This window comes from Acidovorax sp. IB03 (assembly GCF_016406015.1).
Lineage (GTDB): Bacteria > Pseudomonadota > Gammaproteobacteria > Burkholderiales > Burkholderiaceae_C > Acidovorax > Acidovorax temperans.
In genome coordinates, this window is the sequence record NZ_JAEFCH010000012.1 from 1 (window position 1) to 57671 (window position 57671).

Genomic DNA, 57671 nt, shown 5'->3' on the forward strand with positions numbered 1-57671 from the left:
CAAACTTCTACTGCCTCCCCGGCAGAGCCGGGGGGCCTCCTTTTGGTAGCTAGCATTCGCTAGAAGAGCCTGAAATAGGCCTCTAGCGCTTGATGGATCAGCGCAAGCAGCTATCAAATCAGGAGTTACCGATTGCCTGCAAAGCCTGCATCGATGCACGCCTGGTAGGCCTGCACCGTGGCGGCATAGCCCAGTTCCAGCGCGTCGGCAATCAGCGCGTGGCCGATGGAGACTTCGAGCACACCGGGCACCTCGCGCACAAAGGCGGCGAGGTTGTCGCGGTTGAGGTCGTGCCCGGCATTCACGCCCAGGCCGGCATCCAGCGCAGCCTGGGCTGCTTCGGCATAGCGGGCCAGTTGCTCGGCCTGCTGCGCGGTGCCCCAGGCGGCTGCGTAGGGTTCGGTGTACAGCTCCACGCGGTCTGCGCCCACAGCCTTGGCGGCGGCCATTTGCTCGGGCACCGGGTCCATGAACAGGCTCACGCGCACACCCAGGGCCTTGCACTCTGCAATCAGCGGGGCCAGGCGCTCCGCGTCTTGCGGAAAGCTCCAGCCGTGGTCGCTGGTGAACTGGTCTTCGCTGTCGGGCACAAAGGTGGCCTGGTGAGGGCGCATGCCCTGGCCCGCAAGCTCGCGAATGAACTCCATCAGGTTCTGCGAGGGGTTGCCCTCGATGTTGAATTCGCGGTCAGGCCAAGCCTTCATCAGTTCTGCCAACTCGTACACATCGTGCGCGCGGATGTGGCGCTCATCAGGCCGGGGGTGCACCGTAATGCCTTGCGCACCAGCCTGCAGGCACAGGGTGGCGGCACGGGTCACGCTGGGGATGCCCAGGTGGCGCGTGTTGCGCACCAGGGCCACTTTGTTGACGTTGACGGACAGGGCGGTACGGTGACGTGGGTGTTGAAGGGGTCGGGTGTTCATAAGCTTTGCAAGTCCATCATGAGCTGGCGAGTGCGCAGCACCGGGCTGCCGCAATGGTATTGCAGCACCGCCCGCAGCTGGGGTTTGAGTTCGGCCGCCACAGGGGCGCAGGCACGCAGCGTGGCGGTGTAGCTGGCGGCTTCGTCCAGCGCCTCTTGCAGCGCACGCCACTGGCTGCCCGCTAGGCTGGCACGATCGGCCTGCGAGGCGGTGCGCAAGCCGCCTTCGGCCACCAGCGTGTAGCGGCCCTCGGGGCGCAGATTGGCCAGCGTGGCGGTTTCGGCATCCAGCGTGGGCAGCAGGCCCAGGTCGCGCAGCAACAGCAGTTCAAAGCTGCGCAAAACCGGCTCCAGGGCATCGCCATGCTCGCTGGCCAGCACACGCACCACACCGGCGTACACGTCAAACAGCCCCGCATGGGCATCGGCCCGCGCCAGCAGGCGCAGCAGCAGTTCGTTGAGGTACAGGCCCGACAGCAGCGCATCGCCCGTGGGCATCACATGCCCGCCCACCCACTCGGCGCCTTTGAGGGTGTGGATATCGCCCGCCCCATCGCCCGCCAGGGTGTAGGTGAGTAGCAGCGGCTGCAGGGGCAGCAGCACGGGCCTGAAGTTGGAACTGGGCTTTTTGGCCCCCTTGGCCACCAGCGCCACGCGGCCCTGGCGGCGGCAGAACACCTCCAGGATCAGACTGGACTCGCTCCAGTCGTAGCTGTGCAGCACATAGGCGGGTTCGTCGGAGATGCGACGTACGGGCATGGAAGCGCGCTAGACCCGCCCGTCAGAAGGCCGCGGAGCAGGCCATGCCAGCGGACGCCGTGGAGCGGGCTGAGCCCGGCCACAGGCGTCGTCCCCCTTCCCGCAGCGCGCAGCGTTGCGAGAGAAGGGGGAAGCGGCACAGCCGCTCAGGGGGTTGGGCCTTATTCATAGCCGAAAGAGCGCACGCGGGCTTCGTCGTCGGCCCAGCCAGAACGCACCTTCACCCACACTTCGAGAAACACCTTGGCATCGAGCAGCTTTTCCAGCTCTTGCCGCGCATCGGTGCTGATGCGCTTGAGGCGCTCGCCCTTCTCGCCAATCACCATGGCCTTGTGCCCGTCGCGCTCCACCACGATGGTGGCAGCCACGCGCACAAAGCGCTTGTGGGTCTTGCTGGGCTCTTCGTCGAACTTGTCGATGACGACGGTGGAGGTGTAGGGCAGCTCGTCACCGGTGAAGCGAAAGAGCTTTTCACGCACGGTTTCACCGGCCAGGAATTTCTCGCTGCGGTCGGTCAACTCGTCCTCGGCATACCACCAGGGCTGCTCGGGCAGGTATTTTTCGCAGATGCCGAACAGGCGCTCGATGTCGCCCTTGTTCTTGGCCGACATGGGTACGAATTCGGCAAACGGGTGGCGCTCCTGCATGCTCTTGAGCCAGGGGGCCAGCTCAGCGCGGCGGTTGACCATGTCCAGCTTGTTGGCCACCAGCAGCGTGGGAATGCCGGATTTGAACAGCGACAGCACCTTGGCATCGGCCAGGGTGAAGCTGCCTGCTTCCACCACAAACAGGATCAGGTCCACATCGCCAATCGCACCCATCACGGTCTTGTTGAGCGACTTGTTCAATGCCGTGCTGTGCTTGGTCTGAAAACCAGGCGTATCCACGAACACAAACTGCGTAGCCCCCAGCGTGCGGATGCCGGTGATGCGGTGGCGCGTGGTCTGCGCCTTGCGCGAGGTGATGCTGATCTTCTGGCCCACCAGCGCATTCATCAGCGTGGACTTGCCCACATTGGGCTTGCCCACGATGGCAATCACGCCGCAGCGCTGGCCTTCTACCGGCACAGAAGGGTTAGCCCCCGCCGCCTTGACAGCGCCTGCCGTGCGCGCTGCCGCAAGCATCGCATCCAGATCATTTTGGCCTTGAGCGCTTGCTGAATCAGCGCTACCAGCTACATTTTTGGTAGCATCATTCATAGTTTTTTCGCTTTCAGTGTGGCCAGCATGGCAGCAGCAGCGGCCTGTTCACCCGCCCTGCGGGAGCCACCGATGCCACGCTCGGTCAGCCCCAACTCTGCAATATCGCATTCCACGTCAAAGGTCTGGCGGTGGGCTTCGCCCACGGTGCCCACCACGCGGTACTGCGGCAGCTTCATTTTGCGGCCCTGCAACCATTCCTGCAAAGCCGTCTTGGGATCCTTGGCCACAGCCTGCATGTGGGGGTTGATCTCCACTTCCTGGAACAGCCGGTGCACCAGCGCCTCAGCCTGTTCGTAACCGGCATCAAGGTACACAGCGCCGATCAAGGCTTCCAGGGCATCGGCCAGGATGGACGGACGCTGCTGCCCCCCGGACTTGGACTCACCCTCGCCCAAGCGCAAAACTTCCGACACCTTCAAACGCAGCGCCAGCTGGTGCAAGGTGTCTTGCTTGACCAGATTGGCCCGCACGCGTGACAAATCACCCTCTGGCAACTGCGCCAGCCGCTCGTACAGCAGACTGGCCACCGCCAGGTTCAACACAGAATCCCCCAGGAATTCCAGCCGCTCGTTGTGGTCGGCTGAAAAACTGCGGTGGGTCACAGCCCGCTGCAAGAGAGCGGGATTCGAAAAGACATGCTGCAGACGGGTTTGCAGCGAAGAGAGACTGGGATGCACTAATTAATTGGTCTGGTATTGGAAACGGTAAACAAGGAAGGCGGGCCCTGCCAATTCAATCTCGCGAGAGTACTTCAGACTCACGATGGTTTTGTCTCCGCGTTTGGTGATCTCCAGGTCCTTGCCAGAAATGGAACTGATGTTGTCGATAGCACCTGCGCGATCAAAAGCCGCTTGAATTTCACCCACGGTAGAGCCCTCTTTGGAAGCCTTCAGCGCTGCCTTGCGAATGGCCTGGTATTCCAGAAAGATCGGAATCGATTGCCCGCCAATGGCAAAGGTAGCCACCGCCAGAAAACCAACAAAAATCAAGCTGATAAACGACAGGCCACGCTGCCGCGAGCGAAATGTTGTGCGTTGCAACTTCATGGTTCGCACCCTCCTGTTTTATAGATTGCTACTGGCCATTCAGTTGAATGGCCCAATGCGTTTGAAATCGCCAAAGTTCATCCAGACAAAGAAAGCCTTGCCCACGATATTCCCTTCGGGCACAAAGCCCCAGTAACGAGAATCGAGGGAATTGTCCCGGTTGTCGCCCATCATGAAATAGTGGCCTTCGGGCACTTTGCAAACGACCCCTTCGACACTGTAGCGACAGTTTTCCCGGTAGGGAAAATTGGTCACGCCCTGGACAAATGCGGGGGCGTCAGCGTTGTTCAGCAGCCGGTGGGAATGCTCACCCAGGGTTTCTTCAAATTGCTTGAAGTACCGCATACTTTCTTGTTCCAGAAAGTCGGGCTGCGCAGAGATTGGCACCGGCTTGCCATTGATGATGAGGCGCTTGTTCAGGTACGCCACTTCATCCCCCGGCACACCCACCACCCGCTTGATGTAGTCCAGGCTCGGCTGTGGTGGGTAGCGAAACACCAACACATCCCCGCGCGCAGGCTTGTTGCCTTCGATGATTTTGGTGTGGATGACGGGCAGGCGCACCCCGTAGGTGAACTTGTTCACCAGGATCAAGTCACCGACCCGCAGCGTCGGGACCATCGAGCCCGAAGGAATCTTGAAGGGTTCAAAGAGGAATGAGCGCAGCACGAACACGGCCGCAATCACGGGAAAGAGGCCCGCCGTCCAATCCAGCCACCAAGGCTGCATGAGGATGCGGCTTTTGGCTTCCTGGGCATCCACATCCACTTTTTGGATGCCCATGCGGTCCAGTTCGGCACGTCGCTGGACAGCGGCGTCTTCCAGTGCCTGGGCAGCTTTGCGCCGCTGCGGCAGGAAGTAAAAACGCTCACCCAGCCAATAAACCCCAGTCACCACGGTGGCAAGGAACAGCAGGAGTGCGAAATTGCCCTCCAGAGCACCAAAGTACCAGGCACCGATGTACCCGGCAAACGCCGCCAGCAGCAACGACGTGATCACTTGCATGAACTGCATCAATCTTCCACCTGCAAAATCGCAAGAAACGCTTCTTGCGGCACTTCCACCGAGCCAATCTGCTTCATCCGCTTCTTGCCGGCCTTCTGCTTTTCGAGCAGCTTGCGTTTGCGGGTGATGTCACCGCCGTAGCACTTGGCGAGCACGTTTTTGCGCAGCGCCTTGATGGTCTCACGCGCAATGATGTTGGCACCAATCGCAGCCTGAATCGCCACGTCGAACATCTGGCGAGAGATGATCTCGCGCATCTTCGCCGCCACGGCACGCCCGCGGTAGGCAGCCTGGGTGCGGTGAACGATGATGGAAAGCGCGTCCACCTTTTCGCCGTTGAGCAGGATGTCCACCTTCACCACGTCCGAGGCTCGGTATTCCTTGAACTCATAGTCCATGGAGGCATAGCCACGCGATACAGATTTGAGCTTGTCAAAGAAGTCGAGAACGATTTCGCCCAGGGGCAACTCGTAAGTGAGCATCACCTGGCGACCGTGGTAGGCCATATTGATCTGCACGCCCCGCTTCTGGTTGGCCAGGGTCATCACCGGGCCCACATAGTCCTGGGGCATGTACAGGTGCACGGTGACGATGGGCTCGCGAATCTCCTGCATCTTGCCCTGATCGGGCATCTTGGAGGGGTTCTCCACCATGATGACTTCGCCATCGCCCTTGACCACTTCGTACACCACACTCGGCGCGGTGGTGATCAGGTCCTGGTCAAACTCGCGCTCCAGACGCTCCTGCACGATCTCCATGTGCAGCAGACCCAGGAAGCCGCAGCGGAAGCCAAAGCCCAGCGCTTGAGACACCTCCGGCTCGTAATGCAGCGCTGCATCGTTGAGCTTGAGTTTTTCCAGGGCATCACGGAGTGAGTCGTATTGATTGGCCTCTGTGGGGTACAGGCCTGCAAACACCTGGGGTTGTATTTCCTTGAAACCAGGCAACGGCTCGCTGGCAGGGCCGAGATTGTTGGGCAGCTTCTTTTCCAGGGTGATGGTGTCGCCCACCTTGGCAGCCTGCAACTCCTTGATGCCTGCAATGATGTAACCCACCTCGCCCGCTTCCAACGATTCGCGCGGCAGGTTGGCCGGTGTGAAGACTCCCAGGTTATCGGCGTTGTAAGTGGCATTGGTCGCCATCATCTTGAAACGCTCGCCCTTGGCCAGGCGCCCATCCACGACACGCACCAGCATCACCACACCCACGTAGGTGTCGAACCAGCTGTCAATAATCATCGCTCGCAGCGGCGCATCGGGATTGCCCTTGGGCGCCGGCACCTTGGCCACGATCAGTTCAAGGATGTCATCAATGCCCATGCCGGTTTTGGCTGAGCAAGGAATCGCATCAGCAGCATCAATGCCGATCACATCCTCGATCTCTGCCTTTGCGTTATCAGGATCAGCATTGGGCAGATCCATCTTGTTGAGCACGGGCAAAACCTCGACGCCCAAGTCCAGCGCGGTGTAGCAGTTGGCCACCGTCTGGGCTTCCACACCCTGGGATGCATCCACCACCAGCAATGCACCTTCGCAAGCAGACAACGAGCGACTCACTTCATATGAGAAGTCCACATGCCCGGGCGTGTCGATGAGGTTCAGGTTGTAGACCTGACCATCCTTGGCCTTGTATTGCAGCGCCGCTGTTTGTGCCTTGATGGTGATGCCCCGCTCTTTCTCGATGTCCATCGAGTCAAGCACTTGGGCTTCCATATCGCGGTCAGCAAGGCCACCACAACGCTGGATGAGTCGGTCTGCCAGTGTCGACTTACCGTGGTCGATGTGCGCAATGATGGAGAAATTTCTGATGTGATTCATCAACGAAAAGCGTCAATTAATTGAAGGAGAACGGCCCGCACAAGAAAAAAGGGCGCGTCGAATGGCGACGCGCCCTGAACCAACAATCATTGGCAACTGCGATGGCTGGACCTGCATTGTAGGCAAAAAGCCTTCGCTACAGACTCCGCACCAATGCACTCTGGGGTCGTTGCCGCAGTGCAACAGATCGCTTATGCACAACTTATTCACAGAGCAAGACTGCCTGAGTGGACAAGATGTGGTGGAACTTGGAGCTGCTGCGCACAAAACCGGCTACCCAACTCGATGATTGCAGTAGCCGGTGGTCGGTCTGTATTCTATCGAAATCGGCCGATGCATAAATTACAGGTGTGCACACACTAACTTTCAAGTCACCACAAGGCTCCGCGACCCTGCAGTGACTTGGATATCCCAGCTTCAGCGAGCAGGACGGATCAAGGCGTACTGCGCCCATTCCCCCCGGCGGAACAGCACGCTCAGGGTTTTGCTTTTATCCACCTTGCCCAACACCGCTTCAAAGTCTTTGACGCTCAGCACTTCAGAGTTCGCCAAAGCCAGAATGATGTCCCCCTCGCGCAAACCCGCGCGCGCAGCACCTTCCGACGCAGCCGTGACCACCACGCCCCCCTTGAGCTTGAGCTCACGCTTTTGCGCATCGGTCAGATCCCTCACCGCCAAGCCCACATGTTGCCCCGCATTTGATGACTTGGCGCGCTCTTCTTTGTCAGCCGTTTTCGTCGCGACCTTGTCAGGCTCAATCTCGGCGATGGTGACAGCCAGATCCTTACTTTGACCACGACGGAACACCGTCAAGCTGCTCTTGCTGCCAGGCTTGGCATTCCCTACCAACCGAGGCAGATCAGCCACCTTTTCGATGGGCTTGCCTTCAAACTTGGTGATGATGTCACCGGCCTCCACCCCTGCCTTTTCAGCGGGCGAGCCAGACTCCACCCCAGTCACAAGCGCCCCCTGGGCTTTGCCCAACCCCAGAGACTCCGCCACATCCTTGGTCACCGGGCCGATCTGCACACCGATCCGACCACGTGTCACGCGCCCGGCAGTCCTCAGCTGATCGCTCACGCGCATGGCTTCGTCTATCGGAATGGCGAATGAAATTCCCATGAACCCGCCCGAGCGGGAATAGATCTGGCTATTGATCCCGACCACCTCGCCACGCATGTTGATCAGTGGCCCCCCTGAGTTTCCAGGGTTGATGGCAACATCTGTCTGGATAAATGGCAGATAGTCCCCCGTATCACGCTGCTTGGCACTGACGATCCCTGCCGTGACCGTGTTCTCCAAGCCGAAGGGCGAACCAATGGCCATGACCCACTCGCCCGCCTTGAGGCGACTAACGTCGCCCACTTTGACCGCTGGCAGTCCGGTGGCGTCAATTTTCACCAGTGCTACATCGGTGCGTTTGTCAGAGCCAACAATCTTGGCCTTGAACTCACGCTTGTCGGTCAGGGTGACGATCACCTCATCAGCGCCTTCCACCACGTGCGCATTGGTCATCACCAAACCATCGGGCGTGAGGATGAACCCGGATCCCACCCCTCGGGGCTGATCTTCTGGCTGTTGCTGAGGCCGCTGCTGACGAGGCATGTTCGGGATGGGAACACCAAAGCGACGAAAGAAGTCAGCCATCTCTTCGTCCATGGCTGCGCCACCTGCGCGGCCCAGTGACTTCTCAGTGGTACGAATATTGACCACCGAAGGGCCGACCTGCTCCACCAAATCGGTGAAGTCGGGCAGATTTCGAACCACCGCAGTTTGCGCCAGGGCCACCGAGGGAGAGACAGCGGTCCATCCCGCAATGCTGGTGAACACTCCCGCCAGAGCGACAGAACGGAGCAATTTCCAATTCAAAACGGACATCATTGGCCTTTCAAAAAAAGGTGACAGGGCGTTATACGAATGATGCTGTGAAAGGCGTGGGCAGCGTTTGGTTCCCTTGATGTACGCAAGTTTTCGCGTTAACCCAGCTGGCGGCGACGTTTGACTCACCACCATCTCGCTCAAAAAAGTGAGCACCTGTATGGAACAGCCGCCGCCCGCTCGTCAGCGCAACCTTACCCAAGCGTGAGAGAACCTGTACAGCGTTTTACGGGGCACTTCGCCGACCACGGTGAGCCAGGCATCTTCACCCACTTTGCGGCCAAGCAACTGGGTCGCCCCCAAGCTCACTTCCTGCGATTGCAGGTCGGCATGCCGAACCGCATCGAGTGGCTCCAGAAACAGCGAAACGGAAGCCAGCCCATCAGAGTACGAGCACTGCAAAACACTTCGCGTATCGGCCTGAGTCGCCAAAGTGCGGCGATAACATTGCACAGGCACAAATCCTTCGACCGGCTGGCGCAGCCCCCATCCCTCAGACTGTGCAGAGGTTTTTCGCACATTGACGGTAACTACTTGGAAGCCGGCGATCGCATCCATGGAGCGAGAAAGATCCTCAGCCCGCACTGGTGCATTCCAGTCGATCTCAGAAAATGCCGCCTGCTCCACCACTCGGCCATCAACCGCCAGAGTTTGCAGCTTCATCACCAAGCCCGTGGCTTGATCAGACCAGATGCGATAGCCCAGGCGCAAATCATCCTGCGGTTTGAACCAGAGTACATCAGCCATCCGGCCCGCCACCCGCTCTGAGCCGAGCCGCTTGGCAGAGTAATACTGCGATAGCTGAGCCCCAGGCACTACGGAAGGCTGTGGAAAGACCGCCAGGTTATCTGCACGGTCGGTACGCACAGTGCGGGTGGAGCCGAAAAAGGTTCTCATCTCGCCGTTGCGCCGGTACACCGTTCGCGGGGCGCCCGTCAGACTCTCTACCTTCTCAATTTGCACACCGCCATCGCACGCCTGGGTGATGCGCGAACTCGACATGGCCCCTGAGGCAGACATCACCACGAACGTCCCGGAGTAAGGGCTTTGACACACCGCCCCTCGCATGTGCTCGACCCATTGAGACACATCTCGGTTTGGCTGCACAGGGGCAGATGCTCCCTCACTGGGGGCGTGGGCGTGGGCATGCGCTCCGATGACCACACCCGCTACCAGCACCAAGCCTCGCATGCGAGAGGCTAAGGTGAGTAAAAAACTGGCCGATGGGCGGTCTGCGACCAAACGTTTTTGCTGGCCGAATACCATGAGCAACTTATCGGGAAGGCTCTTCAAAGGTGGCATTGCGCAGGAAGCCAGCAGGCATCTGCAAAGCGGAGGTGCTGCCGAACTGCTTATGAGCCTGCAGCAACTCATCCAGACGGGGATCACGCAACATCACAGGCTGACCTGCGCCCTCGGACACAGCCAACACCTCCGTCGGTTGCGGTACCGGGGCCGCTGCAAGCTGCTTGCCCTGCCCTTGCAGAGCGCTGAGAGAATTCCAGCCAATGGCTGCCACGGCAGCCAATGACGCGAAACCGGCGACCATCTTCCAACGAAATACGGAGGAGTTGGCAGCAGGACGCTCCGTGTTGACAGCAGCGCTGTGCATTACAACCACTGCTTCTTCAGGTTTTTGCACAGAGAACCCGGGTTCTTGCGCTATTTGCTCACGCAGACGCCCGAGCAACGGGCTGGTGGCGTGGGCAGCCAGTTCAGGCGAGCGCAAGACATCACCAACCAAATGGTAAAGCTCCCAAGTAGCTTGCCCTTTGTCTGTGGCGAAAGACAGCGCCTCCGCCAACGAAGCATCGTCAAGCTCTCCATCCATCAGCGCCGACAACTGTTCATCCTGCGTCAAATCTCTGTCCATGATTTCACCTGTCAAACAACCAGCAACCACACAAAATACGTTCTACGGCCGGCTCACTCACGAGCACTACCACCGCTTGCCAGATTGATTCTCCAGCAAGGGGCGCACCTTCGCCGAGATTGCCTCGCGCGCCCGAAAGATGCGGGATCGTACGGTTCCGATAGGGCAATTCATGGCACTGGCGATTTCTTCGTAACTGAGACCTTCGATTTCACGAAGGGTGACCGCCTGTCGCAAATCCTCAGGCAAAGCTTCCATGGCGGCGTTCACCACATGGGCAATCTCCTGGGCCGCCAAAACGGTTTCCGGGGTCTCTTGTGTGGTTAGTTCATGATCCACACGGGAAGTTTCATCTTCTTCGTCACCGCCGCGCAGAGCGTTCTCAGAAACGACCGGATTGCGCTTCATGTCCATCAACGCCTTTTTGGCAGTGTTGACAGCGATCCGATAAAGCCAGGTGTAGAACTGGGCATCACCCCGAAACTGGTGAAGGGCGCGATAGGCGCGAATGAAGGTTTCCTGGGCAATGTCCTGCACCAGGTCCACATCACGCACCATCCGTCCGATCAGGCGCTCAATGCGCCGTTGGTACTTGATGACCAACAGTTCATATGCTCGCTGATCGCCTGCAACTGTGCGCTCCACCAGTTGGAGATCGCTGTCAGTAGGGGAAGAAGGCGGGGTTGCAGTCATGGACACTCAGGAATCACGCCTCAGGGCTCCCGACATGGGGCCGGATGGAATAGGGAAGCCGGGGCGGCTGCCTGCATGGCGGGCGAATATACCGCACGCCGTAAATCACCCCAGCGCTCGGTTTGACGAGAACGCTCAAGCCAGATCCAAGAGCGGCGCAAGTCGCCATGCAGCACCATGACCCAGAGCCAAGCTTGCATATCCACCAAGACCTGAGGCGGGCCCCTCAAAGCGAGAGGTTCTTCGTCGGCGACAAAATGAATTGCCCAAACCTGACCATCCCACACCAGCTCACCCGAAGGGGCACGCCACCAGTACCACAGCGCACAGAGCGAAGCGATCACCCAAGCAGCCAGTGCAAGCACGCCAGTCCATTGGAGCCCTAAGCCAGTCCTACCCTGCGCTACCGCAAAGGCAAACACACCAGCACCAGAAGCAGCCGATACCACCAACACCAAGATGGCAAGTACCACGCTGCGCGCGAATGGATAGCGCACCGCAGGAGCGGTATATCTGACGAAGCCTGTCATCGACAGAAAGGACAGAGCTGCCGGATTTGCGAAGCCAAAGCTAACCTGGACCGACCAAATTCAGCTATCAAGGCTGCTATCGGGAGCACTGTGTGACTTGGAACTTGCTGGGGAGCACCGGGAATGCCGACCACTTTGTCATCAAGCATTACCCTGCGCACACCGAATTCCGTAAAGACTAGAAATCTAACAAAGACAGCACACCAATATCATCGGCGCGCTAGCTCGTTCAGATCCGCTTGAATACCAAAGAGCCATTGGTGCCACCAAAACCAAAATTGTTTTTGAGGGCCACATCAATCTTCATATCACGCGCCGTGTTGGCGCAGTAGTCCAGATCGCACTCTGGATCCTGGTTGAAGAGGTTGATCGTTGGGGGTGCCTTCTGGTGATGCAAAGCCAGCACCGTGAAGACGCTTTCGATGCCGCCGGCCCCGCCGAGCAAGTGACCGGTCATCGACTTGGTCGAACTCACCACCGTACGTTTGGCGTGATCGCCCAATGCAGCCTTGATGGCGTTGGTTTCGTTCAAATCACCCAGGGGCGTTGAAGTGCCGTGGGCATTGAGGTAATCGATCTGATCAGCGTTGACACCCGCATTGCGCATCGCACTGATCATGGCTCTGCGAGGACCGTCCATATTAGGAGCGGTCATGTGGCCTGCATCAGCACTCATGCCAAAGCCGCCGAGTTCAGCGTAAATCTTGGCACCGCGCGCCTTGGCGTGTTCGTACTCTTCCAGCACCATGACACCAGCGCCTTCGCCGAGCACAAAACCGTCACGGTCTTTGTCCCAGGGGCGAGAGGCCGTCTGCGGATCCTCATTGCGCGTTGAAAGCGCACGCATGGCCGCAAAGCCGCCAATGCCCAACGGAGAGACGGTGGATTCAGTACCGCCAGCAACGACGATATCGGCATCGCCGTACTCGATCATGCGGCCGCCCTCGCCAATGCAGTGCAAACCGGTGGTGCACGCAGTCACGACGGACAGGTTCGGCCCCTTGAAGCCGAACCGCATGGAAACATGACCAGCCACCATGTTGATGATGGAGGCTGGCACAAAAAATGGGGTGATGCGCCGGGGGCCCCGGGCGGCGTACTCAATATGGGTGTTCTCGATCAGCGGAAGCCCGCCGATTCCAGAACCGATAACGCAGGCGATGCGGGTGGCCAACTCATCGTCGAGCGCCTCGCCTGTGGGCAAGCCCGCATCCTGCACAGCCTGCGCTGCCGCAGCGATCCCAAAATGAATGAAGGAGTCCATCGCACGCGCATCTTTTGCGCTGATGTACGACTCCAGGTCAAATCCCTTGACCTCACCCGCAATCCTGCAGGCGAAGTTCGACGCGTCGAACTTGGTGATGAGGTCAATGCCGGATTTTCCGGCGAGGATGTTGGCCCAGGCATCGGCCACCGTGTTACCCACGGGGCTGACGCAACCCAGGCCGGTCACGACAACGCGACGACGGCTCATGCGTGAAAACCTTCTACTGATCGCTCGAGTCAGGCGCAGGGCGCCGCTCAGGCCTTCTGGTGATTGTTGGCGTAGTCGATGGCGTTTTGCACAGTGGTGATCTTTTCCGCGTCTTCGTCGGGGATCTCGATGCCAAACTCGTCCTCCAGTGCCATCACCAGTTCCACGGTGTCGAGGGAGTCAGCACCGAGGTCAGCCACGAAGGACTTCTCGTTGGTAACTTGGGACTCTTCCACACCGAGTTGTTCGGCAATGATTTTTTTGACGCGTGCTTCGATATCGCTCATGGTTTCCCTCTGGGGGTTGTGAATGAATCCGCGATTCTAGCCGCTAAGGAGATTCCCCCTTAGCAGCCCGCCGTCCGGATGAACCGGCGTTAACTTGTCTCAATTACATGTACATGCCGCCATTGACGTGCAATTCCTGCCCCGTCACATAGCCAGCCTCATTGGAAGCCAGGTAGGCCACTGCATGCGCGATGTCCTGCGGCTTGCCCATATGGCCCAACGGGATCTGCGCATTGAGGGCTTTTTGCTGGTCTTCGGGCAGCACAGAGGTCATATCGGTCTCAATAAAACCGGGCGCCACGCAGTTGACGGTGATGTTGCGACTCCCCAGTTCGCGAGCCAGCGCACGGGTCATGCCCGCCACACCTGCCTTGGCGGCCGCATAGTTGGCTTGCCCTGGGTTGCCCGAGGCGCCCACCACGCTGGTGATGCTGATGATGCGACCAAAGCGCTGTTTCATCATGGGGCGAATGGCAGCACGGCTTACTCGGAATACGGCCTTGAGATTGGTATCCAGCACCGCATCCCAGTCCTCATCCTTCATGCGCATGGCCAGCGTGTCACGGGTGATACCCGCGTTGTTCACGAGCACATGCAGGCCGCCTTGCTGCTTGACGATGCCGTCGATCAGGGCTTCCACCGCGGCGGCATCGTTCACATTGAGATTGGCACCCCGGCAACCGGGGTAAGCGGCCAGTGCCTGACCAATGCGCGCAGCGCCTTCGTCAGTGGTGGCGGTGCCTACCACCTGGTAGCCGCGCACGGCCAATTCCAGGGCGATGGCGGCACCGATACCGCGCGAGGCACCGGTTACCAGAGCCACCTGGGATGTCTTTGTCGAATCCGTCATTTCAATGCCTCCATCACTTCAGCCAACGTGGCAGGGTCAAACAAAGGCAGGCCTGTGAGCTCAGCGTCAATCCGCTTCGTCAACCCGGCCAATACCTTGCCCGGCCCCGCTTCCACCACATGGGTGATGCCACGCGCCTTCAAGGCCTGCACACACTCGACCCAGCGCACAGGCCCAAACGCCTGGCGATAGAGAGCGTCGCGAATCTGTGCCGCCTCTGTGCGAACCGCCACGTCGATGTTGTTGACAACAGGAATTTGCGGCTCAGCCAGCACAACAGATTCCAGACCCACGCGCAGCTTTTCAGCGGCCGGCTTCATCAGGCTGGAGTGGAATGGCGCAGATACCGGCAGTGGCAACGCACGCTTGGCACCGGCGGCCTTGAGCACCTCACAAGCCTTCTCAACCCCGGCCTTGGTACCTGCAATCACCGTCTGGGCAGGGTCGTTGAAATTGACCGCCTCGACCACTTCGGCGCCGCCCAGAGAGGCCACAGCCTCCGCACAGCCAGAAATCACCTTCGAAGCCTCGAGCCCCAAGATGGCAGCCATGGCGCCAGCACCGACCGGCACAGCCTCCTGCATGGCAGCCGCGCGCAGGCGCACCAAAGGCGCAGCCTGCGCCAAGGTCAACACACCCGCTGCCACCAGTGCCGAATACTCACCCAATGAATGACCCGCCAGAGCTGCAGGCTTGGCACCGCCAGCCGCACACCACACGCGCCAGGCTGCCACACCAGCCACCAGCATCACCGGCTGGGTATTGGTCGTCAGGGCCAGCACTTCCTTGGGGCCTTCGTGGATCAAACGGGCCACATCCTCGCCCAAGGCCTCAGAGGCCTCTTGCAACGTCTGCTGCACAGCAGGATGGTCGCCCCAGGCGTCGAGCATGCCCACAGCCTGCGAGCCCTGCCCCGGAAAAACAAATGCGAATGACTTCATAATTTTCTAATCAAAACAGGCTCTTCTAGCGAATGCTAGTGATGCACTCGATAAATGTCGCACGACGAAATCACCGTCTACAGACGTACGGCGATTGCCATCACTACTATTCGCTAGAAGAGCCTCAAAACATGCTCTAGCGCTTATACAGCAAGCGCTAGCAGCTACATTTTCAATAGCACAGCACCCCAGGTGAAGCCCCCACCCACGCCCTCCAGCAGCACCGTCTGACCGGGCTTGACCTGACCATTGCGCACTGCATGGTCCAGCGCCAGAGGGATCGATGCCGCAGAGGTGTTGCCATGCTGGTCCACCGTGACCACGACCTTGTCCATGGAGAGCTTCAGCTTGCGGGCCGTGCCCTGCATGATGCGGATGTTCGCCTGGTGCGGAATCAACCAATCGATGTCCGACTCCGTCAAACCAGCCTTGGCAAGCGCTGCATGGGCCGCCTTTTCCAGCACCCCCACCGCCAGCTTGAACACTGCCTGGCCGTCCATCTTCAGCAGAGGATCACCCAAGACTTGCCCACCCGACACATTGCCGGGAACGCACAGAATGCCCACGTGCTTGCCATCGGCGTGCAGGTCACTGGACAAAATACCGGGCGTGTCAGACGCCTCCAGCACCACAGCGCCTGCACCATCGCCAAACAGCACGCAGGTCGTGCGGTCGTTGAAGTCGAGAATGCGACTGAATACTTCAGCGCCCACCACCAGGGCCCGGCTGGCAGCGCCAGACTGGATCATGGCGTCGGCCACCGACAGCGCGTAGACAAAGCCGCTGCACACCGCCTGCACATCGAAAGCCGGGCATCCGTTGGCCCCCAGCTTGTTTTGCAAGATGCAGGCCGTGGAAGGAAACACCATGTCTGGTGTGGACGTCGCAACAATGATCAGGTCAATGTCTTGGGGCTGAACACCAGCAGCTTCCAGGGCGTTGCGGGCGGCTTCCAGACCCAGGTCGCTGCTACCCACCGCGGGGTCGGCAAAGTGCCGGGCACGAATGCCGGTGCGTTCCACAATCCATTCGTCAGAAGTTTCGATGCCGCGCTGCGCGAGCTCGGCCACCAGATCGGCATTGGTCAGGCGGCGAGGGGGCAAACTGCTGCCGGTGCCGGTAATGCGGGAATAACGTCTCATCAATGTGTCGTCGCCGAAACACCGGTCTTGGCTTGCGCATCTGCAGGCGCCAGAAGGGGCGCTGCATGCGCAATCCGCGTCCGGACACGGTCGAGCAGGTTGTTGCGGGCTGCATCATACGCCCGGTTCAAAGCCTGCTCGAACGCGAGAACATCCGCCGATCCGTGGCTCTTGAAGACCAGACCCCGCAGGCCTAACAGCGCTGCGCCGTTGTAACGGCGGTAGTCCATGCGCTTCATCAACGCTTTTAGGACCGGATAAGCAATGATCGCAGCAGCTTTGGTCAAGATATTGCGAGAAAACTCGTTTTTCAAGCCGCCAATGACCATGGAGGCAACACCTTCGCTGGCCTTGAGTGCCACATTGCCCACAAAACCGTCACACACCACGATGTCCACGGTGCCCTTGAAGATGTCATTGCCTTCCACATTGCCGTAGAAGTTCAAATCACCGGAACTTGCTGCTGTTCGCAGCAATTCGCCCGCTTTTTTGATGACTTCGCTACCTTTGATGATTTCTTCGCCGATGTTGAGCAACCCCACAGTGGGCTCGCCTCCCTCTTGCAAAGCAGAAACCAGGGCAGAGCCCATCACGGCAAACTGGAGCAAGTGTTCTGCGGAGCAGTCCACATTCGCACCCAAATCCAGCACCGTGGTGGCGCCTCCCTGGGCGTTGGGCAACTGCGTGGCGATGGCTGGGCGATCAATGCCATCCAGCGTCTTCAACAGATAACGGGCAATCGCCATCAAAGCGCCCGTGTTGCCTGCCGATACCGCGGCGGCGGCAGCGCCATCCTTGACCTGCTGGATGGCTACGCGCATGGAAGAATCTTTCTTCTTGCGCAAGGCCACTTCCACCGGGTCATCCATGGCGACGACCTCAGAGGCAGCCACAATGGTGGCGCGGTCGTGGGCGAACGATTGAAGGCTTTGAGGCAAGCCCACCAACAACAAACGCGCCTGGGAATGGGTTTCTAGGAACTGGCGGCACGCCGCGAGCGTGACGCGGGGGCCGTGATCGCCCCCCATGCAGTCAACAGCCAGTGTGATCATGGGCGACTTGTCCAGCCAACGGCCTTGGCCGGAAGATAAATACGACGGTCAAAACAAAGGCCCGCACTACAAGATGTAGTTGCGGGCCTTGAATGCAGCTGAAATCAGGCTTCAGACTTGTTCTTCAGCACTTGGCGACCACGGTAGAAACCGTTGGGGCTGATGTGGTGACGCAGGTGTGTTTCACCGGTGGTGGGTTCCACAGCGGTGCCTGGCACATTCAGTGCATTGTGCGAACGGTGCATGCCGCGCTTGGAGGGAGACTTTTTGTTTTGCTGAACTGCCATGATGGCTCCTGGTCTTGAATAGGGTTGGTAAAAACGCGATCAGCCCAATAAGACACGAGGGGGATTCGCGAGAAGCCCTCGATTATAGCCCAAACAAAAATTTATGTCCCTTTTCCGTCCTTGCGCAGAGCAGCCAGCGCAGCGAACGGGTTGGGTTTTTCTAAATTGGCCACCTCAAAGTCGTCGTTGGAGGAGGCCAGGGGAACAGACGTAGGGCACTCCTCGTGGCGTGGCACCACGGGCAACGCCATCAGCAGTTCGTCCTCGATCAGCTCGCGCAAGTCGAACTCTCGGCTCAAAGCCAACAGATCCTCATCGCACTCTTCATCCAGAGCTTCGGCCGTGGCTTCGTCTGCCACAAACCGGAAGGAACGCTCCACGTCCAGCGGGACATCGACCGGGGTAAGGCAACGCTGGCATTCCATGGGAAAGCTGGCGTGCACAGACAGGTGAAGCCAGATTTGCCCTGGACCTCCTGCTTCGGGTCGGATTTCGGAAACCGCTTTCCAGTCCACGAGCAGATCTGGGTGCAAGCCTTTGGCCTCTTGCGCCAAGCGCTCATATTTCAGGAGCGAATCATGACCCGACAGATGGCCTCCCGCTTGGGCGAAAGCCTTGATGTCAAGCCGGTCAGGGGAGTATTCCTTGGTCATGGCGGCAGTGTAAGAGAATTGGCGCATGCATGAATCCCCCACCCTGCCACGCCCTCTGGTATTGGGCTCCACCTCCCGCTATCGGCGCGAACTGCTGTCGCGCCTGAACCTGCCTTTCGATGTGGCCGCCCCCGAAGTCGATGAAACCCCTCACGACCGAGAGCCCCCCAAAGAGCTTGCCCTTCGGCTTGCACTGGCCAAAGCGCGGGCGGTCGCAGCACTCCACCCCACCGCCGTAGTCATTGGATCCGACCAAGTAGCCGATTTGGCGGGGCACCCCTTGGGCAAGCCGGGCAACCATGAAAAAGCCACGCAGCAACTCCAGGCCATGAGCGGTCAAACTGTCATCTTTCAAACGGCTGTTGCTGTCGTTTGCGCGGAAACGGGTTTTGAACAGGTGGATCTGGCGCCGGTGGAGGTGAAATTTCGCCACCTCAGCTCCGCAGAAATTGAAAGGTATCTGCGCACAGAAGAGCCCTACGACTGCGCGGGCAGCGCCAAAAGCGAAGGGTTGGGCATCAGCCTGCTGGATGCTATCCTGAGTGACGACCCCACCGCCTTGATCGGCCTGCCCCTGATTCGCACTTGCCGCATGCTGCGCGCCGCCGGGCTGGTGCTGCCATGAGCGAAGCCACCACCCCCTCGCCGGTCGCTGCGGCCACAGCCTCTTCCGACCCAAAACGGGGCCGACTGCTCCTGGTGCCCGCACCGCTCGACTTTGGCTGCGAACAGCAAGCACCACTGGAAGATGCCCTGCCACGCGCCACGATTGGGCAAGCGGCCCAGCTCAGCCACTGGATCTGCGAAAACGCCAAAAGCACCCGCGCGTACCTCAAACGCGTGGACGCCATCCAGGCGCTAGCCACCCCCATTCAAGCCCAGCAGATCACCGAGCTCCCCCGCGAAGTCCACAAAAAGGGAGACCATGGCGACAAAGGCGCCCCGGTGTTTGACGCTCGCCCGTTGCTGGCAGCAGCCCTGCAAGGGCACGATATGGGCCTGGTCAGCGAAGCCGGCATGCCCGCAGTGGCCGACCCCGGCTCCTCTATCGTGCGGGCAGCCCACGACCTGGAAATCCCGGTAGTTCCGCTGGTCGGCCCGGTTTCGCTGCTACTGGCCCTGGCTGCCAGCGGCATGAACGGACAAAACTTCGCCTTTGTGGGCTACCTGCCCCAAAGTGGACAGGAACGCACCCAACGCATCCGCGAGCTGGAGTCATTTGCCCTCAAAACCGGGCAGACACAGGTGTTCATCGAGACTCCTTATCGCAATGCAGCACTGTGGCAGGCGCTAACCCAAACACTGCAAACCAACACCCGGCTGGCCATGGCCGCAGGGCTCACGCTGGAATCCGCCAAGCTGTGTAGCTTGCCCGTGAAGCAGTGGCGGCAACGAGAGATCCCTGTAGACAACCGCACTCCCACGGTGTTCCTCATCGGCCGGTAATCCTCGCGACACCCACCCAACCCTGATAAAAAAGCCCCGGCAGCCCCCACAAAAGAGGCTGCCGGGGCTTTTTTTAAACCCGCGCCGCGGCACTTAACGCAATTGCGGTGCGGCTATAGAAGTCGCAGCTTTGGCTGCGCCTGCCCCCATAGCCGCGCCAAAGCGTTTGACCAGACGCTCGGCCACGTTATCGCGGCGGGTGTAGTCGATGATGTCTTCCGCCTTGACCACTTCACGCGCCACATAGTCCAGGTTGCCCAACTTGTCTGCCAAGCCCATTTCCACAGCCTGCTGCCCAGTCCAGAAAAGCCCACTGAACGTTTCAGGCGTTGTCTTCAGTCGGTCGCCCCGACCGGCCTTCACCACGGCAATAAACTGCTGGTGGATTTGATTCAGCATGGCTTGTGCATAGGTGCGCTGCTGCTCAGTCTGGGGGCTGAACGGATCCAGAAAACCCTTGTTTTCCCCGGCCGTGAGCAAGCGACGCTCCACGCCCAGCTTTTCCATGGTGCCGGTAAAACCGAAACCATCCATGAGGACACCAATGCTGCCGACGATGCTGGCCTTGTCCACGAAGATTTCATCGGCAGCGGCAGCAATGTAGTAGGCCGCCGAGGCGCAGGTTTCTTCCACCACCGCGTACACCGGCTTGTTGTGCTTGGCCTTGAGGCGGGTGATTTCGTCATTGATGATGCCCGCCTGCACCGGGCTGCCCCCTGGGGAGTTGATCAGCAAGACCACCGCCTTGGAGCCCTCGTCTTCGAAGGCACTGCGCATGGCAGCCACCACAAACTCGGCGCTCGCCTCTGCACCCGAGGCAATTTCACCCTTGATGTCCACCACCGCTGTATGCGGTGCGCTCTTGTTGGCACTGGGCGACCCTTGCAGCATCGCTCCCCAGAAAATGGCAACCACCAATAGCAGCCACGTGAACCGGAAGAAGATCTTCCAGCGCCTGGCAGCTCGTTGCTCTGCCAGAGAGGCCATAGCGAGCTTTTCCAGCACTGCACGCTCCCAGCCCGGTTCACTCGCCCGGGCGCTTTTGGGGCCTGCCGCAGCGGGTGCTGGCGCTGCGGCCTGCGCAGCCCACAGATCAGACGCTGGCAACGAATCTGGCGCACCGCCAGAGGTAGGGGACGGAGGGGTATTTGGTTCAGTCATGCAAAGCCTCCCGCTGCCTGACCAGTCCTAGGAAAAGCGCTGGACAGCACAGCGGACAAAAAAATCAAGATACGACGCAAAGTACACATCACAACACCATGGGGCAGAGCCTGCGCCCTAGAACACCACGGGTTGTAGGTTGTAAGCAGTATGCCAGCGCACTACGCTATCGCTTTCCGATAGGGGAATTTTCACCAAACCGCCACGGCACGGGCCGCCAGCGCACGACCCCGTATCGGGCGCGTACACAGCACCGTGGGTTGCGCACAACAACCATTTCCCGGAATCATCGAAAAAACGATTGGGCTGGTAATCCATTTCCATGGCCACATGGGTGCAGCGGTTCAGGTACGCATGGGCAACGCCCTGGTAGCGAATGGCAAAAGCCCGGCAGGTCTGCGCGCCGTATTGCACATCGAAGGGCACGGCCAAGCCGCCCTCCTGCAGATCGGCGCTGGCGCACAGGGCGATTACAGGCTCAGACATGATCGCCCTTTGCATTCAAACAAATATTGCGCTGCCACATCGCTCAGGCCTCCTCCAACAGCCAGCCATGCAACTGCGCCACTGAGTGCGCAACAAACAATGGCTTGAGCTGATGGAAAGCATCCGGCTCGTGGGCGCCGTAGCTGACCCCCACGCTGGCACAACCCGCATTCAGAGCCATTTGCAGATCATGGGTGGTGTCACCGATCATCAGCAGCCGCTCGGGCGGCACATCGAACTCGGCCATGAGCTCCTGCAGCATCAGCGGGTGGGGCTTGCCAGCCGTCTGGTCTGCCGTGCGGGAGCCGTCGAACATGCCGCGCAAGTCCACGGAATGCAGCACCTCGTCCAGGCCACGCCGGCTCTTCCCGGTGGCGACAGCCAGCAGATGGCCGCGCTCGCGCAAGTCGTTCAGCATGGGCAACACCCCGGCAAACAAGCTCAGGTCGTTCTGGTGCTGCAGGTAATGAAAGCGGTAGCGGTTGCCCAGCTCCTGGTACTTTTCCGGCGGCACATCAGGCGCGGCATGCGCCAGCGCCGGGATCAATGCCATGCCAATGACATAGGCAGCTTCCTTGTCAGAAGGCACGGTGCCGCCCACATCCCGCACCGCTTCCTGGATGGAGCGCACGATGATGGCGGTGGAGTCGTACAGCGTGCCATCCCAGTCGAAGGCGATCAGGTCAAAACGGCGCGAACGGGCGGGGGACGGCATGGCTGGGGCAATCAGGCGGGGGGAATGAATTCTGCCAACTCGGCGGGCAGCGGCGCGTTCAAGGTGATGCGCTCGGCGGTGGCGGGGTGGCTGAACTGTAACCGCCAGGCGTGCAAAAACATGCGCTTGAGTCCAAGCTTCTGCAACCGCTTGTTCAGGTCAAAGTCCCCGTACTTGTCGTCGCCCACAATGGGGTGCCCCTGGCTGGCGAGGTGAACCCGAATCTGGTGGGTGCGACCGGTTTTGATGGTCACCTCCAGCAGCGTCATGGCGGGCAATCCTTGCAGGGGTCGTGCAGGCACGGCCTGCCGCACCTTCACCAAAGTAATGGAGCGCATGCCGTCCGGGTCGTCTGCAGTGGTCACGCGCACGCGGCGCTCACCGTCGGCCTGCAGGTATTTGTGCAGAGGCAGGTCAATGACCTTGTTGCCGGGCGCCCATTGGCCCGTGACCAACGCCAGGTAAGTCTTGCCCGTTTCCCGCTCGCGAAACTGGTCTTGCAGGTGGGTCAGCGCTGACCTTTTCTTGGCCACCAGCAGGATTCCCGAGGTCTCCCGGTCCAGCCGGTGCACCAGTTCCAGTAGCTTGGCCTGGGGACGGGCTTGCCGCAACTGCTCGATGACGCCAAAGCTCACGCCACTGCCCCCGTGCACGGCCACACCAGCGGGTTTGTCGATGGCAAGAAGATGCTCGTCTTCCAGAAGAACCGGAAATTCGCGCGCCGGTGCCGGGCGCTCGGCCTTCTCGGCCACCTTGTCGGAGACGCGCACGGGCGGCAGACGCACCATGTCGCCCTGCTCGACGCGGGTGTCGGCACTGGCGCGGCCTTTGTTGATGCGCACTTCGCCGCTGCGAATGATGCGGTACACGTGGGTCTTGGGTACGCCCTTCAAATGGCGTATCAGGAAGTTATCGAGCCTCTGGCCAGCGGAATCTTCATCGACTTCGACCAAGCGGACTGCAGGAGGGTTGGTAGCCGGGGCCCCGTCCAGCGGTGGTTTGCCCCCTATAATGTGTTTCACCTGCGCGTTGATTTGTAAGTGGTTGATTTGTCTGGAGTTTAGTCCACTCAGCCTTGCAACTTGCGCAGGCAGGTCGATGCCAGCGGGTGTCGCACACGCAGATTGCGGGCCAGATGCTCGCAATGGCCTGGGCGGCAGTCGGCGGGCTGACAAATTGAAACACCGATACGGAATCACCCAAACCGGCAGATGCTCCCTACCAGGGACAGGTCTGCCGGCGGATCAAAGCGAGCATGTGGTTGTTGATGGCTTGGATGGCGACTTTATGGCGGCGGCTCTTGCCCCCCGCCATGCGCATCCAATTGCCGCCAGCGCCCTACCAGCAAGCGCAAGCAGCTATCAAAAGCATAGCAAATCTGCGCCAATCCCACTCGTCCCCATCCACGCGCCTTTGCCTCCTGTGCTGAGCTCACCCTCGGCAGCCTGAGTCATCCCCGGCAATTCCCTTCGTTTCGATCCGTCAGTCCAGGCATTTACAGCTCCTGTAGAGCTTGTCATTGGTTTGGAACTGTGGGTGGCAGCCCGCTGCAGCAACTGAGCTGCGCCGCTGCCATTCACGAAAAACGAAAAGGAATCGCATCATGAAGCGGATGCTCATCAACGCCACGCAGCCCGAAGAACGCCGCCTGGCCATCGTCGACGGACAAAAGCTCCTCGATTACGAAATCGAAATCGAAGGGCGCGAACAGCGCAAGGGCAACATCTACAAGGCCGTCGTCACCCGCGTAGAGCCCTCGCTGGAAGCCTGCTTTGTGGACTACGGCGAAGACCGCCACGGCTTCCTGCCCTTCAAGGAAATCTCGCGCCAGTACTTCGCCCCCGGCGTCTCGCCCAGCCAGGCGCGCATCAATGAAGTGATCAAGGAAGGCCAGGAGCTGCTGGTCCAGGTTGAAAAGGAAGAGCGCGGCAACAAGGGCGCGGCCCTCACCACCTTCATCAGCCTGGCGGGCCGCTATGTGGTGCTGATGCCCAACAACCCCCGGGGTGGTGGCGTGTCGCGCCGTATCGAGGGTGAAGACCGCGCCGAGCTCAAAGAAGCCATGGACCAGTTGGAATACCCCAACGGCATGTCCATCATTGCCCGCACCGCTGGCATTGGCCGCAGCGCCCCCGAACTGCAGTGGGACCTGAACTACCTGCTCAAGCTGTGGAACGCCATTGACGGCGCCGCCAAGGGCGGCAAGGGTGCCTTCCTGATTTACCAGGAATCGAGCCTGGTGATCCGCGCGATCCGCGACTACTTCAACAACGACATCGGTGACATCCTCATCGATACCGACGACATTTACGAACAGGCGCAGCAGTTCATGGCGCACGTCATGCCCGAGCATGCCGCCCGCGTGAAGCGCTACCGCGACGACGCCGCCCTGTTCAGCCGCTTCCAGATCGAGCACCAGATCGAGTCGGCCTACGCCCGCACCGTGCAACTGCCCTCGGGCGGCGCCATCGTGATCGACCACACCGAAGCGCTGGTGTCCGTGGATGTGAACTCGGCCCGAGCCATCAAGGGCGGCGACATCGAGGAAACCGCCACGCGCACCAACCTGGAAGCCGCCGACGAAGTGGCCCGCCAGATGCGCCTGCGCGACCTGGGCGGCCTGATCGTGATCGACTTTATCGACATGGAAGAGTCGAAGAACCGCCGCGAAGTGGAAAACCGCCTGCGCGACGCCTTGCGCCAGGACCGCGCCCGCGTGCAGTTCGGTACCATCAGCAAGTTCGGCCTCATGGAAATGAGCCGCCAGCGCCTGAAGCCCGCGCTGTCAGAAGGCTCGTCCATCCCCTGCCCCCGCTGCGGCGGCTCGGGCCATATCCGCGACACCGAATCGTCCGCGCTGCAGATCCTGCGCATCATTCAAGAAGAGTCGATGAAGGACAACACCGCCGCCGTGCACTGCCAGGTGCCGGTGGAAGTGGCCTCGTTCCTGCTCAATGAAAAGCGCACCGAAATCGCCAAGATCGAACTCAAGCAGCGCGTAAGCGTGCTGATGGTGCCCAACAAGACGCTGGAAACGCCCAACTACAAGCTCGAGCGCCTGAAGCACGACGACCCTCGTCTGGACAACATCGAAGCCAGCTACAAGCTGGCCGAAGATGTGGAAGACCCCACGGCCGTGACACGCCGCTCGCAAGAGCCCACCAACAAGCAGACTCCGGTCATCAAGGGCGTGCTGCCTGACGCACCCGCCCCCGTGGCCGAGCCCCGCCCTGAAGGCGCAGCCCGCCCCGCCCGCAATGGCAGCGGCCAGGGTGCCCGCAATGGCGCCGCTGCAACCCCTGCGCCCGCACCGGCACCGGCACCGGCACCGGCACCAGCACCCGTGCCGCAAGAAAAGGGCTTCTTTGCCTGGCTCAAGAGCCTGTTCGGCTTTGGCGCGGCACCCGCTCCAGCCCCCGTGGCAGCCCCAGCACCAGCAGCCCCGGCTGATGGCAATGCGCGCGGCGATGGTCGCCGTGATGGCCGAGGCGGTGAAGGCCGCGGCCGACGTGGCGGACGGGATGGCGCCCGCGACGGTGCGCGTGACCTGGCCCGCGAAGGCAACCGTGACGCCGCAGGCAGCACCAGCGAAGGCCGTGGCCGCCGCAACGAACGCGGCACTGAAGGGCGCGCACCCCGCGATGGCGACCGCCGCCCCGAAGGAGAAAACCGCAACGGTGAGGCGCGTGAAGGCCGCAATGGCCGTGGCCGCCGCGACGCCGAAAACCGCAGCAATGCGGCGCTGAACGGCGATGCCAACGCAGCACCCGCAGAAGCACTGGCCAACGTGAGCGCCGCCGCACCGGATGCGAATGGCGCGGCCCAGCCACGCAGTGAGCGTGCACCCCGCCGCGAACGCGGTGAACGCGGTGAGCGCGCCGAAGGTGGCCGCCGCGAGCGCAGCCCACGCAACGGCGAAGGCCAGGAGCGCAATGCCACCCCCATGGACTTTGCGGACACATCGCCCATGGCATCGCTGCCCGACCTGGACCTGACCGGCAACGAAGTCACAGAGCAAACGGCCGCACCTGCCACCGAAGAGCGCCGTGAACGTCGCTCACGCGACCGTTACGGCCGCGACCGACGCGAGCGCGGCGAACGTGCTCCGCGCGAGGGCGCCGACACCAACGCTGACGTTGCACCGCAAGACAACGCAGTCGCTGCGCCAGCAGCCGAGGTGGTACAGGACGAAGCCCCACGTCGCAGCTACTTTGCAGCGCCCGCCGCAGAAGCCCCGGCACCGGTAGCTGCTGCAGCGGCCGAGCAGGCGCCTGCACCGGTGGCAGCACCGGTTGAAGCGCCGGTGGCTGCACAACCTGTGGCGCAACCCGCCCCCGTGGTGCCGGCTCCGGTGGCAAAGCCTGTAGCGGCAGCCCCTGAAGCTGCACCCGCAGGCATGCCCCGCGTGCAACCCTTCACGCTGCCGGTGGAAGCCCTGCAGGCAGTGGCCGCAGCCTCTGGCCTGCAGTGGGTGAATTCCGACAGCGAGAAGATCGCTGCCGTGCAAGCTGCGATTGCGGCAGAACCCAAGCCCGTGCACGTGCCACGCGAACGCCCCCCCGTGGTGGTGCTGGATGAAGGCCCGCTGGTGCTGGTGGAAACCCGCCGCGACCTGGCCGCCATGACGCTTCCGTTTGAGCAGACACCATCTGCCTGACAGCAGAAGTGAGTGTGTGCCCCGCTGGGGCCATCCACAAAGGCGGCCCTGGCCGCCTTTGTGCTTTATTGGTGGCGCGAACACAACCTTGGCAAACCAGGTGCCTTGCACTGAACCGCACGAGCTGACCATAGTGGCAATTCGCATTGATGGTCAGGGCCTCTGGTGCACCCAGGGGCAGTGCCTGAGTGCATCGCTCAAAATAGAGCCGCCCCGCGCGACGCACTGACGAGTGTTCAACGCCACCGTGCAACCCCGCCGCTTTTCTAATTAGACACCCCCATGCTGTTTCTGCTGTCCCCCGCCAAATCGCTGGACTACGACACCCCTGTGCCTGAGAGCCTGCCGCACACCCGGCCGCAGTTTGTGCCCCAGTCCACCGCCTTGATCGAGGTGCTGCGCGAAAAGTCTGTGCAGGAGATCGCCTCCCTCATGGCCTTGAGCGACACGCTCGCGGCACTGAACGTAGCCCGTTACCAGGTATGGAAGCCGCAATTCACGGCCAGCAACTCGCGCCAGGCAGTGCTGGCTTTCAATGGTGACGTGTACGAAGGCCTGCAGGCCCGCAGCCTGAGCGCGGAAGACCTGGAGTGGGCCCAGCGCCACATCGCCATTTTGAGCGGCCTGTACGGCGTGCTGCGGCCGCTGGACCGTATGCAGCCCTACCGCCTGGAAATGGGTACGCGGCTGGCCACCACGGCGGGCAACACCCTGTACCAGTACTGGGGAAGCCAGATTGCCGAGTACCTCAACACCCAGCTGCGCTCGGACACCACGCCCGTGATCGTGAACCTGGCCTCGCAGGAATACTTCAAGGCGGTAGACCGCAAGGCCCTCAAGGCGCGTGTCATTGAATGCGTGTTTGAAGACTGGAAAGGTGGCGCCTACAAGATCATCAGCTTCCACGCCAAGCGCGCGCGGGGGCTGATGGCGCGCTATGCCATCACCCACCGGGCCACCACGCCGCACCAGCTCGAAGGCTTTGACCTGGAAGGCTATGCGTATGACAAGCTAGCATCCGAGCCCGAGCGCCTGGTATTCCGGCGCAAGCCCGACTGATGTCTTCCCCTCTGTCCACACCTGCACACGTTTGAGGTTTTGAACATGGCCCTGTCTCCCACCCAGCAAAGCGCCACCAGCACCCGCAAGCCTTCGGCCCAGTCCATCACGCCCGAGCTGCGCCGCTGGATCATCGAGCAGGCCCAGGCGGGCTTTTCGGCCCCGGTGGTGCTGCAATCCATGCGCGATGCGGGCTGGGACGAAGACGTGGCCGCCGACGCCATGGAGACCACGCTGCAGGAGCACCTGAACGAGCTGGCCGTGCAAAAGGGCGAACCCAGTGCGGTGCCTGTGCCCGAGCCCTTGCTGGGCGATTCGCCCGCTCTGCTGAACGCAGGCGACCGCCAGGTGCAGGTGCTGATGCAGCTCGCCAAACCCCGCGTGGTGGTGTTTGGCAACTTCCTCTCGCCCGAGGAATGCGATGCCCTGATTGCTGCCGCTCGCCCGCGCATGGCCCGCTCACTCACCGTGGCTACCCAAACCGGCGGCGAAGAGGTGAACGATGACCGCACCAGCGACGGCATGTTCTTCCAGCGCGGCGAAAGCGCTTTGGTGCAGACCATTGAAGAGCGCATTGCCAAGCTGCTGCAATGGCCCATCGAAAACGGCGAAGGCCTGCAGGTGCTGCACTACCGCCCTGGCGCCGAATACAAGCCGCATTACGACTACTTTGACCCCCACGAACCCGGCACGCCCACCATCGTCAAGCGCGGCGGGCAGCGCGTGGGTACGCTGGTGATGTACCTCAACACCCCCGAAAAAGGCGGCGGTACCACCTTCCCTGATGTGTTCCTGGAAGTGGCGCCCCAGCGCGGCAATGCGGTGTTTTTCAGCTACGAGCGCCCCCACCCTTCCACCCAGACGCTGCACGGCGGCGCACCGGTGATTGCGGGCGAGAAATGGATCGCCACCAAGTGGCTGCGCGAGCGGGAGTTCAAATAAGCATCAAATCATGCTCCAGCGCTTTATATATAAGCGCAAGCAGCTACTATTTTTATAGCAAATGACCAATACCCCTGAACAATCGCAGCTGGGCAAAGCCTCGGCCTACACGGACCAATACGACCCGACGCTGCTCTTCCCCATCCCGCGCGCGGGCAAGCGGGCCGAGATCGGCATTGCCGATGTTCCGCCCTTTTTCGGGGCCGATCTGTGGACGGCGTTTGAGGTGTCTTGGCTCAACCTGCGCGGCAAGCCCCAGGTGGCGCTGGTGCACTTCACCATCCCGTGCGAGTCGCCCAACATCGTTGAGAGCAAGTCGTTCAAGCTCTACCTCAACAGCTTCAACAACACCCGCTTTGGCGATGCCAGCGAGGTGCAGTCCCGCCTGCGTGCCGACATCAGCGAAGCCGTGTGGCGCGGCGCGCCCCACCCCGCCACGGTGGGGGTCAAGCTGATTGCACCCGAGCTGTTTGACCAGGAACCCGTGCACGAACTGGACGGCCTGAGCCTGGACCGCCTGGACGTGGAATGCACCCGCTACCAGCCTGCGCCCGATCTGCTCAAAGCCCAGTTTGACGAAGCCCCGGTGACCGAGGTGCTGACCAGCAACCTGCTCAAAAGCAACTGCCTGGTGACCGGCCAGCCCGACTGGGGCAGCGTGCAGATTCGCTACACCGGCCCGCAGATCGACCAGGAAGGGCTGCTGCAGTACATCGTGAGTTTTCGCAACCACAACGAATTCCACGAGCAGTGTGTGGAACGCATCTTCATGGACCTGTGGACGCGCTGCAAACCCATCAAGCTGATGGTGTACGCCCGCTACACGCGCCGCGGCGGGCTGGACATCAACCCCTGGCGCACCAGCCACCCTCACGCGCTGCCGGCCAATGTGCGCACCGCGCGGCAGTGAGGGTGGGTTGCGCTGTCAGGAACGGCGCAGATCGAGCCAGTCGCAGCGCAGCTTATGGCGCCGGTGCTCGCTACCGCGCCAGGTGACATAGAGGCTGGGGAACAGCATGCCCACACAACACAGGGGTGCGCCCCACCACTGGTCAAACAGGTAGGTGGGAAACCAACCCACCCAACCCCTGAGCCAGAAGGTCAGGACCGCATCCCACAAGTGGTATTCCAAGGGGTGGTCGGCCTTGTGATCCACATGCCATTGCTTGATGCGTTGCAGTTCTTCGAGGGTCATTGGAATCTCCCGGCGCGACGGGGACTCCAATGAAAGTCTGACGTAAGTTTTCGTCAAGATGCCGGTGTGCCACCCGGCACACCGTATCGGGATGACACCACCCTCAACGCACGCGGAACACTTCCAACGTGCGCCCGAGCACGGCAGCACTGTCACTCATGACGCGGGATGCTGCGGCCGATTGTTCCGCCAAGGCTGCGTTCTGCTGGGTGTCCCGATCGAGCAGGGTAACGGCCTCGTTGACCTGTGAGATACCCTCTGCCTGCTCGCGCGCTGCGACACCCATCTGGCCCATCAGGGTATTGACGTGCGCCACCGACTGCACCACCTGTTCGATGGTTTTGCTGGCCGACTGCATCAGGCCCGCACCGCGGCCGATGTTGCAGGCCGACTCGTTGATGAGCGCCTGGATTTCCTTGGCCGCCTCGGACGAGCGCTGCGCCAGGCTGCGCACCTCCCCTGCCACCACGGCAAAGCCACGCCCCTGCTCACCCGCACGCGCGGCCTCGACGGCTGCATTGAGCGCCAGGATGTTGGTCTGAAAAGCGATGCCCTCGATGGTGGAGATGATCTGCCCCATCTTGCGCGAAGACTGCTCGATGGCACCAACCACCTGGCTGACCTGAGCCACCGCCTGCCCGCCCTGGGTCGCCAGTTCGGCACTGTGGTGGCTTTCACGCACCACCTTCTGGGCGGCCTCGCTGGAGTTTTCCACCGTGGCAGAGAGTTGCTCCATGGCCGCGGCAGATTCTTCCAGGCTGCTGGCCTGGGATTCGGCACGGCCGGACAAATCCAGCGCGCTCTGCGCCATCTCGGCAGACACCGCACTGAACTTTTCCATCTCCTCCATCGCATCGCCCACCACGGCCCGGATGTTGAGTTGCAACCGCTGCACGCGCGCCATGACCTTGCCCAGCACATGGGTCATGGGCAGCTCGGGCTCGCGGTGCGTGAGGTCGCCAGCGGCCATGCCGTTGAGCAGGCGGCGCAGGCTGCGGATGGGCAGGGTCATGCCCACGTGGTAGCGCGCCAGCACCAGGCCCGCCACCACCAACCAGGCGAGGGTTTGCAAGGCCACGGCCATGCCGTCGTTCCAGCCCATCCAGCCCGGCACCAGGGACACCAGCATGAGCGGCAGCATCATGGCCGCCAGGCGCAGCGTGGGGCCCGAGCGATACGCCCTGCGAACGTTGTCCCACACACTGGTGCTGCGCACGCCGCCCGCATGGATACGGATGGTCTGGCGCCCGGACCCGCGCTCCTGCTTGACGCGCGCATACAAGGCCTCTGCCGCCTGAACCTGCTCGCGCGTGGGCTTGGTGCGCACCGACAGGTAGCCCACCGGTTTGCCCTGGCGCATGATGGGGGTGACGTGGGCCTGCGTCCAGTAGAAGTCGCCATTCTTGCGCCGGTTCTTCACAAAACCCGTCCAGCTGCGCCCGCGGCCTATGGTGGACCACATGTCCTTGTAGGCCTCGGGCGGCATGTCCGGGTGGCGGATCATGTTGTGCGGCTGGCCCATGAGTTCTTCCATGGTGAAGCCACTGACCCGGGCAAAGGCTGCATTGCAGTGCGTCAACACCCCTTTGGTGTCGGTGGTGGACATCAGCAGCTCGTCGGCCGGGAAGTCGTATTCGTTGTTGGTGACGGGAAGGTTGACGCGCATAGGTAAGTCCTGCCGAAAGTTTCCGCACGGAAACGGTGCAAACCATTGTGCCGTGGTTTGCTGACACAAAGATTTACGTGATAACCCTGATGGTCAGAACAGCCCCAGCGTCTCTCCCTGCGCCGGGCCGGGGGAGTGCGCAGCGGCAGGGTGCAAAGCCGCCTCGGCCACCGGCACCAGCGAGGCCACACGCACACCCAGCAAGCGCAGGCGCTGTTGCAGCGGCACGCGCTTGAGGCACTGGCCCGCCACGCGGCGCAGCATGGCGGCGTCCTGCGTGGCCTGGGCAATGGTCTGGTCGCGGGTGGCGCCGCGAAAGTCCGCATAGCGCAGCTTGATGCCGATGGTGCGGCCCGCATAGCCCTTGCGCTGCAGGTCCTGCGCCACCTGCTCGCACAAGGCCGTGAAGATGCGGCCCAGCTCGGCGCGGTCGTGCACGGCGTGCAGGTCGCGCTCGAAGGTGGTTTCGCGGCTGATGCTCACGGGCTCGCTTTCAGTCACCACCGGGCTATCGTCTCGGCCCCAGGCCGCGCGGTGCATCCAGGCGCCGGTGGATTTTCCAAAGTGGCTGATGAGCCAGCGCTCATCCTGCGCGGCCAGTTGTCCAATGGTTTCAATGCCCAGCCGCGCCAGCTTCTCGCCCGCCTTGGGGCCAATGCCATTGATCTTGCGCACATGCAGCGGCCAGATCGTGCTCTGCAGGTCTTCCTCATAAACGATGGAGATGCCGTTGGGCTTGTTGAACTCACTCGCCATCTTGGCCAGCAGCCGGTTCGGTGCCACACCAATGGAGCAAGTCAGCCCTGTCTTTTCAAAAATGCTCTTCTGGATGAGCCGCGCCAACACGCGCCCCCCTTCTCGCTGGCCGCCGGGCACATTGGTGAAGTCGATATACACCTCGTCCACGCCCCGGTCCTGCATCACAGGCGCGATCTCGGTGATGGCGTTCTTGAACATGCGCGAATACTTGCGCACCTCTTCAAAATCCACCGGCAGCACAATCGCCTGCGGGCACAGCTTGGCCGCTTTCATCATGCCCATGGCCGAGCCCACACCAAACTGCCGTGCTGGGTAGGTGGCCGTGGTAATCACGCCCCGGCCCACGTAGTCCTTGAGCAAGGGAAATTCCGACACAGGAATGAAGCAAGGCTCCCGCGGCCCTGAGCCATCGGGGTGCTGCAACAAGGCATCGTCCACCTTGCGCCGGCCACCGCCAATCACCACTGGCAAGCCCTTGAGCTGGGGGTAGCGCAGCAGCTCCACAGAAGCGTAGAACGCATCCATGTCCAAATGCGCAATGCGTCGCTGCTTGGCACAAGGCTGTACCGTGGCGGCCTGGTTATCGAGGGCGGTTTCAGGGTCAGGAACGGTCACAGCCGATATTGTGCGCGGCGCGTTGACAGCCTGCTGCCACACACCACACGGGCCCCACGTTAGAGAAAAGCCACCCTCTGCACCCTCAGTGCATCGCGGTCGATGCTGGCCTGCAGCAGTTCCATGTCAGCACGACATACCCCCTGTTGCACAAAATGGACTTGCCAACCGTGCACCACGCGAGCGACCTGCTGAATCAGCGCCAACGCCCGAGCGCGCGGGATGCCAAATTCACGCAACTCCGTCAGCGCATTCTCCAGGCTGGACTCACCCCCCCCCGAGCCGACAATCATGGACTGGCGCCCCATGTTGAGCAAGGTTGGCACCACGTCGTACGCGGGAGTCAACTCGTAGTAACCATCGAGCCCCAAGCGCAGGCTATGGTTGCGCTCATGGTCGTCCGTGTTGTCCATGAGGATGTTAAACACCATACGCTTGAACAGCTCTTCGCGCTGCGCCACTTGCGTGTCGGGGTGGGCCAAGCGCAGCAGCACCGTGGCCAGCGCGCTGTAGCTCTCGGGCAACCGCGCCGCGCGCAGCGCTGTGCGGGCCGACAGGCAATGCAGGCGGTAGCCACCCACACGGTCAAAGCGCTCAATGGTCAACGCATGGCGCGCCTTGCCGTGCCGAGCAGGCACAGGCAACACACCTGTGGCAGCCACGCGGATACCGGCCTGCGCAGCCAGGGTCATGGTGGCGTGTTCGACCAGCGGCGTGTCCACCGCATCGTCCAGCTCACTGAACTTGATGACGCAAGCCCCCGCATCGGTTTGCAGCAGCGCCTTGGGGCGTGCGCCGCCCAGCGTCACACCGGGCTGGATCAGGCGCTGCATATCAGCCGTGACCGGGGCCTGGGTTTGCAGGTCTTCCATGGCTGCGCTGAGCTGTGCCAAGTCCCGTACCTGGGGGTATGGGCCCAAAGCACGCGGCACATAGCGGTCTGCAGACACCGATACGCCCAGCGCACCAAACCGGTCATCGCCCGCAAACAGCAGCATCTCCAGAATGGACAGCCGCGCAGGCCGGTCCACATGGCGGATGATGCGCTCCCCCCAGCGATCGGGCCTGGCATCGTCAATGGCACCGGGGGCGCTGCTGCGCTCGCCTGCAGTGAACTCCTGCCCCGCTAACAGTGGCAGGTCTTCGCTCAGCGGAAAGTGCCACCAGCCTTCGCCGTAGCGAAAGGTGGCGCAATCTGCGACGAGGTGGGACAGGCCCAACTCGCCCAAAAGGGTGGGCTGCGCGGGATTCACCAGCGCCCACACGTAGAGCTGGTCTTGCGGCACGTAGCTGCGGGCATTGACCCCCATGCCCCGCTTCATCGCTGGGCCTTCGCAGAGCGAGGTTGGATCAGTGCCGCCAGCCCGACTGCCGCAGCAGGGCGAGAACGCGACGGCGACGGCACCGGCGTCGCAGTGCTTGGGCCGGGATGCAGTGCGTCCTTGACTGTTTTGCGCGAGCCCCGAACACGCGTGACCTCCCGCTCCAGAGCCGCATGGTCGTTCTGCGGTGCAATCACATCGGCCACCGCCATCGCCGGATTCACCAGCCACATGCACATCACATAGCTGGCCATGGCCACGGATGGGTCGCCCCGTTCGATGCGCGCCATGGTGGGTTGCGAAACGCCCAGCCGACGTGCCCATTGGGCCTGCGTCTCGCCCCGCCGCTTGCGGGCGATGGCAATGTGCTGGCCTAGCCGTTCAATCTGCTGGAGGACGGCCTGGGGGTACTCGGCGGGGCTGATATTTTGCTTTGGCATTCATAGATAGTAGTTAAATCGACTTTTAAAGTAAATCTATGAATACTTCCAACCAAAACAACCACTCAACCGAAATCAAAAAGTAATTCAATATTCATAGAAGTTTATGAAACATCAGATTTCATTTTTCTATGAATAAATTTACTTCTTGGCGAGAGCCGCGCTGCGAATCTCCTGCAGGGTTCCCGTGGGCGTGATCGCCTCGGGGTCGATCAGGCAGTGCAGCACGCTGGGCAAGCCGCTGGCGCGGGCGCGGGCAAGGGCCGCGGCAAAGTCCTCCGTGCGCTCCACCCGTTCGCCATGGCCGCCAAAGGCCTGGGCGTAGGCCTTGAAGTCGGGGTTCTTGAGCTGCGTGGCACTGACACGGCCGGGGTACTCACGCTCCTGGTGCATGCGGATGGTGCCGTACATGGCGTTGTCCAGCAGCACCACGATGATGTTCAGGCCGTACTGCACGGCGGTCGCAAATTCCTGGCCGTGCATGAGAAAGTCGCCGTCGCCCGCAAAGACCATCACTTCGCGCTGGGGCCACAGGCGCTTGCCGCCCACGCCCGCAGGCAGGCCGTAGCCCATGGAGCCGCTGGTGGGCGCGAGCTGGCTCGCGTAGGTGGTGAAGGGCCAGAAACGGTGAATCCAGGTGGCAAAGTTGCCCGCGCCGTTGCAGAAAATGGTGTCGGCGGGCATCACTTCCTTGAGGTGCTGCATCACCTGGCCCATTTGCAGATTGCCGGGGATGCGGATGGGAGCTGGGTCACTCCAGGCCAGGTATTCGGCATGGGCGGCTTCTGTGTGGGCCTTCCACGGCACAGCCGCTGTGGGTCGCACCGTATTGAGCGCCGCAGCCAACGCCTGTGGCGTGGCGTGGATGGCCTGGGTGGGGCGGTAGAGCTTGCCCAGTTCATCCGCATCGGCATGCACATGCACCAGGGGCTGCGCAGGCGTGGGGATGTTGAACAGCTCATAGCCCTGCGAGGGCACTTCAGACAGCCGCCCGCCCACCACCAGCACCAGGTCCGACGCCTTGATGCGCGCCAGCAGCTTGGGGTTCACGCCCAAGCCCAAGTCGCCGCCGTAGCAAGCGTGCGTGGCCGGGAACAGCATCTGGCGGCGGAACGAGCAGTACACCGGAATGGACCACGCTTCGGCAAACGCGGTGAACTCGCGCACCGCCTGCTCAGACCAGCGGCTGCCGCCCAGGATGGCCACAGGGTTCTTTGCGGCTTGCAGGCGCTGGGCCAGCTCGGCCATTTGCGCAGCGCCGGGATGCGTTTCCGTCACCTGGTAGGGCAAGGCATCGGCCACCGTGGCGGCCTCGGTCAGCATGTCTTCGGGCAGCGCCACCACCACAGGGCCAGGGCGGCCGGAGGTGGCGACGTGAAAGGCGCGCGAGATCAGCTCGGGCACACGGGCCGGGTCGTCAATCTGGACCACCCACTTGGCCATGGTTCCGAAGACGGCGCTGTAGTCCAGCTCCTGAAACGCCTCGCGCCCCATGGCGTTGCGGGCCACCTGGCCCACGAACAGGATCATGGGCGTCGAATCCTGGTGCGCGATGTGAATACCTGCTGAAGCGTTGGTAGCGCCGGGCCCACGCGTCACAAAGCAGATGCCGGGCTGGCCGGTGAGCTTGCCCTGCGCTTCGGCCATCATGGCTGCGCCACCCTCCTGGCGGCACACCGTCACGCCGATGTCGGCATCATGCAGCGCATCGAGCACGGCCAGGTAGCTTTCGCCAGGCACGCAAAAAAGCTGTTTCACGCCATGGGTGATGAGCTGCTGCACCAAAATCTGGCCGCCGGTGCGGGGGGTGAGGGTGATCGTTTTCATATCAACGGTATCGGTTCAAAAATTCAAAACAGGGCCTGGCAGGCGCGCTGGATGCGTGCGCAGGCTTCCTGCAAATCGGCGGTAGAGGCGGCGTACGAAATGCGGAAGTACGGTGCCAGCCCCAGTACACCACCGGGCACCACCGCCACATGGTGCTCGCGCAGCAGGTAGGCGCAGAAGTCGGCATCGGTGCGCAGCAGCAAGCCGCCCGGCGTGGTGCGGCCCAGCACGCCTCCGCAACTGGCAAAGGTATAGAACGCGCCCTCGGGCACACGGCAGTGCAGGCCGGGTGAGGCGTTGAGCGCGGCTACGACCAGATCGCGCCGCGCCTGGAACGCCTGGCAACGCTCGCGCACCACGTCTTGCGGCCCGGTCAGCGCCGCCACGGCCGCCGCCTGGCTGATGGACGAGGGACACGACGTGGCCTGGCTTTGCACCACGGCCATGGCCGCAATCAGCGCCTTGGGGCCTGCACCATAGCCCAGGCGCCAGCCCGTCATGGCGTAGGCTTTGGAGACACCGTTCACCGTCAGCGTGCGGTCGCGCAGTGACGGCAGCACGGCTGCAGGCGTGGCAAACGCACGGCCGTCGTACAGGATGTGTTCGTAGATGTCATCCGCCAGCAGCCACACCTGCGGGTGGCGCTCCACTACCTCCAGCACGGGGCGCAACTGCTCAGCGCTGTAGGCCGCGCCGCTGGGGTTGGAGGGCGAGTTGATGAACACCCAACGCGTGCGCGGCGTGATGGCCGCCTCCAGCTGCTCGGGCGTGATGCGAAAGCCGTTGGCCTCGGTGCAAGGCACGACCACGGGCACACCGCCCGCAATCAGCACCATGTCGGCGTACGAAGTCCAGTACGGCGCAGGCAGGATCACTTCGTCGCCCGGGTTTACTGATGCCATCAGAGCGTTGTAGAGGATCTGCTTGGCACCCGCACCGGCGGTGATTTCGTTCAGCGCAAAGTCCAACCCGTTCTCGTGCTTGAACTTGTGCTGGATGGCGGCCTTGAGTTCGGCTGTTCCATCCAGCACCGTGTAGCGCGTCTCCCCCCGCGCGATGGCTTTTTGCGCGGCCTCCAGGATGTGCGCGGGCGTGTCGAAGTCCGGCTCGCCCAGGCCCAGCACGATCACGGGCTGGCCCTGGCGCTTGAGCTGGTTGGCCTCTTGCGTCAGGTGCACGATTTCGGAAACGCCGATGGCAGCGAGGCGGTCGGCCGCGCGGAAGGCCGTGGCGGGGATGGGAGCGTTCATTGCTGGTAGGTCTCCGGGGGCTTATCGTTGGGCACAGACAGACGGACAAATGGGTCAACAAACTTCAACGGCCGCTTTCAAATCACGTTCCTTTCGAGCAGCGGTGCGTTGCGTGCAATGCGCTCGATGGACAGCGGCGACAGGTCCAGGCTTTGGTAGCTGCCCGTAAGCAACAGCTCGGCCACGCCTCGGCCCACGGCAGGGCACTGCTGCAGCCCGTGACCCGAAAAGCCGTTGGCAAACACCAGGTTGTCGCACGCCGGGTGCAGGCCCACGATGGCGTTGTGGTCGAAGGTGTTCATCTCGTAGTAGCCCGCCCAGGCGCCCTGCATGCGCAGTGCTTCAAAGCCAGGGATGCGCTCGGCAAGCAGGGGCCAGATGTGCTCCTCAAACGCTGCGCACTCAGGCTCCAGCGGAGCGAAGTCGGCATCGTTGCCTGCGTCCGGCGCAAAGCCACAGATGAAGCCTTTGCCCTCGGGCCGCAACCAGATGCCACTGGTATCGATGAGCAGGGGGCAACCCGCCAGTGCTGCAGGGCTGGCGAGGTTGAACACCGTGCGGCGCTTGCCCACCACGGGCAGGTCAATGCCCGCCCAGCCCGCAATAGCAGCGGCCCACGGGCCACCGGCATTCACCGCATAACGGCATGGCAGCACAGCGCCGCTGTGCAGGCGCACCGCGTTCACGTGCAGCACGCCATCGCTGATCGCTGTGTCGAACCCCACGGCCTCATCGGCCACATAGCGCACACCCTGGCTCTGCGCCTTTTTGCGCAAGGCAGTGAGCAACAGGTAGCCGTCAAACCACCCCTCGCCAGACAAACCCAGCGAGCCCAGCACCACGTCCTGCAGAGCCAGCCACGGAAATCGCTCGGCCAGTTGCTGCGGGCTCAGCAGCGCCACATCGGCACCGTGCTGCTTTTGCAGCGCGTGGTTCTCGCGCAGCGTGGCCTCGCCCGCCTGGGTGGCCAGGTACAGGTAGCCGCCTTCGTGCAGGCCGATATCAGGCACATCGCCATGGCAGGCCAGCAGCGTGCCCACGTTGCACAAGAAACCGATGCCGTAGGCAGATATCTGGATATTGATGTCAGTAGAAAACTGCTGGCGGATGGAACTGGCCGACAGCGCCGACGAGGCCCGCGCATAGGTCGGGTCCCGCTCCACAACCACGACATCACAGCCCGGCTGCTGCAGGGTGAGAAAGTAGGCAATGGCGCTGCCGATGACGCCACCGCCGATGATGACGATGGGCATCACACGTCAAACTTCACGCCCTGCGCCAGCGGCAGCGCGGTCGAATAGTTCACCGTGTTGGTTGCGCGGCGCATGTAGGCCTTCCAGCTGTCGGAGCCCGCCTCGCGGCCACCGCCAGTTTCCTTCTCGCCACCGAACGCGCCGCCAATTTCTGCGCCGCTGGGGCCAATGTTGACGTTGGCAATGCCGCAGTCCGAGCCAGAGGCAGACATGAACTGCTCGGCCTCGCGCATGTTCAGCGTGAAGATGGACGACGACAGGCCCGCACCCACGGCGTTGTTCATGGCAATGGCCTCATCCAGCGTGCTGTAACGGGTGACGTACAGGATGGGCGCAAAGGTTTCATGCAGCGCGGGGCCTTCGTGCTTTTGCAGCTCCACCAGCGCGGGGCGCACGTAGTACGCATCAGGGCCGCCCAGGCCTTCGACACGGGCGCCGCCGTGCACCTTGGCACCCAGGGCGCGGCTTTGCTCCAGCGCCTTTTGCATGCCGTCAAACGCCATGCGGTCGATCAGCGGGCCCACCAGCGTGCCTTCAGCGCGCGGGTCACCCACCTGCACGTTGGCGTACACCTTGGCGAGCTGGGGCACCAGCTGGTCGTACACGCTTTCATGCACAAACAGGCGGCGCAGCGTAGTGCAGCGCTGGCCTGCCGTGCCCATGGCCGCAAAGGCGATGCCGCGCAGCGCCAGGTCCAGGTCGGCCGACGGGGCGACGATGGCGGCGTTGTTGCCACCCAGCTCCAAAATGGCGCGGGCAAAGCGGGCTGCCAGGCGCGGGCCCACGGCGCGGCCCATGGCGGTGGAGCCGGTGGCCGACAGCACGGGCACGCGGGCATCCTGAACCAGCACCTCGCCAATGTCGCGCTGGCCAATGATCAGCTCCAGCAGGCCCGCGGGCGCGTCGCTGCCAAAGCGGGCCAGTGCGCGCTGGGCGATGGCGTGCGTGGCCAGGGCCGTCAGCGGGGTTTTCTCAGACGGCTTCCACACCACCGTGTCGCCACACACCACAGCCAGCGCGGCATTCCACGACCACACGGCCACCGGAAAGTTAAACGCGGAGATCACGCCGCACACGCCCAGCGGGTGCCAGGTTTCCATCATGCGGTGGCCGGGGCGCTCTGTGGCAATCGTCAGGCCGTACAACTGGCGCGACAGGCCCACGGCAAAGTCGCAGATGTCGATCATCTCCTGCACCTCGCCCAGGCCTTCAGAGGGAATCTTGCCCGCCTCCAACGTCACCAGGCGGCCCAGGTCAGCCTTGGCGGCGCGCAGCTCTTCGCCCAGCAGGCGAATCAGTTCACCCCTGCGCGGTGCAGGCACGGTGCGCCAGGTGGCGAAGGCTGCGTGTGCGCGGCCAATGGCGTCGCTGGCCTGCGCGGGCGTGTGCTGGGGCACATGGGCCACCACTTCGCCAGTGAGGGGTGAGCGCACAGCCAAGTCGCCCCCCTGGTAAGCAGACGCGGGCACGCCCAGGCGCTGCAGCAGGGCATGGACTTCAGAAACGACGCTGGAAGCAACAGAGGTGTCAGACATGGCAATCAACCGGTGAGATGTTCAATGAAAAACATGGGGCAGGCAGGCCAACAGCCCAGGTGCCCCGGCACAAGCATTTCTGCAGCAAAGATGGTGCCACTATCCACCCTGCACCGGGCAGTGCATAGCAAAAAATTGGAACAACTTCATACCCGATCAGAATGAAGTACCGCAAAATGGGGTGCAAATTCAGGAGTAGCCTGCGCTCGAATAGAAAGCGCTAGCGCACCGAAACGGTGAGCACGTCGTGCTACCAGCTCATTCCCTCTCATCATTAACCCCAGTGCCGCACCGCCATGTTCCGCAAGACCTTTTTGCCGCCGATTGCCGACTTGCTGGCCTTTGAGGCAGCTGCCCGGCACACCAGCATCTCGCGGGCGGCTGAAGAGTTGCACCTGACGCAAAGCGCTGTGTCGCGCCAGATTCGGCAGCTAGAGGAGCAACTGGGCACCGCCCTCTTTCACCGCGTGCGCCAGCGCGTGGTGCTGACCGATGCAGGCCGCATCTACGCGGCCGATGTGCAGGCCGTGCTGCAGCAACTGTCGGCCAGCACGCAAAAGACCATGGCGTTTGCCAGCACCGATGGTCTGCTCAACCTGGCCGTGCTGCCCACGCTGGGCACCCGCTGGCTCATTCCGCGCCTGGGGGGCTTCATGGCGCGGCACCCTGAGGCCATGGTCAATTTCTCCGCGCGCACTGAGCCTTTTGACTTTGCCGGCACGCCGTTTGACGCGGCCATCCACTTCGGCGCGCCGCACTGGGCCGGTGCGGTGTGTGAATACCTGATGCACGAAGAAACCGTGCCCGTGTGCAGCCCCACCTACCGCGACCGCCACAACATCCGTACGCCGCAAGATCTGGCCCGCGTGGCGCTGCTGCAGCAAAGCACCCGCCCCACGCAGTGGGCTGAATGGTTTGAACTGGCGGGCGCCCCCACGGCGCTGGCCTTGCGTGGCCCCCAGTCGGAGCACTGCGCCATGATTGCGCAAGCTGCGGTGTCGCACCTGGGTGCGGCGCTGCTGCCGCGTTTTCTGATCGAGCAGGAACTGGCCGCAGGCAGCCTGGTGGAGCTGTCTGACCTGGTGCTCACCAGCACCGATGCGTATTACTTGGTGTACCCCGAGGCGCGCGCGCAGTCGCCTCTGGTCAAGGCCTTTCGGGATTGGCTGGTGGCGGAGTGCGCGGGGCAGCGGTAGCGGGCGGCGTAACCCAAACCATCCAGCGCCGCTGGGTGGGGGCGGTAAAGCGCCCGCCGGGAACCCGCTGCAAAATCCTCAAGCGATGCGAAGCGAGCGCAGTGCCTCGAAGGCTGCTGCCATTTGCGCAGGATTCATCCCTTGCGCGCGGCGCCGCTGCATGAGCTGGTCAAAGCGCGCATCCAGATCAGGAACCCCTGCAACATAAGCCAGAGCGAGATTGGCCAGATAGGCCATGACGTAGATCGGGCTGCGGGGCTCACCCAACTCGTACGCCAGAAAATCGTCCAGCGTTTTGCAATGGTCCAGCACAGGCACCAACGCTGTCAGGAGCCAATCGCCCAGCGCAGACATGAAAACGTCCAGTCCCTCGACACCGGAGGCGAGGTAGCTGCGCGATGTGGGGTTCTTGGGGGAAAAGTTGCGCAGAAAGGCATTGATCTGCGGCGTATCCTCCACATTGAAGAGGATCCGCGTTTGAGGTGCACACACTTTGGCCACCGCTTCGGGCAACTGAGGCGTGATGCGGGAAATCACCGTTGCCACATAGTGGCTGGCCGCATCGCCCATCCAGTCGACATGAATGCGCTGGTCCCCGAGCGGGGTAGGCCGCACAAGGTGCGTTTCCACCAGGTTGCCGCGTGGCGCGGGCGTTTCCAGCGCGAACCCATGGCGCTGCAGGCGCGGCAAAACCAGCGCCCGAAAGCGCCCTTGGACATCGAGCAAACCCGATGGCGCGGGAGGCGCAACCGGCGCATGGACAAGCGGCTCCCGACCCGCCACCGACATCCGCCAAGGCCCGGGCACAAAACACGCTCCCGCCTGCTCGTCGTACACGCTCAGCCCCAGGCTCACCGCCTGATCGATCAGGCGCGGATAAAAGCTATCTGGTAAGGTCTGAGCCAGTGCCAGCGACCACACAGCTTGGTCCACCACTCCATCCGGCGCATCCAGAGTCCAGTCGGCGGCAAGCTCTGGCGTCCACACATGCATACGCCGCGCCAGCTCTGCAAAACGCGGGTGGGGTGACGCGGGCTGGTTCACCAGCCGCGCCAGAACCGAGCGGGCCTCCGTCCAGGTGGCCGGGGTGGGCTGGTCCCATATGTGGATGACATAGCTCATTGAATACACCCTTCCTCGTCAGATTTTTTGTCGGTAAACCACAGCCGCGTCGCGCCCCACGGGTACCTTCCGCAACAAAACCGGCAGGAAGTCTGTGACATATGTCACCGGGTATGGCGCCCAGTGGACAGCGAGGTCGCCACTCACCGCTGCTTCGAATTCTGAATTCGCCGCCTGAACGGCAATTGGATCGTTGAATCGAAGAAGAGGGATGCCACCATGAAACGCTGGATCAAATGGACTGCGAGCGGCGCCATGCTACTGGCTGCGATTTTGATCGGCTCGGCAGCCAGCGGCTTGTACCTGGCCGAGCAAAAGCGCAACCGCACCATCGACATCAAGCCCCGCCCCGTGGCCTACACCACCGATGCGCAGACCATCGAGCGCGGGCGCTATCTGTATGCATCGCGCAGCTGCTCCTACTGCCACGGCGCACAGGGCACGGGCCGCGAGTTCGTCAACGATGGCAAGGGCACGCGCATCGTGGGGCCCAACATCACGCCCGCTGGCGTGGTGGCACGCTACCCGCCCGAGGACTGGAACAGCGTGATCCGCCATGGCGTCAAGCCCAACGGCCGCCCGCTGCTGGTGATGCCCAGCGAGGACTACAACCGCTTCACCAACGAAGACCTGAACGCCCTGGTGTCCTATGTGCGCCAGTTCCCGCCGAAGGAAGGCGCGCAGGCGGTGATCGATCTGCCGCACCCTGCCTGGGTGCTGTATGGGCTGGGGGCGATTCCTGACGCAGCTTCGCGCATCGACCACCAGTTGGCGCCCTCGCGCCCCACCGCTGCCGGTGTGACGCTGACCAACGGCCAATATATGGCCAACATGTGCATCGGCTGCCATGGTGCCGATCTGTCGGGCGGCAAGATTCCGGGTGCCCCACCCGATTGGCCTGCGGCCGCAGACATCCGTCCTGGAACACACAGCGCGGGCACCGCCCTGGCCCGCTATCCCAACGCTGCCAGTTTTGTGTCCATGCTGCGCACCGGCAAACGACCGGACGGCACGCCCATCCAGGTCATGCCGTTCGAGTCGCTGGGTCAGTTGAGCGATGTGGACGCGCAGGCGCTGTACCTGTACCTGAACGCGCCCCCCGCGCAGCGTGAAGCAGGAGGTGGGCAGCACCGCAGCCGGCGGCCAGAAGAGCAGTGCCAACACCGTGCCCTCCGGGCCCGGCGGGCTCAAGCTGCCTGGCAGACCTCGGCGCCTCCTGGCAGCACTGCAGCAGGGCCGCCATGGAGACTCAGGCCAAGAAAGGGCGAAGGACTCCGCCCGGTCAAAGTGACTGCCCTGCTGACCCGCCCCCGGTGGACCACCCGCTGGCGTGGCGGATCAGCTGCCGGGGTGCTGATGGGCTGGGTGGGCCGAAACAGGGGCCAGGCTGTATGACCCCACATGCCCGCCCGGGGTGTTGCCGGTGCCTGCGGGCGCAGACGGGGGTGCACGCCGCACGCGGGGCACCACACTGAGCTGCACGGTATCCAGCACCGGGCCGGGCACCACATTCAGCGCCTTGCGCGGCAGGTCCACCAGTTGCTCTGCATGCCACACGCGCACTTGCGCGGCGCCATCGGGCACGCTGGCAAAACGGGCGATACCGTCGATGTCGGTCTTGAGCGTCCAGGCCGAATCGGTCACAAACACATGGCCGCGCATGGAGCCGTGCAGGTGGCAACCCAGCAGCAGCACGCCAGGCTGGCGCACGGTGGTCTCGGCTGCCTGGGCGGCCTGCCCGTCTTGCTTGCCCGCCAACCGCATCTCAAAGCCTTCATTGCCCCCTGCCCCGGCCGTGGCTGCAGGGCCCACCGGCGTGCCGCGCACATGGTGGTCCCAACGGTCCTGGTTGGTAAAACGCAGCGTGGTGCCCGGCGCCACCACCGTGAGCGCGGGCACAAAGCGCATGCGTTCTTGTTCGATGGTGGGGCTGGCTTGCAGCAGGCTGGGCGCTGTGGCCGCGTTGGCTGCGCTGGGGTACAGCACCACCACGGCCTCGGGCACGGGCTTTCCGTCGCGGCCTAGCACCTGAATTTGAACATTTCCGGCGCTAGCGCTTATGGAATAAGCGCAACCAGCTATCAATAATGTAGCAACAATGGATTGCATGGTCAGCGCACGGTGATGATGTCGCGGTGCATGGGGGCCAACAGCGCCAGCAGGCGGTTTTGCTGCGCAAACGCAATGCCCTGGGCCGCCATGGCCGCCTGCAGCACTTCCACCAGCGCGTTGAAATGCGCTTTGGTAATGTCCATGTCAGCGTGGGCAGACTTCATGTCACCGCCTTCGTACTGGCAGGGGCCACCGCTGAGCTGGCAAATCTGGTCGGTCAGGCTTTCCTTGAGGGCCTGGGGCTTGGTGTCCTTGAAGTGGCTGCCGATGCGCGGGTCTTTCACGGCGCGGTTCACAAAATCATCGACCAGGCGCGTGATGCCAGGCTTTTCGCCCAGCGCCTGGTACAGGCCTGCGGGCGCGGTGGATGAAGGGGTCGGGGCTGTTTGCGCGGCGGCGGGCAGGGCCAGCAGGCAGGCTGCGGCCACGGCCCATGCACAGAGTTGGGCAGACATGGTGGTGCTCCAGAAGGTGAAAACCGGCTCGGTCAGAACGCGACCTGAGCCGAAAGGTAGTAACCGGTTTGGCGCTTGTCCCGGGTCACGCCCGGCACGATGCGGCCCAGGTCCACCCACGCCAGCGTGAGCGAGACATTTTTGCTGGGCGCCCAGGCAACGAAAACATCCTTCCAGTCGTCCTCGCGCAGCGCGGCCCCCAGGCCGGCTGCCGCACCCAAGGCCTGCAGGTTGTTGGGCTTGAAGCGGTACTCGGCCCCCACGGCAAGGTTGTGCCGCAGCAGGTAGGCGATCGAAAACTCGGGCTGCAGGCTGCGGCGGTTCTTGCCAGGCGCGGCCGAGCCAAAGCCCAGCAGGCCGTTTTGGTTGGCATTGGTGTAGCGCAGGGTGGTGTTGAGCAGCAGGCTCTTGTCCAGCAGCAGCTTGGTAGCGCTCAGGTACAGATCGGTGCCGCTCGTCTTGGTACCCAGAAAATCCAGCACCGACTTCAGTGATCCGGAGCGCACCTGTTTGTGCTCCAGCCCCAGCGCCACCTGTGGCACCCAGGTGTCGGCATCCAGAATGGCATCGCCCAGCAGTTTCACTTTCAGGCCCAGCACGTCCATCTTGATGTGCTGGCCGGGCGCCACGCCAAAAGGGGCGATGCCGTTGAGGGCGAAGGCCGGGGCCGCATCAAAATCCTGCCGCGCCAGTGACAGCTCCACCCTGTCCTGCCAACCGATGGCTGCGCCGTAGCTGGAAAGTGCGTAGTCCTGCGTACCTGCGCGGGTGGCATAGGCGCTGACGCCCCATTCACCCTCCGTGGCCTGGGTTCCAATCACCGCCCAGGGGGTGATGCCGCCCCCGGCGCTACCGGTGATGGAACTGACGCCCCCGGTCAACACCAGCTTGCCAGTGTCGGCCTGGGCAGCGCCAGAGGCCAAGAGGGCCGCCAGGGCGGCGCACTGTGCAATCGGTCGTAAGGGCAAGGTCATCGGGGTATCTCCTCCAAAGGTTGTGTGCTTGTCAGAACCACGATGTGCTGACCTTTACCTGGTACGCGCCGCCCAGCCTGCCAGATTCACGCCGCCCCACTTTTTTGTTCACAGCATGCGCTGGATGAGCGTGCCCTTGAACAGCACAGGGCCGGTAGGCCCCCCTTCGCTGGGCACGCCACCCTTGGGCTCCAGGCTGATGGCCAGGGTGGGAACCTGCTTCACCTCTTGTTCGGCTGCCGTGAGGGTGAGCAGCTTGTCTTGCCCCAGCACGCCCAGCGAGCGCGGCCCGCCCGCAGGCGGCAAGGCCCACAGTTGCAGGGATTTGTCATCGCCCTCCTGGAAGCCGCCCACGCGCTGCAGCACGAGCTTCTGGTTCTTGGGGTCAAAGGTGACGAGCATCGAGGCGGCGGCCTGGTCATCGGCCAGCACGGCCACATACTGGATCTGGGGTGTGGCTTGCAACTGCTGCTGCAGCGCCGCTATTTGGGCGCTGGTGGCAGCCTGTAGCCCCCCGTGCGCCTGCCACCCCACCAGCACGGCGGCCACGGTGGTCAGCGCACCCGCTGCCGCCGCACCGCGCCACCAACGCAGGCTGCGCCACCAGCCTGACTCGCTCACCGCCTGGGCACGGGCCAGCTCCATGCGGTGCTGGGCTTGGTCGGCCTGCACCAGGTTCTGGATGCGCAGCCACACGGCCGGGTCAGGCGTGGTGCCGGGCTGCAATTCAGCCAGACCCGACCAATGCGTTTGCCACACCAGTGCAGCGGCCCGCACGGCGGCGTGCTCGCGGGCCAGTCTTTCAAAACGCCGGCGGGCCCCGCCGCGCAGTGTGCCCAGGGCATAGCTGGCAGCCAGGCGCTGCAGCAGTTCAGGGTGTTGGGTGATGTTCATGGCGTGTGGGCCCTCATGCGTACCGGGCCATGCATTGGCGCAGCTGCTCCAGCCCGCGCCGTATCCAGGTCTTGACGGTGCCCAGGGGCAGCTGAAGCTGCTCGGCCAGCTCGCCATGGCTCTGGTCGCGCAGATAGGCCAGGCTCACCACCTCGCGCTGCTTGGCTTCCAGCCGCGTCAGGCACTGGTGCAGGGCAAAGGCCTGCTGGCTGGCGTCATTCACGTCCATGGGGTTGGGGCTGTCGCCTTCCAGGGTGTCGGCCAGCAACTCGTCGAGCTCGTCCGTCACGCCTGCGCGGTCGGCCGTGCGTTTGCGCAGGGCGTCCAGGGCCCGGCTGCGCACGATGAGCCCCATCCAGGCCAGGGGCGGGCTTAGCGAGGCGCGGTAACTGCCCGAACCGCGCCAGATGGAGACAAACGCCTCCTGCAGCACATCTTCGGCCGCATCCCGCTCGCGCACGATGCGCAGCGCCAGGCCATACAGCTTGGGCGAGGTGCGGTCGTACAAGGCCTTGAGGGCCTTGTCGTCCTGCGTGGCTACGCGGTCGAGGAGTTCCATGAGTTCGCGGTCTGGTTCAAGGGTGCTCATGCACCGATTGTGTGGGATGCCTGCGGGTTGCACACAAGGGTGGAAATACCCTGGGGCTTTCAACGCCGCGCAACGTTTGTCAACACAAATACGCAGCCGCGGGCGCGGCAGATTCAACCCATGCACACCGATGGTTTCAGGCCATTTCAAAAAAATCTGAAAACTTTTTGAATCCAGTGTGGCGATGGCTCCGTACAGAGGAGTGACGGGTGCACATACCGCCTTTGCAGCGGCGCAAAGCACCCTCTGGTTTTCAACCCGCAACCAAGGAAGCACCATGCCCACGATCCGCACCTCTTTGACCACCCTGGCCCTGTTGGGCGCTGCCGCTGCCCTCACGGCCTGCGGCTCGATGAGCTCGCCAGCCGCTCCAGCCTTCAACCAAAGCAGCCTGCCCGCCACTGTGCAGGTGCCTGCCGGCCAGCGCATCGCCATGGAAACCGTGGGCGCGGGCGACATCACCTACGAATGCCGCGCCAAAAAAGACATGCCCAGCGCCTTTGAATGGGTGTTTGTGGGCCCCGATGCGAAGCTGATGGACCGCTCGGGCAAGGTGGTGGGCCGCTACTACGGCCCACCAGCCACCTGGGAGAGCAACGACGGCTCCAAGGTAACAGCCACGCAGCTGGCAGTAGCGCCCGCCAGCGCGGGCAACATTCCGCTGCAGCTGGTCAAGGCCAACCCTGCCATGGGCATGGGCGCGATGCAGGGCGTGACCTATATCCAGCGCGTGGCCACCCAGGGTGGCGTGGCACCTGCCGTTGCCTGCACTGCGACCAACGCAGGGCAAAAACAGGTGGTGAAGTACCAGGCCGACTACATCATCTGGAAGGCTGCTTCCTGAAAGCGGGCTAGCGCACGCCCTGCCAAAACACAAAGCCCCGCATTTGCGGGGCTTTGTTCACCAGCGGGGTTACAGCGTGGGGATGGTGCCCGGCAACAGTACAGAGCGGTCCACGTTGTTGATGTTGGTATGGCCGCAGAAAGCCATGGTGATGTCCAGCTCCTTCTGGATGATCTGCAAGGCGCGGGTCACACCCGCCTCGCCATACGCACCCAGGCCGTACAGGAAGCTGCGTCCAATCAGCGTGCCTTGCGCGCCCAAAGCACGGGCCTTGAGCACATCTTGCCCGCTGCGAATGCCGCCATCCATCCACACCTCGATGTTCTTGCCCACCGCTTCAGCAATGTGAGGCAATGCAGCAATGGAGGAAGGCGCCCCATCGAGCTGGCGGCCGCCGTGGTTGCTGACGATGAGTGCATCGGCACCGCTGTTGACGGCCAGGCGCGCGTCTTCGGCGTCCATGATGCCTTTCAAGATCAACTTGCCGCCCCAGCGCTTTTTGATCCACTCCACATCGCCCCAGTTGAGCTGCGGGTCGAACTGCTCCGCCGTCCACGACGACAGCGATGACAAATCGCCCACCCCTTTGGCATGGCCCACGATGTTGCCGAAGCTGCGGCGCTTGGTGCCCAGCATGCCCAGGCACCAGCGCGGCTTGGTGGCCAGGTTGATGAGGTTGGCGATGGTGGGCTTGGGCGGGGCCGACAGGCCGTTCTTGATGTCCTTGTGGCGCTGGCCCAGGATCTGCAAATCCAGCGTGAGCTGCAGCGCCGAGCAGTTGGCGGCCTTGGCGCGGTCGATGAGGCGGTTGATGAAGTCGCGGTCGCGCATCACGTACACCTGGAACCAGAAGGGGTGTCGGCCCGTGTGCTCGGCAATGTCCTCAATGGAGCAAATGCTCATGGTGGACAGCGTGAACGGAATGCCAAACGCCTTGGCCGCGCGGGCGCCCAGAATCTCGCCATCGGCGTGCTGCATCCCTGTCAGGCCCGTCGGCGCAATCGCCACCGGCATGGCCACGTCCTGCCCCACCATGGTGGTGCGGGTGGTACGGCCTTCCATGTTCACCGCCACGCGCTGGCGCAGCTTGATGCGCTGGAAGTCCGACTCGTTGGAGCGGTAGGTGCCCTCGGTGTACGAACCCGAGTCTGCATAGTCGTAGAACATGCGCGGCACGCGGCGCTGGGCGATGACGCGCAGGTCTTCGATACAGGTGATTTTGGACAGGTCGGGCACGCTCTCGCTCCGTTCTTGAAATACAGCGCCGCATGGTAGGCCCTGGCAGAACGCCAGACCATCAAAATTATTTGCGCGAGCTTGCAACAAATTTCCATTCCGTGCCGTGGCAAGGTGCTCGGCCCATTGCGCGCGAAGCGCATGGCCAGACATCCTCGCTTTGAACCGGGTGCGGAAGGAACGTAATGCGCTGCGCGAACCCGTTCAGGGCCTCAGGCCAGTTCGTCCTTTTGCACCACCAGACTGGGCGGCGTTGCGGGGCCTTCGTACTGGCGGATCTGGTTGCGCCCGGCCTGCTTGGCGGCATACATCGCAGCGTCGGCATGGCGCGTGAGCTCGTCCAGATTCTGGCCATGCTGTGGGTACAGGCTGATGCCCCCGCTGAGCCCCAGCGACAGGGTCACACCCTGCAGCACGAATGGCTCCACGCACTGCTGCATGAGTTTGCGCGCCACCACACCCGCCTGCTCGGTGCCGCCAATGGCTGGCAGCAGCAAAACGAACTCGTCCCCGCCCTGGCGGCACACCGTGTCGGTCTGCCGCACCACGGCCTGCAGGCGGCGTGACCACTGCACCAGCAGCTGGTCGCCCACGTCGTGGCCCATGGCGTCGTTGACCTGCTTGAAACCATCGAGGTCGAGGTAAATCACCGCCACGCACTTGCCTTCGCGCTGGGCCTGGGCAATGGCTTGCTGGGCGCGGTCTTGCAGCAACACGCGGTTGGGTAAGTCGGTCAGCACGTCGTAATGGGCCAGCCGCGCCATACGCGCCTGCATGGCCACGGCCTGGGTCACATCGCGCAGCACGGCCACCGCGCCCGTCACATGGCCATGGCGATCGGCAATCGGGCTGGCTGAAAGTTCCACATCAAACCGCTGGTGGGTAGTGCGATGGGAGACCGCACCGCGCGTGGGCGGCAAGGCACGGTCGTCCCGCATGGCAGCGCGCAGCGGGCTCTTGAGATCAGCGCCCACCTCCGACGGAACCAGGCGAATCACTTCATCCACATCGCAGCCAGCGGCGTCGAAGCCCTGCCAGCCTGTGAGCCGCTGGGCCACCGGGTTGAGGTAGGTAACCTGCCCATCTGCATCACAACACACCACGGCATCGCCAATGGACTGCAGGGTCAGGCGCATCAGCTCTTTTTCTTCAAAGAGCAGGTCTTCCATGCGCTTGCGCTCGCTGATGTCGGTGGCCTGGATGAACAGGCCCAGCACCTTGTCGCCATAGCGCTCGGGGGTGTACGACACGATGATGTGCCGCCGGATGCCCTGGGCATCCGTCAGCCGGGTCTCAAAAACCTGCACCTCTCCCTCCAGAGCCTTGGCCAGCAGCAGCTCGGTTTGCTGGAAGCGCTCGGGCCCCAGCAGATCGCGCATGTGCATTCCGTGCAGCTTTTCGAGCGGCACGCCAAACCAGGTCTCGTGGGCCTGGTTGCCAAAGCGGTTGTAGAGGTTCACATCCCACGAGCCGACCAGCGAAGGGATGCTGTGCAAGATATTGCTCAAGTCGCGCTCGGCGCGCTGCAGTTGCGCACTCACCGCCTGGCGGCGCTGCAGCTCGCGGTTGAAAAGCACCGCCAGCGCCATGCACGCCAGCATGAGCGCGAAGGTGAACAGCCCCAGCCCCCAGGCCGAGCGGTTCCACTTCTTGAAAATGGTGGCCTTGGCTTGGGCCACGTTCAGGATCAGCGGAAAGCGCCCCACGTGCTTGAAGGAATACGAGCGCTCCACCCCATCCAGCGCCGCACGCCCCACAAAGCTGCCTTCTTTCTCCTGCTGAAAACGGATCATGTTGGGCGTGCCCGCAATGCTCTTGCCCACGTCCGCGTCACCATAGGGAAAGCGCGAAACGATGACACCATCGTTACGAAACAGATTGACGCCGCTGTTCTCACCCAGATCCACTGAGGCGAACAGTTCATTGAAGTAGCTCAGCCGCACCGCGCCCAGCACAATGCCGCCAAACTCGCCCTGGGAAGTGCGAAAGCCGCGCGCCAGGGGCAGCGACATGACCCCGGTAATGCGGGAGGGCACCGGCCGGCCCACAAACAGGCCCTCATGCCCCCGCTCCTTGAACGCCAGGAAATATTCCCGGTCGGCAACGTTGGCCTTGCGAGGCTCCTGCGAGCCAGAATCCAGAATCACATCGCCCTGGGCATTGATCACCACCACATTGCCCAACGCATGCAGGCGCACCACGCTTTCAAAGCGAACGACTTCCCGCAGGCGATCGCGCATACGGGCTGAAGGGGACAACTCGCCCGCGCTCTCAATCCCCTCCACCACCGTGATCAGAGACTGGTCCACCGAGTCCAGCGTCCACTCCAGCGAATGCGCCAGCGTGCCCACCAGGTTGGTATTGGCTTTGAGAGCGTAGGTCCATTCGTCGTTGCGCAACGTCCACAGAGCACGCACTGACAATGCGCCGATCCCGAGGGACAGCAGCAAGGCCATCCAGAGAAACCGCTGAGACAGAAGGGAACGGACGGCAGACATGCGTGGCTATTGATCGAAGCCGGGACCACGGGCCCGCACACTGCCCACAGAACGACGGCCAGGCCCCACGCTGGGCCGTGAAGCGGCTGCTAAGGGGACGTCGCGGTGGATTTCAGCGCCGCCGTGGCGTGAAATGCGCGGGGGAATAGGCATGTAAGAACAACGTCTACACAGACTTGCGCACCATTGTAGTGATCGCCACAACGACATCAGGGGAAATAACCGACGGGTCACCGGCCTCATCGGGGCTTCGAGGCGGTGCCGGGGACGGCCCCCGGCGCCACCCCGGCGCCGCGCACTTCAAAACGCACCGTGTCCAGCACCTGCCCCTGGGCGTTTACCAGTTCCAGCGTGTGTCGGCCCGGCCAGGGCAGCCACTCCAGCACAGCCCCCCGGCCCAGAGGCTTGCCGTCCATGCGCCATGCCAGGCGGGGGGCTGCAAGGTCGGCGGCCTGCAGCCGCAAGCGCTGGGACTGGGGCGGAATGTCCGGATCCAGCGCGATGACCGTGCCGTGAACCGGCATCAGGATACGCGCAGGCCCCAGGTCAGCCTGGGGTTCTGCGGGTTTTGAACGTTTTTGGCCTCCAGCGCTTACTGATAAAGCGCCATCAGCTACGTTATTGATAGCAAACACAGACTGCTGCGTGCCTGGCACAAACCACTCGGTGCGCGCAGCCTCCAGCGGGAGTGAGGCCGTGGCGCTGTCGCCATCGCCCCCCGCAGGCCCAAACCGCACAGGCCACTGCACCAGCCCCTGCGGCGGGCGCGGCGGGCGGCTGGGCTCGCGCGCATGTAGAAAGCCCATCACGGTAGCCCACACGGGCGCGGCCCCGCTGGTGCCGCTCACATCGTGCATCGCAGCGCCGCTGGCATTGCCCACCCACACGCCCACGGTGTAGCGTTCGGACCAGCCCACCGCCCAGTTGTCACGCATGTCCTTGCTGGTGCCGGTTTTCACGGCCGACCAGAAGCGGGTGGCCAGCACGCTGTCGGTGCCAAAGGTGCGGGCGCGGGCGTTGCCGTCTGAAAGGATGTCGCCCACGATGAAGGCAGCGCGCGCATCCAGCGCCGGGGTGAACGCCGGGCGCGCTCGCGTCGGCAACACCACCAAAGGGCTGAAGCGCCCGCCGTTGGCCAGCGAACGAAAGGCATTGGTCAGGTGCAGCAAGGGCACCTCGGCACTGCCCAGGGCCAGGCTGTAGCCAAAGTAATCACCGTTTTCGCGCAACGGCAGGCCCAGCTCCCCCAACTGGTGGTGGAAGGCATCGGGCGTCACCATCACCAGCGTGCGCACGGCCGGCACGTTGAGCGACGCCGCCAGCGCCGTGCGCACCGACACCCAGCCCTTGAACTGCCGGTCGTAGTTCTGCGGGATGTACAGGCCGCTGGCCGTGGTGATCTGCGCGGGCGAATCCTCCACCAGCGACGCGGCGGTGAGGCGGCGCTCGGCAATCGCCTGCCCGTACAGGAACGGCTTGAGCGTGGAGCCGGGCTGGCGCAGCGCCAGCACGGCATCCACCTCGCTGGCCTGACTGAGCTGGCCGGACGAGCCCACCCAGGCCAGCACCTGGCCCGTGGCGTTGTCCAGCACCAGCACCGCGCCGTCTTCCACATTGCGGCCGCGCAGTTCACGCAGGTGCTGCTGCAGGGTTTGGGTGGCAAAGCGCTGCAAGGGCGCGCGCAAGGTGGTGCGCAACGGTGGGGCGCCAGCGCTTGCGGCAGATGGGGCTGCTGGGGACGATGCCGCCTCTGCCTGCTGGCGCAACGCATAGCGTGCAAAGTGCGGCGCTGCGCCTTCGGTCGCATCAAACGCACGCCGTTGCACAGCGGCGGTGGTAAACAGTTCCAACGCATCGCAATCCACTGCGGCTTTTGGCGGCTGCATGGCTCGCAACACGCCGCAGGCACGCTGCGCCACCAGGGCCGGCTTGGCGTTGGGGGCGCGCACCAGGGCGGCGGCCACGGCTGCCTCGCGGTCTTGCAGGCCATGGGCTGCCTTGCCAAACAGAGTGCGGCTCAGCGCATCAATGCCCACCACCTCGCCGCGAAACGGCACGAGGTTCAGGTACGCCTCCAGGATCTGGTCCTTGCGCCAGCGCCTGTCCAGCACTTGTGCGGCCACCGTCTGCCCAATTTTTTGCACCACGGATCGCCCCCCGGGTCCCTGCCTCCAGTCGCCATCCAGCAGCCCCGCCAGTTGCATGGTGATGGTGCTGGCCCCCCGCGTGCGCTGGTTCCACAGGTTGCCCCAGGCGGCGGCAGAGGCCGCGTGCCAGTCCACCCCGCTATGCTCGTAAAAGCGCTTGTCCTCACTCAGCACCAGCGCCATGCGCAGCGCAGGCGACACATCGGCCAGCGGCACCCACTGGCCGCGGCGCACCGTGGCGTCGGTGCGCAGGCGCTGCACCACCTCCCCTTCACGCGAGAGGATGAGCGTGTCAGACGGGCGAAAGTCGGCGCGCACCTCTTCGTAGCTGGGCAAGGCGTGGGCGGCCATGGCCGTTGCCCAGGCAAGCAGCACCACAGCGCATTGCCGCCAGGCGCTGCGTGGCAACGGGGCTTGTAGCAAGGCGTTCAATGCCCTCAACGCGCGGTCGCTCCCACCTTCACCCGTGCATTCGGCGCTTCACCAAACATCTCGGGCGCATACAGCGCTTCCACCCGGCTGGGCGGCAAGGCGAAGTCACCCACGTTGTTCAGGCGCACGGTGTATTCCATGGTCACCGTGCCCTTGGGCAGGTACTGGTAGTAGCTGCGGAAGGACTCAAAGCTGCGCTCTTCAAACGCGGCCCAGCCGCTGCCGCTTTGCTTTTCGCCCTGCGTGGCAATTTCCGAGTCACGGCCCAGGCCGCTGCCCAGGATGGTGGCGCCGCCCGGAATCGGGTCGGTGATGGCCACCCAGGTCATGTCGGCGCTGGCGTTCACTTCCAGCTTCACACGCAGCACGTCGCCACGCGTGTACTGGCCTGCGGGCAACGATTTGTTGGCCTGCTCGACCGGGGTCACCGTCTTCTTGATGGAGTAGCCCGCTGCGAACGGCGCCTTCAGCTCCACCGCTGCCACTGACTGCAAGGTGAGCCAGGGCTTGCCGGTACCCTGGTGGGTCACCTCCAGCGCCTCTTTGCTACCTATAGAACTACCGGCCTTGCCCCAGGGCAGGAACATGCTGTTGTTCTTCAGGTTACCCGGTGCGGCAGGCGCGCCAAACCAGGTGGTCTGGTGGGCGGCGCCGCTGGCGTCGGTGACCTTGATGCGTTCGACCCGGCTCCAGTCCACGCTGGCGTTGTTGCCCCCCATCGTGGCTTTGGTAGCGCCCGCCACGGGGGTGGCTTCAAACTTGGCGCTGAATTTTTCCAGCGCCAGGCCACCCCACAGGTTGGCCGTGGTGGTGTGCCAGGCACCGGCCTGCTGGCGGCTGATGAAGCCATTGGCCAGGCGGCCCATGTCGTCCTTCCAGGTGGGGTCGTCCATCACGGCCAGCATCAGGCGCGCGGTGTTCACGTCGCCGTTTTGCATTAGCCACCACCAGTAGTCGTCCTGCTCGGTGCTGAAGATGAGCTTGGTGCCCTGGAACGACAGGCGTGCGCGCAAGATTTGCATCGCTTCGGCCAGGCGTTTTTCGCGTTCGGGCACATCGGCCACGCGCTTCAAAACATTCACCCAATCAATCACCGAGTGCGTGGGCCACTGGTTGGGCGCAATGGTGATGCTGCTGAGCATGCGGCCCTGGGCCTTGCCGTAGCGCGACAGCGCCTCGATGGCGGCGAGCTTGCGCATGTCCAGGTCTTTGCGCGGGCTCCAGTGGTTGCGCTGGATGCGGCCTTCCACAAACGCGATCAGGGCGCGCTCCATCGGCGCACGGGCCTCGTCGGGCAGCGCAAAAGCGGGGTTGATGGCGGCAGCCTCGTGCGTGGCGGCCAGCAGGTAGGCCGTGAGGGTGTCGCTGCCCGTGTTGGCATCGCCGCTGCGTGGCGGGAAGTAGCTGGCCAGACCGTCGCTGTCCAGATACGTGGGCAGGTTGGCCACCACGGTTTGCCACAGCTTGCCGTCGCGCAGGCCCACGGCCTTGCTGGTCTGCTGCTCCAGGCAGCTGAACGGGTAGGCAGCCCACCAGTCGCGCACGCCGGGCAGGCCCCCATCTCCCGAGCCTCCCAGCTTGGGCTGCAGCGACATCTTCAGACCGCCCCGGCCGGGGATGGCGTCTGCGGGCGGCGCCGCATCGATGGCGAACTTGCCATCCACCTGCACCAGTGTGGCCTGCTGCACCGTGAGCGGCACGGCGGGCACGATGCGCTGGCGGGCCTTGAGCGCATCGGTGGCGCCCGAAGCGGTATCGCGCGCCTGGATTTCCCACAGGATGGCTTCCGCGCGGGTCTGCGCCAATTGCGCGGGAGCCGTCACGTCCCACGCCACTTCACGCGCTTCACCGGCGGGGATGTCCACCTGCTGGGGCTTGAGTTCGAGCAGCGTGGCACGCGGTGCCACTTCCACCTTCATGGCCGCCTTGGTGGTGTTGCGCAGCGTGATCTGTGCACGGAAGTTGTCGCCCTCACGCACCAGCGGCGGCAGGCCGCTGATGATCTGCAGGTCTTGTGTGGCGCGAATGCTGGTGCTGCCCGTGCCAAACAGGCCCGCAGACGCATCGGCCACTGCCACGATCTTGAAGGTGGTGAGTGCGTCGTTCAACGGCACCGTCACCTTGGCCTGGCCGTTGGCGTCGAGCTGCACGGTGGGGTTCCACAGCAGCAGCGTGTCGAGCAGCTCACGCGTTTGCGCACGGCCGCCGCCGCCACCTGCAGGCACCGCCTTCTTGCCGTAGTGGCGCCGGCCAATGATTTCCATCTGTGCGGTGGAGGTCTGCACGCCCCAGCTGCGACGCTGCAGCATGGCTTCGAGCAGGTTCCAGCTGGCGTTGGGCATCAGCTCCAGTAGGGCCTGGTCTACAGCAGCCAAGGCCACTTCGGCGTGGGCGGCAGGCTTGCCGCCGGGCAGCGTGGCCGTGATGGTGACC

Annotated in this window: 51 protein-coding genes (1 of these 51 running past the window's edge); 9 read left to right on the forward strand and 42 right to left on the reverse strand. The window is 63.0% G+C overall.

The annotated features are described in order from the left end of the window. Positions 1-125: 125 nt before the first annotated feature. The 19 genes from IHV84_RS08960 to IHV84_RS09050 all read right to left on the reverse strand — a co-directional run bounded on the left by IHV84_RS08960 (position 126) and on the right by IHV84_RS09050 (position 18411). Entirely contained in the window at positions 126-923 is a 798-nt protein-coding gene (locus IHV84_RS08960; protein ID WP_066696440.1) for a pyridoxine 5'-phosphate synthase, read from the reverse strand. Continuing rightward, positions 920-1681 carry a DNA repair protein RecO gene (gene recO, locus IHV84_RS08965; RefSeq protein ID WP_198846615.1) on the reverse strand — a complete coding sequence of 254 codons (762 nt, stop codon included), beginning with the start codon at positions 1679-1681 and terminating at the stop codon, positions 920-922. The genes IHV84_RS08960 and recO overlap by 4 nt, the downstream gene beginning before the upstream one ends. Positions 1682-1842: 161 nt before the next feature. Further along, positions 1843-2880, reverse strand: coding sequence for a GTPase Era (gene era, locus IHV84_RS08970; RefSeq protein ID WP_198846616.1), 1038 nt, complete (start codon positions 2878-2880; stop codon positions 1843-1845). Further along, the gene (rnc, locus tag IHV84_RS08975; protein ID WP_044397894.1) at positions 2877-3560 is read right to left on the reverse strand and encodes a ribonuclease III; all 684 of its coding nucleotides are present in this window, start codon (positions 3558-3560) and stop codon (positions 2877-2879) included. Before rnc ends, era begins: the two co-directional genes overlap by 4 nt. Before the next feature lie 3 nt (positions 3561-3563). Then, the gene (locus tag IHV84_RS08980) at positions 3564-3929 is read right to left on the reverse strand and encodes a DUF4845 domain-containing protein (RefSeq protein WP_066696431.1); all 366 of its coding nucleotides are present in this window, start codon (positions 3927-3929) and stop codon (positions 3564-3566) included. A gap of 39 nt (positions 3930-3968) precedes the next feature. Continuing rightward, a complete protein-coding gene (lepB, locus tag IHV84_RS08985; RefSeq protein ID WP_198846617.1) occupies positions 3969-4943 on the reverse strand; it encodes a signal peptidase I in 975 nt (324 codons plus the stop codon). Continuing rightward, a complete protein-coding gene (lepA, locus tag IHV84_RS08990; protein WP_066696428.1) occupies positions 4943-6751 on the reverse strand; it encodes a translation elongation factor 4 in 1809 nt (602 codons plus the stop codon). The genes lepB and lepA overlap by 1 nt, the downstream gene beginning before the upstream one ends. A 417-nt stretch (positions 6752-7168) precedes the next feature. Further along, the gene (locus tag IHV84_RS08995) at positions 7169-8629 is read right to left on the reverse strand and encodes a DegQ family serine endoprotease (protein ID WP_198846669.1); all 1461 of its coding nucleotides are present in this window, start codon (positions 8627-8629) and stop codon (positions 7169-7171) included. A gap of 183 nt (positions 8630-8812) precedes the next feature. Next, positions 8813-9820, reverse strand: a complete 1008-nt coding sequence (locus IHV84_RS09000) for a MucB/RseB C-terminal domain-containing protein (RefSeq protein WP_198846670.1) — start codon at positions 9818-9820, stop codon at positions 8813-8815. 82 nt (positions 9821-9902) lie between these two features. Then, positions 9903-10502: a sigma-E factor negative regulatory protein gene (locus tag IHV84_RS09005; protein WP_198846618.1), complete on the reverse strand. Its 600-nt coding sequence runs from the start codon at positions 10500-10502 to the stop codon at positions 9903-9905. Positions 10503-10568: 66 nt separating this feature from the next. Further along, positions 10569-11195, reverse strand: a complete 627-nt coding sequence (gene rpoE / locus IHV84_RS09010; RefSeq protein WP_066784727.1) for an RNA polymerase sigma factor RpoE — start codon at positions 11193-11195, stop codon at positions 10569-10571. Positions 11196-11954: 759 nt separating this feature from the next. Beyond that, complete coding sequence (gene fabF, locus IHV84_RS09015; protein ID WP_198846619.1) at positions 11955-13199, reverse strand: beta-ketoacyl-ACP synthase II; 1245 nt, start codon at positions 13197-13199, stop codon at positions 11955-11957. A 47-nt stretch (positions 13200-13246) separates the two neighbouring features. Further along, positions 13247-13486: an acyl carrier protein gene (gene acpP, locus IHV84_RS09020; protein WP_044397886.1), complete on the reverse strand. Its 240-nt coding sequence runs from the start codon at positions 13484-13486 to the stop codon at positions 13247-13249. Between the two features lie 103 nt (positions 13487-13589). Continuing rightward, positions 13590-14336, reverse strand: a complete 747-nt coding sequence (fabG, locus tag IHV84_RS09025) for a 3-oxoacyl-ACP reductase FabG (RefSeq protein WP_066696424.1) — start codon at positions 14334-14336, stop codon at positions 13590-13592. Beyond that, positions 14333-15277, reverse strand: coding sequence for an ACP S-malonyltransferase (gene fabD, locus IHV84_RS09030; RefSeq protein WP_198846620.1), 945 nt, complete (start codon positions 15275-15277; stop codon positions 14333-14335). Before fabD ends, fabG begins: the two co-directional genes overlap by 4 nt. Before the next feature lie 164 nt (positions 15278-15441). Further along, positions 15442-16419 carry a beta-ketoacyl-ACP synthase III gene (locus IHV84_RS09035; RefSeq protein WP_142083593.1) on the reverse strand — a complete coding sequence of 326 codons (978 nt, stop codon included), beginning with the start codon at positions 16417-16419 and terminating at the stop codon, positions 15442-15444. Beyond that, positions 16419-17471 (reverse strand): phosphate acyltransferase PlsX, encoded by a 1053-nt coding sequence (gene plsX / locus IHV84_RS09040; RefSeq protein ID WP_044397882.1) that lies wholly within the window; start codon positions 17469-17471, stop codon positions 16419-16421. Before plsX ends, IHV84_RS09035 begins: the two co-directional genes overlap by 1 nt. 104 nt (positions 17472-17575) lie before the next feature. Next, positions 17576-17758, reverse strand: coding sequence for a 50S ribosomal protein L32 (rpmF, locus tag IHV84_RS09045; protein ID WP_044397881.1), 183 nt, complete (start codon positions 17756-17758; stop codon positions 17576-17578). Positions 17759-17859: 101 nt separating this feature from the next. Beyond that, entirely contained in the window at positions 17860-18411 is a 552-nt protein-coding gene (locus tag IHV84_RS09050; protein ID WP_198846621.1) for a DUF177 domain-containing protein, read from the reverse strand. Between the two features lie 25 nt (positions 18412-18436). On the opposite strand from IHV84_RS09050, the gene IHV84_RS09055 reads away from it, so the two are divergent. Together IHV84_RS09055 and IHV84_RS09060 are read left to right on the forward strand one after the other, a co-directional pair. Continuing rightward, positions 18437-19036, forward strand: a complete 600-nt coding sequence (locus IHV84_RS09055; RefSeq protein ID WP_198846622.1) for a Maf family nucleotide pyrophosphatase — start codon at positions 18437-18439, stop codon at positions 19034-19036. Further along, complete coding sequence (locus IHV84_RS09060) at positions 19033-19857, forward strand: SAM-dependent methyltransferase (RefSeq protein ID WP_198846623.1); 825 nt, start codon at positions 19033-19035, stop codon at positions 19855-19857. Before IHV84_RS09055 ends, IHV84_RS09060 begins: the two co-directional genes overlap by 4 nt. Positions 19858-19950: 93 nt before the next feature. Here IHV84_RS09060 and IHV84_RS09065 read toward each other — a convergent pair whose 3' ends face one another. From IHV84_RS09065 to IHV84_RS09080, 4 genes are all read right to left on the reverse strand, one after another. Then, positions 19951-21018, reverse strand: a complete 1068-nt coding sequence (locus tag IHV84_RS09065) for a S49 family peptidase (RefSeq protein WP_198846624.1) — start codon at positions 21016-21018, stop codon at positions 19951-19953. Between the two features lie 117 nt (positions 21019-21135). Beyond that, the gene (locus IHV84_RS09070; RefSeq protein ID WP_198846625.1) at positions 21136-21504 is read right to left on the reverse strand and encodes a Rieske 2Fe-2S domain-containing protein; all 369 of its coding nucleotides are present in this window, start codon (positions 21502-21504) and stop codon (positions 21136-21138) included. A 43-nt stretch (positions 21505-21547) separates the two neighbouring features. Then, positions 21548-22219, reverse strand: coding sequence for an HAD family hydrolase (locus IHV84_RS09075; protein WP_198846626.1), 672 nt, complete (start codon positions 22217-22219; stop codon positions 21548-21550). 11 nt (positions 22220-22230) lie between these two features. Further along, a complete protein-coding gene (locus tag IHV84_RS09080; RefSeq protein ID WP_198846627.1) occupies positions 22231-23241 on the reverse strand; it encodes an RluA family pseudouridine synthase in 1011 nt (336 codons plus the stop codon). A gap of 581 nt (positions 23242-23822) precedes the next feature. Between IHV84_RS09080 and IHV84_RS09085 the strand changes: the two genes are divergently transcribed. From IHV84_RS09085 to queF, 4 genes are all read left to right on the forward strand, one after another. After that, positions 23823-26876: an Rne/Rng family ribonuclease gene (locus IHV84_RS09085; RefSeq protein WP_198846628.1), complete on the forward strand. Its 3054-nt coding sequence runs from the start codon at positions 23823-23825 to the stop codon at positions 26874-26876. Between the two features lie 282 nt (positions 26877-27158). Then, on the forward strand, positions 27159-27935 hold the full coding sequence (gene yaaA, locus IHV84_RS09090) for a peroxide stress protein YaaA (RefSeq protein WP_198846629.1): 777 nt from the start codon (positions 27159-27161) through the stop codon (positions 27933-27935). A gap of 45 nt (positions 27936-27980) precedes the next feature. Then, positions 27981-28877, forward strand: coding sequence for a 2OG-Fe(II) oxygenase (locus IHV84_RS09095; RefSeq protein ID WP_198846630.1), 897 nt, complete (start codon positions 27981-27983; stop codon positions 28875-28877). Positions 28878-28938: 61 nt separating this feature from the next. Continuing rightward, positions 28939-29787: an NADPH-dependent 7-cyano-7-deazaguanine reductase QueF gene (gene queF, locus IHV84_RS09100; RefSeq protein ID WP_198846631.1), complete on the forward strand. Its 849-nt coding sequence runs from the start codon at positions 28939-28941 to the stop codon at positions 29785-29787. A 15-nt stretch (positions 29788-29802) separates the two neighbouring features. Here the strand turns inward: queF and IHV84_RS09105 are convergent, their stop codons facing one another. From IHV84_RS09105 to IHV84_RS09145, 9 genes are all read right to left on the reverse strand, one after another. Next, positions 29803-30072: a hypothetical protein gene (locus tag IHV84_RS09105; protein ID WP_066691534.1), complete on the reverse strand. Its 270-nt coding sequence runs from the start codon at positions 30070-30072 to the stop codon at positions 29803-29805. 103 nt (positions 30073-30175) lie between these two features. After that, complete coding sequence (locus tag IHV84_RS09110; RefSeq protein ID WP_198846632.1) at positions 30176-31738, reverse strand: PAS domain-containing methyl-accepting chemotaxis protein; 1563 nt, start codon at positions 31736-31738, stop codon at positions 30176-30178. 93 nt (positions 31739-31831) lie between these two features. Further along, positions 31832-33022, reverse strand: a complete 1191-nt coding sequence (locus tag IHV84_RS09115) for a DNA polymerase IV (RefSeq protein WP_198846671.1) — start codon at positions 33020-33022, stop codon at positions 31832-31834. Between the two features lie 149 nt (positions 33023-33171). Further along, positions 33172-34422, reverse strand: coding sequence for a type II toxin-antitoxin system HipA family toxin (locus IHV84_RS09120; RefSeq protein WP_198846633.1), 1251 nt, complete (start codon positions 34420-34422; stop codon positions 33172-33174). Between the two features lie 8 nt (positions 34423-34430). Beyond that, complete coding sequence (locus tag IHV84_RS09125; protein ID WP_198846634.1) at positions 34431-34874, reverse strand: helix-turn-helix domain-containing protein; 444 nt, start codon at positions 34872-34874, stop codon at positions 34431-34433. A 141-nt stretch (positions 34875-35015) separates the two neighbouring features. Next, positions 35016-36701, reverse strand: a complete 1686-nt coding sequence (locus IHV84_RS09130) for a thiamine pyrophosphate-binding protein (RefSeq protein WP_198846635.1) — start codon at positions 36699-36701, stop codon at positions 35016-35018. A 23-nt stretch (positions 36702-36724) separates the two neighbouring features. Beyond that, positions 36725-37951, reverse strand: coding sequence for a pyridoxal phosphate-dependent aminotransferase (locus IHV84_RS09135; RefSeq protein WP_198846636.1), 1227 nt, complete (start codon positions 37949-37951; stop codon positions 36725-36727). A 77-nt stretch (positions 37952-38028) separates the two neighbouring features. Then, positions 38029-39204 (reverse strand): FAD-binding oxidoreductase, encoded by a 1176-nt coding sequence (locus IHV84_RS09140; protein ID WP_198846637.1) that lies wholly within the window; start codon positions 39202-39204, stop codon positions 38029-38031. Next, complete coding sequence (locus IHV84_RS09145) at positions 39204-40739, reverse strand: aldehyde dehydrogenase family protein (RefSeq protein WP_198846638.1); 1536 nt, start codon at positions 40737-40739, stop codon at positions 39204-39206. The genes IHV84_RS09140 and IHV84_RS09145 overlap by 1 nt, the downstream gene beginning before the upstream one ends. Positions 40740-41035: 296 nt before the next feature. Between IHV84_RS09145 and IHV84_RS09150 the strand changes: the two genes are divergently transcribed. Further along, positions 41036-41935 carry a LysR family transcriptional regulator gene (locus IHV84_RS09150; RefSeq protein ID WP_198846639.1) on the forward strand — a complete coding sequence of 300 codons (900 nt, stop codon included), beginning with the start codon at positions 41036-41038 and terminating at the stop codon, positions 41933-41935. A 78-nt stretch (positions 41936-42013) separates the two neighbouring features. On the opposite strand, the gene IHV84_RS09155 is transcribed toward IHV84_RS09150, so the two are convergent. Further along, positions 42014-43057: a hypothetical protein gene (locus tag IHV84_RS09155; protein ID WP_198846640.1), complete on the reverse strand. Its 1044-nt coding sequence runs from the start codon at positions 43055-43057 to the stop codon at positions 42014-42016. 219 nt (positions 43058-43276) lie between these two features. Here IHV84_RS09155 and IHV84_RS09160 point away from each other — a divergent pair, with 219 nt between their 5' ends. Then, entirely contained in the window at positions 43277-44452 is a 1176-nt protein-coding gene (locus IHV84_RS09160) for a c-type cytochrome (RefSeq protein WP_370541233.1), read from the forward strand. Here IHV84_RS09160 and IHV84_RS09165 read toward each other — a convergent pair. The 5 genes from IHV84_RS09165 to IHV84_RS09185 all read right to left on the reverse strand — a co-directional run bounded on the left by IHV84_RS09165 (position 44396) and on the right by IHV84_RS09185 (position 48081). Continuing rightward, complete coding sequence (locus tag IHV84_RS09165; RefSeq protein ID WP_233099921.1) at positions 44396-45166, reverse strand: plastocyanin; 771 nt, start codon at positions 45164-45166, stop codon at positions 44396-44398. The two genes, IHV84_RS09160 and IHV84_RS09165, sit on opposite strands and share 57 nt — an antisense overlap. 2 nt (positions 45167-45168) lie before the next feature. Further along, positions 45169-45624, reverse strand: coding sequence for a group 1 truncated hemoglobin (locus IHV84_RS09170; RefSeq protein ID WP_198846642.1), 456 nt, complete (start codon positions 45622-45624; stop codon positions 45169-45171). Positions 45625-45656: 32 nt separating this feature from the next. Next, positions 45657-46598 (reverse strand): DUF3034 family protein, encoded by a 942-nt coding sequence (locus tag IHV84_RS09175; RefSeq protein ID WP_198846643.1) that lies wholly within the window; start codon positions 46596-46598, stop codon positions 45657-45659. 108 nt (positions 46599-46706) lie between these two features. Then, positions 46707-47492 carry an anti-sigma factor domain-containing protein gene (locus IHV84_RS09180; RefSeq protein WP_198846644.1) on the reverse strand — a complete coding sequence of 262 codons (786 nt, stop codon included), beginning with the start codon at positions 47490-47492 and terminating at the stop codon, positions 46707-46709. 13 nt (positions 47493-47505) lie between these two features. Next, a complete protein-coding gene (locus IHV84_RS09185) occupies positions 47506-48081 on the reverse strand; it encodes an RNA polymerase sigma factor (RefSeq protein ID WP_198846645.1) in 576 nt (191 codons plus the stop codon). 277 nt (positions 48082-48358) lie between these two features. Between IHV84_RS09185 and IHV84_RS09190 the strand changes: the two genes are divergently transcribed. Next, on the forward strand, positions 48359-48925 hold the full coding sequence (locus IHV84_RS09190; protein WP_198846646.1) for a DUF3455 domain-containing protein: 567 nt from the start codon (positions 48359-48361) through the stop codon (positions 48923-48925). A gap of 69 nt (positions 48926-48994) precedes the next feature. On the opposite strand, the gene IHV84_RS09195 is transcribed toward IHV84_RS09190, so the two are convergent. The 4 genes from IHV84_RS09195 to IHV84_RS09210 form a co-directional block, all read right to left on the reverse strand. After that, positions 48995-50161, reverse strand: a complete 1167-nt coding sequence (locus tag IHV84_RS09195; RefSeq protein ID WP_370541235.1) for an L-lactate dehydrogenase — start codon at positions 50159-50161, stop codon at positions 48995-48997. Between the two features lie 212 nt (positions 50162-50373). Beyond that, positions 50374-52659: a diguanylate cyclase domain-containing protein gene (locus IHV84_RS09200; RefSeq protein ID WP_198846647.1), complete on the reverse strand. Its 2286-nt coding sequence runs from the start codon at positions 52657-52659 to the stop codon at positions 50374-50376. A gap of 239 nt (positions 52660-52898) precedes the next feature. Then, entirely contained in the window at positions 52899-55157 is a 2259-nt protein-coding gene (gene pbpC / locus IHV84_RS09205; RefSeq protein ID WP_198846673.1) for a penicillin-binding protein 1C, read from the reverse strand. 86 nt (positions 55158-55243) lie between these two features. Then, positions 55244-57671: the 3' end of an alpha-2-macroglobulin gene (locus tag IHV84_RS09210; protein ID WP_198846648.1), read on the reverse strand. The gene runs 3590 nt beyond the window's last position; 2428 of the gene's 6018 nt are visible here — the last part of the coding sequence; its start codon lies off the right edge, out of view; it ends in the stop codon at positions 55244-55246.

Bases quoted from the DNA above. Each gene is read 5' to 3' on its own strand.
- IHV84_RS09120 (WP_198846633.1), bottom strand. From the start codon at position 34,422: ATGGGGGTCAATGCCCGCAGCTACGTGCCGCAAGACCAGCTCTACGTG.
- IHV84_RS08995 (WP_198846669.1), bottom strand. From the start codon at position 8,629: ATGTCCGTTTTGAATTGGAAATTGCTCCGTTCTGTCGCTCTGGCGGGA.
- IHV84_RS09140 (WP_198846637.1), bottom strand. From the start codon at position 39,204: ATGCCCATCGTCATCATCGGCGGTGGCGTCATCGGCAGCGCCATTGCC.
- IHV84_RS09185 (WP_198846645.1), bottom strand. From the start codon at position 48,081: ATGAGCACCCTTGAACCAGACCGCGAACTCATGGAACTCCTCGACCGC.
- IHV84_RS09175 (WP_198846643.1), bottom strand. From the start codon at position 46,598: ATGACCTTGCCCTTACGACCGATTGCACAGTGCGCCGCCCTGGCGGCC.
- lepB (WP_198846617.1), bottom strand. From the start codon at position 4,943: ATGCAGTTCATGCAAGTGATCACGTCGTTGCTGCTGGCGGCGTTTGCC.
- IHV84_RS09075 (WP_198846626.1), bottom strand. From the start codon at position 22,219: ATGCCGTCCCCCGCCCGTTCGCGCCGTTTTGACCTGATCGCCTTCGAC.
- IHV84_RS09000 (WP_198846670.1), bottom strand. From the start codon at position 9,820: ATGCGAGGCTTGGTGCTGGTAGCGGGTGTGGTCATCGGAGCGCATGCC.
- IHV84_RS09105 (WP_066691534.1), bottom strand. From the start codon at position 30,072: ATGACCCTCGAAGAACTGCAACGCATCAAGCAATGGCATGTGGATCAC.
- IHV84_RS09200 (WP_198846647.1), bottom strand. From the start codon at position 52,659: ATGTCTGCCGTCCGTTCCCTTCTGTCTCAGCGGTTTCTCTGGATGGCC.
- IHV84_RS09095 (WP_198846630.1), top strand. From the start codon at position 27,981: ATGGCCCTGTCTCCCACCCAGCAAAGCGCCACCAGCACCCGCAAGCCT.
- acpP (WP_044397886.1), bottom strand. From the start codon at position 13,486: ATGAGCGATATCGAAGCACGCGTCAAAAAAATCATTGCCGAACAACTC.
- yaaA (WP_198846629.1), top strand. From the start codon at position 27,159: ATGCTGTTTCTGCTGTCCCCCGCCAAATCGCTGGACTACGACACCCCT.
- IHV84_RS09115 (WP_198846671.1), bottom strand. From the start codon at position 33,022: ATGGATGCGTTCTACGCTTCTGTGGAGCTGCTGCGCTACCCCCAGCTC.
- IHV84_RS09155 (WP_198846640.1), bottom strand. From the start codon at position 43,057: ATGAGCTATGTCATCCACATATGGGACCAGCCCACCCCGGCCACCTGG.
- fabF (WP_198846619.1), bottom strand. From the start codon at position 13,199: ATGAGCCGTCGTCGCGTTGTCGTGACCGGCCTGGGTTGCGTCAGCCCC.
- IHV84_RS09190 (WP_198846646.1), top strand. From the start codon at position 48,359: ATGCCCACGATCCGCACCTCTTTGACCACCCTGGCCCTGTTGGGCGCT.
- IHV84_RS09005 (WP_198846618.1), bottom strand. From the start codon at position 10,502: ATGGACAGAGATTTGACGCAGGATGAACAGTTGTCGGCGCTGATGGAT.
- plsX (WP_044397882.1), bottom strand. From the start codon at position 17,471: ATGATCACACTGGCTGTTGACTGCATGGGGGGCGATCACGGCCCCCGC.
- IHV84_RS09165 (WP_233099921.1), bottom strand. From the start codon at position 45,166: ATGCAATCCATTGTTGCTACATTATTGATAGCTGGTTGCGCTTATTCC.
- fabD (WP_198846620.1), bottom strand. From the start codon at position 15,277: ATGAAGTCATTCGCATTTGTTTTTCCGGGGCAGGGCTCGCAGGCTGTG.
- IHV84_RS08980 (WP_066696431.1), bottom strand. From the start codon at position 3,929: ATGAAGTTGCAACGCACAACATTTCGCTCGCGGCAGCGTGGCCTGTCG.
- IHV84_RS09135 (WP_198846636.1), bottom strand. From the start codon at position 37,951: ATGAACGCTCCCATCCCCGCCACGGCCTTCCGCGCGGCCGACCGCCTC.
- rpoE (WP_066784727.1), bottom strand. From the start codon at position 11,195: ATGACTGCAACCCCGCCTTCTTCCCCTACTGACAGCGATCTCCAACTG.
- lepA (WP_066696428.1), bottom strand. From the start codon at position 6,751: ATGAATCACATCAGAAATTTCTCCATCATTGCGCACATCGACCACGGT.
- fabG (WP_066696424.1), bottom strand. From the start codon at position 14,336: ATGACGGATTCGACAAAGACATCCCAGGTGGCTCTGGTAACCGGTGCC.
- IHV84_RS09060 (WP_198846623.1), top strand. From the start codon at position 19,033: ATGAGCGAAGCCACCACCCCCTCGCCGGTCGCTGCGGCCACAGCCTCT.
- IHV84_RS09055 (WP_198846622.1), top strand. From the start codon at position 18,437: ATGCATGAATCCCCCACCCTGCCACGCCCTCTGGTATTGGGCTCCACC.
- IHV84_RS09035 (WP_142083593.1), bottom strand. From the start codon at position 16,419: ATGAGACGTTATTCCCGCATTACCGGCACCGGCAGCAGTTTGCCCCCT.
- IHV84_RS09110 (WP_198846632.1), bottom strand. From the start codon at position 31,738: ATGCGCGTCAACCTTCCCGTCACCAACAACGAATACGACTTCCCGGCC.
- era (WP_198846616.1), bottom strand. From the start codon at position 2,880: ATGAATGATGCTACCAAAAATGTAGCTGGTAGCGCTGATTCAGCAAGC.
- IHV84_RS09050 (WP_198846621.1), bottom strand. From the start codon at position 18,411: ATGACCAAGGAATACTCCCCTGACCGGCTTGACATCAAGGCTTTCGCC.
- queF (WP_198846631.1), top strand. From the start codon at position 28,939: ATGACCAATACCCCTGAACAATCGCAGCTGGGCAAAGCCTCGGCCTAC.
- IHV84_RS09125 (WP_198846634.1), bottom strand. From the start codon at position 34,874: ATGCCAAAGCAAAATATCAGCCCCGCCGAGTACCCCCAGGCCGTCCTC.
- IHV84_RS09065 (WP_198846624.1), bottom strand. From the start codon at position 21,018: ATGACTGAACCAAATACCCCTCCGTCCCCTACCTCTGGCGGTGCGCCA.
- IHV84_RS09070 (WP_198846625.1), bottom strand. From the start codon at position 21,504: ATGTCTGAGCCTGTAATCGCCCTGTGCGCCAGCGCCGATCTGCAGGAG.
- recO (WP_198846615.1), bottom strand. From the start codon at position 1,681: ATGCCCGTACGTCGCATCTCCGACGAACCCGCCTATGTGCTGCACAGC.
- IHV84_RS09170 (WP_198846642.1), bottom strand. From the start codon at position 45,624: ATGTCTGCCCAACTCTGTGCATGGGCCGTGGCCGCAGCCTGCCTGCTG.
- IHV84_RS09150 (WP_198846639.1), top strand. From the start codon at position 41,036: ATGTTCCGCAAGACCTTTTTGCCGCCGATTGCCGACTTGCTGGCCTTT.
- IHV84_RS09085 (WP_198846628.1), top strand. From the start codon at position 23,823: ATGAAGCGGATGCTCATCAACGCCACGCAGCCCGAAGAACGCCGCCTG.
- IHV84_RS09180 (WP_198846644.1), bottom strand. From the start codon at position 47,492: ATGAACATCACCCAACACCCTGAACTGCTGCAGCGCCTGGCTGCCAGC.
- IHV84_RS08960 (WP_066696440.1), bottom strand. From the start codon at position 923: ATGAACACCCGACCCCTTCAACACCCACGTCACCGTACCGCCCTGTCC.
- IHV84_RS09160 (WP_370541233.1), top strand. From the start codon at position 43,277: ATGAAACGCTGGATCAAATGGACTGCGAGCGGCGCCATGCTACTGGCT.
- IHV84_RS09130 (WP_198846635.1), bottom strand. From the start codon at position 36,701: ATGAAAACGATCACCCTCACCCCCCGCACCGGCGGCCAGATTTTGGTG.
- rpmF (WP_044397881.1), bottom strand. From the start codon at position 17,758: ATGGCAGTTCAGCAAAACAAAAAGTCTCCCTCCAAGCGCGGCATGCAC.
- pbpC (WP_198846673.1), bottom strand. From the start codon at position 55,157: ATGGCCGCCCACGCCTTGCCCAGCTACGAAGAGGTGCGCGCCGACTTT.
- IHV84_RS09145 (WP_198846638.1), bottom strand. From the start codon at position 40,739: ATGTCTGACACCTCTGTTGCTTCCAGCGTCGTTTCTGAAGTCCATGCC.